Source organism: Rhizobium sp. CG4 (genome assembly GCF_023701965.1).
GTDB lineage: Bacteria > Pseudomonadota > Alphaproteobacteria > Rhizobiales > Rhizobiaceae > Agrobacterium.
On sequence record NZ_JABAEG010000008.1, the window covers coordinates 230,687 to 288,357 of the forward strand.

At 56.1% G+C, this 57,671-nt stretch carries 50 protein-coding genes and 1 tRNA gene (2 of these 51 running past the window's edge); 24 read left to right on the top strand and 27 right to left on the bottom strand.

The window, feature by feature from the left end:
• Together HGO37_RS21060 and HGO37_RS21065 are read right to left on the bottom strand one after the other, a co-directional pair.
• Window positions 1-1,012: the 5' portion of an NAD-dependent succinate-semialdehyde dehydrogenase gene (locus HGO37_RS21060; RefSeq protein ID WP_250985128.1), read on the bottom strand. The gene continues 497 nt to the left of window position 1, outside the view; 1,012 of the gene's 1,509 nt are visible here — the first part of the coding sequence; its start codon is at window positions 1,010-1,012; its stop codon lies beyond the left edge, outside the window.
• Window positions 1,013-1,138: 126 nt separating this feature from the next.
• Complete coding sequence (locus HGO37_RS21065; protein WP_250985054.1) at window positions 1,139-1,600, bottom strand: Lrp/AsnC family transcriptional regulator; 462 nt, start codon at window positions 1,598-1,600, stop codon at window positions 1,139-1,141.
• A 139-nt stretch (window positions 1,601-1,739) separates the two neighbouring features.
• Here HGO37_RS21065 and HGO37_RS21070 point away from each other — a divergent pair, with 139 nt between their 5' ends.
• From HGO37_RS21070 to HGO37_RS21110, 9 genes are read left to right on the top strand one after another with little or no spacing between them, the layout of a single operon-like run.
• Complete coding sequence (locus HGO37_RS21070) at window positions 1,740-3,287, top strand: ABC transporter substrate-binding protein (RefSeq protein ID WP_250985055.1); 1,548 nt, start codon at window positions 1,740-1,742, stop codon at window positions 3,285-3,287.
• Between the two features lie 22 nt (window positions 3,288-3,309).
• The gene (locus tag HGO37_RS21075; protein WP_192488967.1) at window positions 3,310-4,254 is read left to right on the top strand and encodes an ABC transporter permease; all 945 of its coding nucleotides are present in this window, start codon (window positions 3,310-3,312) and stop codon (window positions 4,252-4,254) included.
• Complete coding sequence (locus HGO37_RS21080; protein ID WP_060725923.1) at window positions 4,251-5,066, top strand: ABC transporter permease; 816 nt, start codon at window positions 4,251-4,253, stop codon at window positions 5,064-5,066. Before HGO37_RS21075 ends, HGO37_RS21080 begins: the two co-directional genes overlap by 4 nt.
• Window positions 5,067-5,069: 3 nt before the next feature.
• Window positions 5,070-6,734 (top strand): ABC transporter ATP-binding protein, encoded by a 1,665-nt coding sequence (locus HGO37_RS21085; protein WP_250985056.1) that lies wholly within the window; start codon window positions 5,070-5,072, stop codon window positions 6,732-6,734.
• Window positions 6,731-8,287, top strand: coding sequence for a serine hydrolase domain-containing protein (locus HGO37_RS21090; RefSeq protein WP_250985057.1), 1,557 nt, complete (start codon window positions 6,731-6,733; stop codon window positions 8,285-8,287). Before HGO37_RS21085 ends, HGO37_RS21090 begins: the two co-directional genes overlap by 4 nt.
• A complete protein-coding gene (locus tag HGO37_RS21095) occupies window positions 8,280-9,137 on the top strand; it encodes a creatininase family protein (protein WP_250985058.1) in 858 nt (285 codons plus the stop codon). Before HGO37_RS21090 ends, HGO37_RS21095 begins: the two co-directional genes overlap by 8 nt.
• Window positions 9,130-9,828, top strand: coding sequence for an RraA family protein (locus HGO37_RS21100; RefSeq protein ID WP_250985059.1), 699 nt, complete (start codon window positions 9,130-9,132; stop codon window positions 9,826-9,828). The genes HGO37_RS21095 and HGO37_RS21100 overlap by 8 nt, the downstream gene beginning before the upstream one ends.
• Window positions 9,825-10,718, top strand: a complete 894-nt coding sequence (locus tag HGO37_RS21105) for an N-formylglutamate amidohydrolase (RefSeq protein ID WP_250985060.1) — start codon at window positions 9,825-9,827, stop codon at window positions 10,716-10,718. Before HGO37_RS21100 ends, HGO37_RS21105 begins: the two co-directional genes overlap by 4 nt.
• A 13-nt stretch (window positions 10,719-10,731) precedes the next feature.
• Window positions 10,732-11,565, top strand: coding sequence for an alpha/beta hydrolase family protein (locus HGO37_RS21110; RefSeq protein WP_250985061.1), 834 nt, complete (start codon window positions 10,732-10,734; stop codon window positions 11,563-11,565).
• Between the two features lie 32 nt (window positions 11,566-11,597).
• On the opposite strand, the gene HGO37_RS21115 is transcribed toward HGO37_RS21110, so the two are convergent.
• Window positions 11,598-12,476 carry a sucrase ferredoxin gene (locus HGO37_RS21115; protein WP_250985062.1) on the bottom strand — a complete coding sequence of 293 codons (879 nt, stop codon included), beginning with the start codon at window positions 12,474-12,476 and terminating at the stop codon, window positions 11,598-11,600.
• Between the two features lie 6 nt (window positions 12,477-12,482).
• Complete coding sequence (locus HGO37_RS21120; protein WP_250985063.1) at window positions 12,483-13,427, bottom strand: GntR family transcriptional regulator; 945 nt, start codon at window positions 13,425-13,427, stop codon at window positions 12,483-12,485.
• A 243-nt stretch (window positions 13,428-13,670) separates the two neighbouring features.
• On the opposite strand from HGO37_RS21120, the gene HGO37_RS21125 reads away from it, so the two are divergent.
• Window positions 13,671-14,831 carry an AAA family ATPase gene (locus tag HGO37_RS21125; protein ID WP_250985064.1) on the top strand — a complete coding sequence of 387 codons (1,161 nt, stop codon included), beginning with the start codon at window positions 13,671-13,673 and terminating at the stop codon, window positions 14,829-14,831.
• Window positions 14,832-14,852: 21 nt separating this feature from the next.
• Here HGO37_RS21125 and HGO37_RS21130 read toward each other — a convergent pair whose 3' ends face one another.
• Together HGO37_RS21130 and HGO37_RS21135 are read right to left on the bottom strand one after the other, a co-directional pair.
• A complete protein-coding gene (locus tag HGO37_RS21130) occupies window positions 14,853-15,992 on the bottom strand; it encodes a M20 aminoacylase family protein (RefSeq protein ID WP_250985065.1) in 1,140 nt (379 codons plus the stop codon).
• Window positions 15,993-16,092: 100 nt separating this feature from the next.
• Window positions 16,093-17,178 (bottom strand): CapA family protein, encoded by a 1,086-nt coding sequence (locus HGO37_RS21135; RefSeq protein WP_250985066.1) that lies wholly within the window; start codon window positions 17,176-17,178, stop codon window positions 16,093-16,095.
• 224 nt (window positions 17,179-17,402) lie between these two features.
• Here HGO37_RS21135 and HGO37_RS21140 point away from each other — a divergent pair, with 224 nt between their 5' ends.
• Entirely contained in the window at window positions 17,403-18,746 is a 1,344-nt protein-coding gene (locus HGO37_RS21140) for an MFS transporter (protein ID WP_250985067.1), read from the top strand.
• 157 nt (window positions 18,747-18,903) lie between these two features.
• Window positions 18,904-19,596, top strand: a complete 693-nt coding sequence (locus HGO37_RS21145) for a GntR family transcriptional regulator (protein ID WP_250985068.1) — start codon at window positions 18,904-18,906, stop codon at window positions 19,594-19,596.
• A 569-nt stretch (window positions 19,597-20,165) separates the two neighbouring features.
• On the opposite strand, the gene HGO37_RS21150 is transcribed toward HGO37_RS21145, so the two are convergent.
• A tRNA-Lys gene (locus HGO37_RS21150) sits at window positions 20,166-20,241 on the bottom strand.
• A 207-nt stretch (window positions 20,242-20,448) separates the two neighbouring features.
• On the opposite strand from HGO37_RS21150, the gene HGO37_RS21155 reads away from it, so the two are divergent.
• The gene (locus HGO37_RS21155) at window positions 20,449-20,913 is read left to right on the top strand and encodes a GNAT family N-acetyltransferase (RefSeq protein ID WP_250985069.1); all 465 of its coding nucleotides are present in this window, start codon (window positions 20,449-20,451) and stop codon (window positions 20,911-20,913) included.
• Window positions 20,914-21,021: 108 nt separating this feature from the next.
• Here the strand turns inward: HGO37_RS21155 and HGO37_RS21160 are convergent, their stop codons facing one another.
• The 9 genes from HGO37_RS21160 to HGO37_RS21200 all read right to left on the bottom strand — a co-directional run bounded on the left by HGO37_RS21160 (window position 21,022) and on the right by HGO37_RS21200 (window position 31,912).
• Window positions 21,022-21,816 carry an ABC transporter ATP-binding protein gene (locus HGO37_RS21160; protein WP_250985070.1) on the bottom strand — a complete coding sequence of 265 codons (795 nt, stop codon included), beginning with the start codon at window positions 21,814-21,816 and terminating at the stop codon, window positions 21,022-21,024.
• Window positions 21,813-23,783 (bottom strand): Fe(3+)-hydroxamate ABC transporter permease FhuB, encoded by a 1,971-nt coding sequence (fhuB, locus tag HGO37_RS21165; protein WP_250985071.1) that lies wholly within the window; start codon window positions 23,781-23,783, stop codon window positions 21,813-21,815. The genes HGO37_RS21160 and fhuB overlap by 4 nt, the downstream gene beginning before the upstream one ends.
• Window positions 23,780-24,613 (bottom strand): ABC transporter substrate-binding protein, encoded by an 834-nt coding sequence (locus HGO37_RS21170; RefSeq protein ID WP_250985072.1) that lies wholly within the window; start codon window positions 24,611-24,613, stop codon window positions 23,780-23,782. Before HGO37_RS21170 ends, fhuB begins: the two co-directional genes overlap by 4 nt.
• Window positions 24,614-24,666: 53 nt before the next feature.
• Window positions 24,667-26,811 carry a TonB-dependent receptor gene (locus HGO37_RS21175; RefSeq protein ID WP_250985073.1) on the bottom strand — a complete coding sequence of 715 codons (2,145 nt, stop codon included), beginning with the start codon at window positions 26,809-26,811 and terminating at the stop codon, window positions 24,667-24,669.
• A gap of 41 nt (window positions 26,812-26,852) precedes the next feature.
• Window positions 26,853-27,776 (bottom strand): helix-turn-helix domain-containing protein, encoded by a 924-nt coding sequence (locus tag HGO37_RS21180; RefSeq protein WP_250985074.1) that lies wholly within the window; start codon window positions 27,774-27,776, stop codon window positions 26,853-26,855.
• 273 nt (window positions 27,777-28,049) lie between these two features.
• A complete protein-coding gene (gene nagA / locus HGO37_RS21185; protein ID WP_502941445.1) occupies window positions 28,050-29,210 on the bottom strand; it encodes an N-acetylglucosamine-6-phosphate deacetylase in 1,161 nt (386 codons plus the stop codon).
• On the bottom strand, window positions 29,207-30,229 hold the full coding sequence (locus tag HGO37_RS21190; protein WP_250985076.1) for an SIS domain-containing protein: 1,023 nt from the start codon (window positions 30,227-30,229) through the stop codon (window positions 29,207-29,209). Before HGO37_RS21190 ends, nagA begins: the two co-directional genes overlap by 4 nt.
• A 34-nt stretch (window positions 30,230-30,263) precedes the next feature.
• A complete protein-coding gene (locus HGO37_RS21195) occupies window positions 30,264-31,028 on the bottom strand; it encodes a GntR family transcriptional regulator (protein ID WP_250985077.1) in 765 nt (254 codons plus the stop codon).
• On the bottom strand, window positions 31,025-31,912 hold the full coding sequence (locus HGO37_RS21200; RefSeq protein ID WP_250985078.1) for a glucosamine kinase nucleotide-binding domain-containing protein: 888 nt from the start codon (window positions 31,910-31,912) through the stop codon (window positions 31,025-31,027). Before HGO37_RS21200 ends, HGO37_RS21195 begins: the two co-directional genes overlap by 4 nt.
• Window positions 31,913-32,120: 208 nt before the next feature.
• On the opposite strand from HGO37_RS21200, the gene HGO37_RS21205 reads away from it, so the two are divergent.
• The 7 genes from HGO37_RS21205 to HGO37_RS21235 all read left to right on the top strand — a co-directional run bounded on the left by HGO37_RS21205 (window position 32,121) and on the right by HGO37_RS21235 (window position 39,063).
• Window positions 32,121-33,014, top strand: coding sequence for an N-acetylmuramic acid 6-phosphate etherase (locus HGO37_RS21205; RefSeq protein WP_250985079.1), 894 nt, complete (start codon window positions 32,121-32,123; stop codon window positions 33,012-33,014).
• A gap of 61 nt (window positions 33,015-33,075) precedes the next feature.
• Window positions 33,076-34,335, top strand: coding sequence for an ABC transporter substrate-binding protein (locus HGO37_RS21210; protein WP_250985080.1), 1,260 nt, complete (start codon window positions 33,076-33,078; stop codon window positions 34,333-34,335).
• 151 nt (window positions 34,336-34,486) lie between these two features.
• On the top strand, window positions 34,487-35,422 hold the full coding sequence (locus tag HGO37_RS21215) for a carbohydrate ABC transporter permease (RefSeq protein WP_502941442.1): 936 nt from the start codon (window positions 34,487-34,489) through the stop codon (window positions 35,420-35,422).
• Between the two features lie 10 nt (window positions 35,423-35,432).
• Window positions 35,433-36,272, top strand: a complete 840-nt coding sequence (locus HGO37_RS21220) for a carbohydrate ABC transporter permease (protein WP_250985082.1) — start codon at window positions 35,433-35,435, stop codon at window positions 36,270-36,272.
• The gene (locus HGO37_RS21225) at window positions 36,269-37,327 is read left to right on the top strand and encodes a Gfo/Idh/MocA family protein (protein WP_250985083.1); all 1,059 of its coding nucleotides are present in this window, start codon (window positions 36,269-36,271) and stop codon (window positions 37,325-37,327) included. Before HGO37_RS21220 ends, HGO37_RS21225 begins: the two co-directional genes overlap by 4 nt.
• A gap of 15 nt (window positions 37,328-37,342) precedes the next feature.
• The gene (locus HGO37_RS21230) at window positions 37,343-38,344 is read left to right on the top strand and encodes an ABC transporter ATP-binding protein (RefSeq protein WP_250985084.1); all 1,002 of its coding nucleotides are present in this window, start codon (window positions 37,343-37,345) and stop codon (window positions 38,342-38,344) included.
• Window positions 38,341-39,063 carry a copper homeostasis protein CutC gene (locus HGO37_RS21235; protein ID WP_250985085.1) on the top strand — a complete coding sequence of 241 codons (723 nt, stop codon included), beginning with the start codon at window positions 38,341-38,343 and terminating at the stop codon, window positions 39,061-39,063. The genes HGO37_RS21230 and HGO37_RS21235 overlap by 4 nt, the downstream gene beginning before the upstream one ends.
• Window positions 39,064-39,133: 70 nt before the next feature.
• On the opposite strand, the gene HGO37_RS21240 is transcribed toward HGO37_RS21235, so the two are convergent.
• Genes HGO37_RS21240 through phnD form a run of 4 tightly spaced genes read right to left on the bottom strand, consistent with a single transcriptional unit; the run spans window position 39,134 to window position 44,249 of the window.
• Entirely contained in the window at window positions 39,134-40,273 is a 1,140-nt protein-coding gene (locus tag HGO37_RS21240) for an ABC transporter substrate-binding protein (RefSeq protein ID WP_250985086.1), read from the bottom strand.
• Between the two features lie 35 nt (window positions 40,274-40,308).
• Entirely contained in the window at window positions 40,309-41,409 is a 1,101-nt protein-coding gene (locus tag HGO37_RS21245; RefSeq protein ID WP_250985087.1) for an ABC transporter ATP-binding protein, read from the bottom strand.
• Window positions 41,409-43,247 carry an ABC transporter permease gene (locus HGO37_RS21250; RefSeq protein ID WP_250985088.1) on the bottom strand — a complete coding sequence of 613 codons (1,839 nt, stop codon included), beginning with the start codon at window positions 43,245-43,247 and terminating at the stop codon, window positions 41,409-41,411. The genes HGO37_RS21245 and HGO37_RS21250 overlap by 1 nt, the downstream gene beginning before the upstream one ends.
• Window positions 43,248-43,286: 39 nt before the next feature.
• Window positions 43,287-44,249: a phosphate/phosphite/phosphonate ABC transporter substrate-binding protein gene (phnD, locus tag HGO37_RS21255; protein ID WP_250985089.1), complete on the bottom strand. Its 963-nt coding sequence runs from the start codon at window positions 44,247-44,249 to the stop codon at window positions 43,287-43,289.
• A 97-nt stretch (window positions 44,250-44,346) separates the two neighbouring features.
• On the opposite strand from phnD, the gene HGO37_RS21260 reads away from it, so the two are divergent.
• Genes HGO37_RS21260 through HGO37_RS21270 form a run of 3 tightly spaced genes read left to right on the top strand, consistent with a single transcriptional unit; the run spans window position 44,347 to window position 47,397 of the window.
• Complete coding sequence (locus tag HGO37_RS21260; RefSeq protein WP_250985090.1) at window positions 44,347-45,027, top strand: response regulator transcription factor; 681 nt, start codon at window positions 44,347-44,349, stop codon at window positions 45,025-45,027.
• On the top strand, window positions 45,027-46,421 hold the full coding sequence (locus HGO37_RS21265) for a sensor histidine kinase (RefSeq protein WP_250985091.1): 1,395 nt from the start codon (window positions 45,027-45,029) through the stop codon (window positions 46,419-46,421). The genes HGO37_RS21260 and HGO37_RS21265 overlap by 1 nt, the downstream gene beginning before the upstream one ends.
• Entirely contained in the window at window positions 46,414-47,397 is a 984-nt protein-coding gene (locus HGO37_RS21270; RefSeq protein ID WP_250985092.1) for an ABC transporter substrate-binding protein, read from the top strand. Before HGO37_RS21265 ends, HGO37_RS21270 begins: the two co-directional genes overlap by 8 nt.
• An 8-nt stretch (window positions 47,398-47,405) precedes the next feature.
• Here HGO37_RS21270 and HGO37_RS21275 read toward each other — a convergent pair whose 3' ends face one another.
• Genes HGO37_RS21275 through HGO37_RS21300 form a run of 6 tightly spaced genes read right to left on the bottom strand, consistent with a single transcriptional unit; the run spans window position 47,406 to window position 54,051 of the window.
• Entirely contained in the window at window positions 47,406-47,744 is a 339-nt protein-coding gene (locus HGO37_RS21275; protein ID WP_250985093.1) for a slr1659 superfamily regulator, read from the bottom strand.
• Window positions 47,745-47,751: 7 nt separating this feature from the next.
• The gene (locus HGO37_RS21280) at window positions 47,752-48,312 is read right to left on the bottom strand and encodes a slr1658 superfamily regulator (RefSeq protein ID WP_250985094.1); all 561 of its coding nucleotides are present in this window, start codon (window positions 48,310-48,312) and stop codon (window positions 47,752-47,754) included.
• Between the two features lie 3 nt (window positions 48,313-48,315).
• Complete coding sequence (locus tag HGO37_RS21285; protein WP_250985095.1) at window positions 48,316-50,670, bottom strand: SpoIIE family protein phosphatase; 2,355 nt, start codon at window positions 50,668-50,670, stop codon at window positions 48,316-48,318.
• Window positions 50,670-51,842, bottom strand: a complete 1,173-nt coding sequence (locus HGO37_RS21290) for a class I SAM-dependent methyltransferase (RefSeq protein WP_250985096.1) — start codon at window positions 51,840-51,842, stop codon at window positions 50,670-50,672. Before HGO37_RS21290 ends, HGO37_RS21285 begins: the two co-directional genes overlap by 1 nt.
• Window positions 51,842-52,315, bottom strand: a complete 474-nt coding sequence (locus HGO37_RS21295; protein WP_250985097.1) for a hypothetical protein — start codon at window positions 52,313-52,315, stop codon at window positions 51,842-51,844. Before HGO37_RS21295 ends, HGO37_RS21290 begins: the two co-directional genes overlap by 1 nt.
• Window positions 52,316-52,356: 41 nt before the next feature.
• Window positions 52,357-54,051: a putative bifunctional diguanylate cyclase/phosphodiesterase gene (locus tag HGO37_RS21300; protein WP_502941443.1), complete on the bottom strand. Its 1,695-nt coding sequence runs from the start codon at window positions 54,049-54,051 to the stop codon at window positions 52,357-52,359.
• Window positions 54,052-54,401: 350 nt separating this feature from the next.
• On the opposite strand from HGO37_RS21300, the gene HGO37_RS21305 reads away from it, so the two are divergent.
• Entirely contained in the window at window positions 54,402-55,298 is an 897-nt protein-coding gene (locus HGO37_RS21305; protein WP_250985098.1) for a DMT family transporter, read from the top strand.
• A gap of 109 nt (window positions 55,299-55,407) precedes the next feature.
• Here HGO37_RS21305 and HGO37_RS21310 read toward each other — a convergent pair whose 3' ends face one another.
• Window positions 55,408-57,671: the 3' portion of a methyl-accepting chemotaxis protein gene (locus tag HGO37_RS21310; RefSeq protein WP_250985099.1), read on the bottom strand. It continues 1 nt past the right edge of the window; only the last 2,264 of its 2,265 coding nucleotides appear in the window; its start codon straddles the right edge of the window (only 2 of its three bases are visible, at window positions 57,670-57,671); its stop codon occupies window positions 55,408-55,410.

A 57,671-nucleotide genomic window follows, 5' to 3' on the forward strand; every position in this document is an offset into this window, starting at 1 on the left:
CGATCTCCGTTGCCTGATCCAGTCCGTTGCCTACGCGAAGGGCGGCAATACGTTTGGTGAATTGCGTCAGAAACTGTTCGTAGATCGAGCGATGCACGAAGATGCGGTTTGCCGCGAGGCAATCTTGGCCGGAGGTCGCAAATTTTGCGTCCATGGCGATGTCGACTGCACGCGATACGTCTGCATCTTCAAAAACAATCAGAGGTGCATGGCCACCCAGTTCCATGACCAACCGCTTCATCGAGGGTACACACCGTGCGGCAATCAGTTTTCCGACCGTGGTTGATCCCGTAAAACTCAGTGCGCCGACACGATTGTCATCGCACAGTGCTCCGACGATTTCTTTGGAATCGCCGGTCAGTACATTCAAGACACCCGAGGGAACGCCGGCGCGCTCAGCGAGTTCCACCAAGGCCAACGCAGAAAGCGGTGTTTCTCCAGAGGGATGGGCGACGACCGTGCAGCCCGCTGCCAGTGCGGCAGCTGCCTTGCGTGTCAGCATCGCGGACGGAAAGTTCCACGGCGTCACCAATGCGGCAACGCCAATCGCTTCCCTGCGGACAATCATCTCCGCGCCAGGAAGATGCGACGTTACGCTCTCGGTGTTGAGGCGTTTGCCCTCTTCTGCATACCATTCCGGGAACGAGGCGGCGTAATCCTGTTCTCCTAGTGCTTCATTGAACGGCTTGCCCTGTTCAAGCACCATGATCCGCGCCAGATCCTCGCGGTGTTCGCGGATAAGCTCTGCCCAGCGACGCAATAGGGTACCACGCTGTTCCGGCAACAATGCCTGCCAGACGGGAAATGCAGCCGCGGCTGCCGCGACGGTCTCGCGAACGTCGTCCACACCGACGGCAGTGACCCGTGCCACCGGCAGACCGCTTGCCGGGTCATTGACTGCAAAATCGGCGGAGCCAGCGATCCAGCGCCCGCCGGAGTAGGAAAGCTCGCGCAGCAGGCCCGGATCATTCAGGCTGTCGAGTGCGGCATGCCGCCTTTCGTGGCGGCTCATCCGGGCCTCGCTCATGTGTTCTGTCCTTGGCTGTTATTGAATACAGCGAGTATTGCAGAACACGGCGACATGATCGGGCCAAAGAGAGCTGCTGCGCAGCCCGTCCGGTCTGATCCTGGATTGAATTTAGTCCATCCGGTCTTTCACAGCCCGGGTCACGATATAGGTAAAGTAGCGCTGAATACCGATTTCCATGGCCAGCATTCGGTCGACGAGGCGTTGATAACTGTCGATATCAGTGGTTTCCACGGTCAGGAAATAATCGACGCCACCGCCGACTGACCAGCAGGACACAATTTCTGCTATGTCACTGACAGCGCTCTCGAAGCGTTTGAAATCCGCATGGCGATGGCTGGCCAGTGTTACTTCCATCAGCACCCGAACGGGCAGTGGTTGTTCCGCCCTCGATATGCGGGCGTGATAACCGGTGATCACGCCTTGTGCCTCAAGCCGTTTCAATCGCGCCCAGGCAGGGGTGGCCGACAGGCCAACGGCCTCTGCCAGCGCCTGTTTGGTCATGCGCCCATTGCGCTTCATGGCCTCGATAATGCGCAGGTCTATTGCATCCAGTTTCAGTTTTTCCTCCATGGGGCCGCCGCGACAGTTGCGGAATGGCGTAATTTGGGTGGTTCGAACATGTTTTCATAATGCACATCGAAACATGCTTGACTATGATTTTTACATATGAAATGTTTTTTGCATCAACATAAAACAAGAGGGCGAACTTATGTCACTGTCGAAACCGGCCTTGCGTGCACTATTTGCATCTGTGGCCCTAGCTATCCCCGCACTTGCTGTAGCCAACACGCTGAACGTTCAGATTACCGCTGATATTAGAAGCTCCCAACCGGGTATAAACCGCGATGCTGGTACGGATTCCGTCATGCTCAACGTGGTTGAAGGACTGGTTGCGGCAGGTGATAAGGGCGAAATTCACCCGATGCTGGCCAAGGAATGGACCGTATCCGACGATGGCAAAACCTATACATTTACGCTGCGTGACGGCGTGAAATTTCACAATGGTGAGACGATGACCGCTGCCGATGTGCAGTGGAGCCTTGAAAAGCTCATTCGTGATCCGGAATTCAGTTGCAAGACATTCTTTGACGGCAGCCGTGACGCCAAGGTGGAAACAATCGAAGCGAAGGACAACACGGTTGTCGTAACGCTCGATCGTCCTGATGCGATGTTCCTGAACTATATGGCGCAGGCGCAGTGTGGTTCTACAGGTATCGTCCACCGTGCGTCATTCGGAGATGACGGTAAATGGAAGGCGCCAATCGCCACCGGCCCATTTGAATTCGGCGAATGGAAGCGCGGGCAGGGGCTGACACTGAAGAAGTTCGCTGACTACTCCATTTCAGGAGAGCAGCCCGATGGTTACGGCGGACGCAAGGAAGTCCTTGTGGATGAGGTGAAGTATGTTGTGGTGCCAGACACCGCAACGGCGGTGGCCGGTCTCAAAAGTGGCGCTCTTGATGTGCTGCCCTACCTGCCACCGGGCGAGGCCGCAAAGTTGAAGGACGAAAAGGACTTCAACATTGTTGCGGCTCCTCACGGTGGCCTAGTGACCATGCTGTTCCAGACCGCCGATCCGTTGATGTCCAAGGTTGAAATGCGTCAGGCTGTCATTGCCGCGCTGGATACACCGCAGATCGTTGATTCAGTAACCTACGGGCTGGGCGTTCCCAACAATTCGCTCGTTGCATCCGGCTCGCTTTATCATACGGCGGCACAGGATAATGGGTACACCTATGACCCAACTGCGGTGAAGGCCTTGCTCGACAAGGCAGGCTACAAGGGCGAGAAGATCAATATTCTCACCAACCGTCGCTCGGCCATCAACTACGATACCGCAATCATCGCGCAGGCCATGTTGCAGTCTGCCGGTATCAATGCGGAAATCGAAGTTCTTGAATGGGCAAGCCAACTCGACCGCTTCAACAGCGGCAAATACCAGATCATGGCATTCAATTATTCCAACCGCACCGATCCGGCGCTCGCCTATCAGACCGTTGTCGGTTCGAAAGCCAAAAAAGCCAATGCTGTCTGGGATGATGCTGATGTCAGCACACTCGTCAATCAGGCGCTGCAGGAAACCGATCAGGCAAAACGTCAGGCAATCTTTGATGACCTGCATGCCCGTTTTCTGGAGCAGGCACCGCTGGTGATGCTGGCCAACGGCCTCGATGTCGGCGTGTCCGGCCCGAAGGTGAAGGGATATCGCACCTGGCAGGGCTTCGCCCGCTTCTGGGGTGTCGAGAAAACCCAGTGAGAATGACTGGCGGATACTGACCATGCTGAAATTTGCCCTGAGCCGATTATTGTCGGCAGTCCCCACCCTGTTCATCGTTTCTGTGGCGGTGTTTGGCCTCATCCGCCTGATACCCGGCGACCCGGCCAGCCTGATGCTCGGCGATCTCGCCGATGCGGATGCGCTGGCCGCCGCCCGCAAGACGATGGGACTGGATAAACCCGTGCCGCTGCAATTTGTCATCTGGCTCGGCAATGTCGTGCAAGGTGACCTCGGCCACTCTGTGCTGAATGGCCAACCGGTGCTTGATCTTGTGTTGCAGCGTTTTTCGACCAGTGCGTGGATGGTGCTGATTGCAGTTGGTCTTTCCGTACTCATTGCCGTGCCACTCGGCATGGCAGCGGCATGGAAACAGAATGGCGGACTTGATCTTGCTATTGTTGCCATGTCCACTTTGCTGCTTTCAGTCCCGACCTTCTGGTTGGGATTGATGATCCTGCTCGGCTTCGGCCTCAAACTCGGCTGGTTACCGGTGCTGGGTTATGTCTCGGTCACTGACGACCCGATTGCCGGATTGATCTACCTGATCATGCCAGTGGCAACGCTGGTGCTCCATGAAGTAGGCATTATCGTTCGTATGGCCCGTGCCTCGACGCTTGATGTCCTGCGGCTGGATTACATTACCCATGCCCGCGCCAAGGGGTTGGGTGAGGCGGCGGTGCTTCTGCGCCACGCGGCACGCAATGCTTTTGGCCCGACCTGGACGCTGATCGGTCTTATTCTCGGCAACCTTCTTGGCGGTGTTGCGGTGGTGGAAACCGTGTTCACCATTCCGGGCCTCGGCCGACTGATTGTCGATTCCATCTACGCTCGTGATTACGCTGTGGTGCAGGGATGCCTGCTGTTTGTGGCTGTCACCTACCTGCTCGTCAATTTGCTGGTTGACCTGCTCTATCCCCTGTTCGATCCGAGAGTGACTGCAGAATGAAACGCCATCAACGAAACCGTATCCTCGGCGGCGCCCTTCTCGCCTGTTTTTTCGGGGCGGCGCTTGCCGGACGCATCTGGACACCTTTCGATCCGATGCGCATCGATCTGCGCTCCAAGTTGCAGGCGCCGGATGCTACCCACTGGCTTGGGACCGATGAATTCGGTCGTGACGTGCTGTCCCGACTGATGACGGCGGCAGGTACCAGTGTGTCGATCAGCCTTGTGACGGTGTGTATTGCAGTTCTGGCCGGCGTGTCGTTTGGTGTTCTGGCGGGTTATGCCCGTGGCTGGACGGACCGCGTCATCATGGCATTCAACGATGCGCTGCTGGCGTTTCCCAGCATGTTGCTGGCGCTGGCGCTGCTGTCGATTACCGGCGCCAATATGTACGGCATCATCCTGGCGCTCGGCATTGCCTATACGCCGTCCATGGTTCGCGTTGTGCGTGGCTCGGTGCTGTCGCTGCGTGAGCGGGAATTTATCGAAGCGTCCCGCATCATGGGCAATTCGGCCGCCTATACCATGTTCCGCCACATCGTGCCGAACTGCCTTGGTCCGGTGATCGTGCTGGCAACCTCCATGTTCGGATCGGTCCTGCTGACTGAGAGTGCACTCAGCTTCCTTGGTCTTGGTGTGCCGCCGCCAGCGCCGACCTGGGGCAACATGCTGGCCAGTGGCCGTCCCCATATCGCAGAAGCTGTATGGCTCGGCATCTTCCCTGGTCTCTGCATTTCGCTGTCGCTGCTTGGCATAAATCTGTTCGGTGATGCGATCCGCGACCGTTTCGACCCCCGCATGCGAGGATTGTAAGCAATGAAACAGCCTCTTATTCAGGTCGAAAATCTTAGCCTTTCCGTGAATGGAATCGATGATCACCGCATCGTCCGCGATGTTTCGTTCAGCGTTGGTGCGGGTGAAATCGTCGGTATTGTCGGCGAAAGCGGTTCGGGAAAAACCATGGTGGCACGCAGCCTCATGGGTCTCCAACCACCAGCTATCGCCATTTCCGGTGGAGATATCCGTTTCGAAGGTCGCTCGGTACCATCAATGAAAGGTAAGGACATCCGCGCATTGCGCGGCTCCCGGCTGGGCATGGTGTTTCAGGAGCCGATGACCTCACTCAATCCGTCGATGACCATCGGCAAGCAACTGGAAGAGCCACTGAAACTGCATACGCGGCTGGATGCTGCGGCGCGGCGCGCCAAAATTCTCGAGATTTTGCGGCGGGTTGGCATTCATGATCCAGAAGGTGCCTTGTTGGCCTTTCCGCACCATTTTTCCGGCGGCATGCGCCAACGCATGATGCTGGCATCTGCCATGCTGCTGCGACCATCCCTGCTGATAGCCGACGAGCCGACTACGGCGCTTGATGCGCTGGTGCAGCGCGAAGTGCTGGAACTGATGTTGGAGATGGTGCGCAGTGAAAACACGGCACTGTTGATGATCAGCCATGACTTGCCCATGGTGGCGCGTTATTGCGACCGTGTGATCGTGATGCGACAAGGCGAGATTGTCGAGCAGGGTCCGGTAACCGACATCATCTCTAACCCGCGCCACGATTACACACGCGAGTTGCTGCAATGCATGCCGATGCGTGGACCGCTGAGAGACATCGATCCGCAATCGAAACCGGTCATGGAAGTGCGGGGCATCGAGGTGACATACAGCGCCCGGGCAGGGTTTCTGGCACCGCAGACGACCAAGAAAGCTTTGCATGGCGTCGACCTTGCCGTGCGTCCGGGTGAAATCGTGGCGCTGGTCGGCGCCTCCGGTTCCGGCAAGACCACGCTTGGCCGTTGTATTGCCGGGCTGGTTCCTGCGTCTGCCGGCCGTATTTTCTTTGACGGGGAAGAGGTAAAGCCGGATTCACCGGCATGGCGCAACTACCGCCTCAACTGCCAGATGATCTTTCAGGACCCGTTTGGTTCTCTCGATCCGCGCATGAAAATACGCGATATCGTGGCGGAAGCCTTGCGTCACGAGACCACGTCGACGCGGGAAGAAAAGCAGCAACGAACTCGCGCCATTCTGGAAGAGGTGGGGCTGGACGGGCGTTATCTTGACCGGTTCCCGCACGAGCTTTCCGGCGGCCAGCGTCAGCGCGTGGCAATTGCGCGTGCCATTGTCGGGCGACCGCAGTTCGTGATCGCTGATGAGGCGGTGTCGGCGCTTGACGTTACTGTGCGTGCCAGAGTGCTGGAACTGCTGGCTGATCTGCAAAAACGATATGGTTTTTCGTGCCTGTTTATCAGCCATGACCTCGGTGTGGTCGAACAGCTCGCAGACCGGGTGGTGGTGATGCGTGATGGCGCCATCGTCGAGCAAGGCAACCGCGACGACATTTTTGATGCTCCGCGATCGGAATATACGCGGGCCTTGCTGTCCGCCATTCCAACCCTGACCCGCACCGAAACCGGCGTTTCGTTGAATTGGCGTTTCGCTGAATCGGAAAAACAGCAGGTGGACGCATTGCAATGAAAATGACAGCAATAACCAAGGATCTGCCACGGGCAACACCTGCTGCGCGTGGCACGGATCCAGCGATAATCCTTACCATGCTGGATGAGATCAAACGTCACGATCTCGAGTTGCATAGCCTTCTCGTCTGGCAGGATGGTGCTCTGATCACCAGCGCTTACTGGGCACCTTACTCACTTGTCCGCCCGCATATGATGCATTCCGTGACCAAAAGTTTTACCTCCATGGCTGTTGGTCTGGCGGTCGCGGATGGTCTGCTATCGGTCGATGATGCGGTTCTGCAATTTTTCCCTGACTATGCTGGACCGGTCGACGATAACCTAAGGGCCATGAAGGTACGGCATCTACTGACGATGACCAGCGGTCATGGGCGCGGCATTTCCGGTGGCTCTTGGCGGCGAGTGCTTTCAAGCTGGGTGGACGATTTCTTGCGCCAGCCCAGCCCCCACAATCCTGGAGACGTGTTCGTCTATGACAGTGCCGCAAGCTACATGCTGTCTGCCATCGTACAGCAGGTCACAGGACGCATGATCGCGGATTACCTCTCAGAGCGGATATTCCTGCCGATGGGAATGTCCGCCAACATGACGTGGGACACCGGCACTGACGGCGTCAACACCGGCGGTAATGGTCTCAGCTGCACCAGTGAGGACATGCTGAAGCTGGGTATATTGCATTTGCAGGGTGGCGAATGGCAGGGCCGACAGCTTCTGCCGCGCCCATGGGTTCAAGCGGCAACCGGCATGCAGATCCGCGACGTGGTGCTCGGTGTGTTTACCGGTGACCATTATCTCGGGCCGGACGAAGTTGGTGACGGTCAAAAGGTTAGCCGGCGTGAAGGCTACGGTTATCAATGGTGGCGTGGGCCACATAACAGCTTTTCCGCCAATGGCCTTTTTGGCCAATATTGTATCGTGCTGCCGGATGAAAATGCCGTCGTGGCGTTTACCGGCGGGCTGGAAGACAGTGATCGCCGTGTCCATCAGCTTATCTATGACGTGCTGCGTCCTGCACTCGGGAAAGGCGGCGGCACCCTTGAGAGTGCCGAGAAACTGGAAGCGCGTTTGGCTGGATTGCGGCTTGAAAATTTTGCTGAAAACCGGTTTTCGTCAGACAAAGTGCCATGCGGCATATGGATGGTCGAGCCCAACGATCAAGGTATCAAAAGCATCGCTCTTGCGCCCGACAATAACGAACTGAGTGTCATTCTTCGCGACGCCGAAGGTGAATATCTCGTGCGGGCAGGATGTGGTTTTTACGTTGAAACCGTCACCACAATACCCGGCGCAAGGCTGCACCATTCCTACCAGCCTGCTGGCGGATTGAGGGTCTTGGCCTCTGCCCGTCTTCTTGAAAATGACGGTGCCAGCGCGGTGCTGGAAATGGACTGGATATTCGTTGAAACGGCGTTCCGCGATACTGTCCGCTTACGCTTTGCAGACAATTCGATGACACTTTCGCGGCGGGTGAATGTCAACTCATCCGAGCTCGAATTGCCTGACATCAAGGGGCGATTGCTGGAGCAGCATGCAAGGGAGAAACAGCATGGTTGACGATCAACAGGTTGCGATTTCCCGCATGACACACGAGACATTTGCGCAGCGTATGAAGCGTCCCGCAGTCATTCTCATTCCGCTTGCGTCGCAAGAAGAGCAGGGCCCGCATGCGCCGATGGGTGATTTCATGCTGACTGAAAGGCTGGCGGAAATGAGCGCCCGGGCGGGCGACGGACTGACAGCACCTGTACTACCATTTGGCCATGCTGAATTTTTCCGCGCCATTGCCGGTGGAATTCAGTTACGTGCCGCGACGTTCACTGCAGTGCTCGAGGATATCCTGACCTCCTTCCTTGATCACGGCCATGAACAGCTGCTGATTTTCAACGGCCACACAACCAATGCGCCGCTGATCGATCAGGTTTGCCGCAAGTTGCGCCGTGAGAAAGGCGTGCTGATACCAGCACTGAATATCTGGCAGAGCCTGCCGGATAGCCTGTGGAAGTCGCTTTACGGCGATGATGTTACACGTGTGCGTGGCCACGGCGGTGAGCCGATGACCTCGGTTTATATGCACCTTTTTCCCGAACTGGTTCGAACCGAAGCGATGCGCGATCCCGCGCCGCGTGGCAGTGTGTTTGGTCTGCCTGTAGGTGGTGTCTCGGCCACTCATTTTGAAGGAATTCCGGTCCAGATACCGCTGGATTGCACTGAGGTTGATCCGGCCGGCATGCTCGGTGGTCGGGCCTCATTGGCAAGTGCTGAAAAAGGCCAGGTGATCTGTGACCATATTGTCGGCCATACCGCACGGCTGATGCGTCATCTGGCCGGTTTCGATCCACGAAATGCTGTACAGCCTTTTGAGGCATCTGCCGCAGGCCTGTCGCAAGGAGAACGCCATGACTGAATTACGCATCGGTGCAATGCCACTTACGCCTCCGAAGGAGATTATCGACGCGTTGCAGCAAATTGAAACGGCCAGTGTCGGGCATCTGCGTCATACCGGTTTCATGAGCGGTTCCATTCAGGCGATCCTGCCGCAACAACAGGCCCGTGCCGGTGTTGCCGTCACGCTCGCCATTCCGGCCATGTGCTCGACCCTTTTGCATTATGCGCTGAGTCAGGTGCGCCCCTGCGACATGCTGGTAATTGATAGGCTGGGCGACAGTCGCCATGCCTGCCTGGGCGGTGCGGTGGCACGGGCTGCGCGTATGGCGGGCGTTGCCGGTGTGATCATTGACGGCCCGTGCACCGATGTGGCGGAAATCATCGCCGAAGGACTACCTGTATGGTGCCGCGGTGTTTCGTCTGTGACAACACGCCAGCTTGATCTCGGCGGCACATTCAATCGTCCGATCGCTTGTGGTGGTGTGCCGGTTTTGCCGGGCGATATCGTATTGGCGGATGCTTCCGGCGTGGTGGTGCTGCCAGCAGATGAGGCCGCATACATAGCTGAGATCTGCATTGCCCGTGAAACACGTGTCGCCCGCACCATGCAGCGGCTGCTTGATGGCGAAAAGCTCGGTGACATCACCCGCGCGGTAGACAAGGTGAATGCGCGCCTCAACCCGGGCGCAACGGAAGGAACACAGAAATGACCCCGCTCTATGGCCAGTTGAAAGATGTGACGCTGGATGGCGTGCTTTCGGTGATTGCACCCCGCACGCCTTTGGTCCCTATGGTGTTTGACAGCCCCCATAGCGGTCTAGACATGCCCAAGGGGTTCAACCCTGCTGTTTCCGCAGAGCGTGTGAGAGTGGCCGCAGACACCCATGTCGATGATCTGTTTTTGTCGGCATGTGATGTCGGTGCACCGTTGCTGAGTGCGCATTTTCCCCGCAGTTTTCTCGATGTGAACCGGTCCTTGCTCGACATGGACGCCCAGTTAGTGGACGGCGATTGGCCTCATCCCGTGCGTGAAAGCGCAACCGCAAAACGTGGCATGGGCTTGATGTGGCGTTACGCCTGGGGCGATGAGCCAATGTATGCGGCACCCATGAGTGTGGCGGAAGCTGAGGCGCGGATCGCCACCTACTGGCAGCCCTATCATGAGCATCTGGCTGGCCTGCTGAATGCGGTCTACAGCCGGTTTGGCCGCGTTTATCACATCAACTGCCATTCCATGACCGCCGTTGGTCATGCGATTTCGTCTGATCCTGCGGGAACGGTGCGGGCAGATATCTGCCTTGGCGATCTGCATGGCGGGTCGGCCTCCAGTGAATTTATAGCGTTGATCACCGAAACTCTTGAAGCGGAGGGGTTGGTCGTTGCGCTCAATAAACCTTTTCGTGGCGCGGAACTGGTCGCGGCCTATTCAAACCCCGCACTTGAACGTCACAGTGTGCAGTTCGAGATCAACCGCAAGCTCTACATGGATGAGACAACGCGCGAACGTAACGACGGTTACGAGGCATTAAAGGGCATTCTTGCCCGTATGAACCGCGTGCTGGCCGATTACGCCAGCCAGCAACCACCGAAAAAACTGTAAGGGAAATTGTCTCATGTCTGTCCCGCAACACGTTGCGCCACTTAATTTCTATCGCCGTGGCCGCACACCGATCTTTGCGTCGCGTATGGATCAGCGCTTTTCGTGGTGCTGCTATATTCCAGAAGGCTATGACCCGACCGGTGAAACCGTGCATCCGCTTGCCGTTCTCGTTCATGGCAGCCTGCGGGATGCTGATATCCTGCGGGACGAATTCATCGATTTTGCCGAACAACATCAATGCGTTTTGCTGGCCCCGCTTTTCCCGGCTGGCATCGATGATCCTGATGATCTGCATAATTACAAACACATGATCTATCACGGCATTCGTTATGATCTTGTTCTGCTGGATATGATCGATGAACTGGCGACACGTTACCGTGTCGAAAAAGACAAGGTGCTGATGCACGGATTTTCTGGCGGCGCGCAATTTGCCCATCGTTTTCTCTACCTTCACCCGCGCAGGCTTCGGGCCGTTTCGGTGGGTGCACCCGGTACCGTCACGCTTCCCGATGATCGTGCCAAGTGGTGGGTCGGTTTAAACGGCATGGAAGAGATATTTGGCCAGCCCATTGATATCGATGCAATGCGTCAGGTGGCCGTGCAGCTGGTGATCGGTGACGCGGATATCGAAATCTGGGATGTCACCGTCGGGCCAAAATCACCCTTCTGGATGGAGGGCATCAATGATAGCGGTGAAACCCGCGTTGAGCGCTTGCGCACCTTGGAAAAGGGTCTGAAGGCGGTTGGTGTCGAACCGCGTTTCGATACGGTTGCTGGCATCAGCCATGATGGCACCGGCATTCAGCCGCCCGTCAAGGCATTCTTCTCGGCAGTTCTCGAAGGCTGAGGAAATATCGGTTTGGCCGAAAACTGCGGTGTTCAGTTTTCGGCCAGAACAGATGTGGCGACCCATCGCGCCACATTTTTTGTGCCCGCAGGTTCACCAATCGTGACGCAGCGTGTGTTGACCGCAAACTCGGGTCTGTCAACGGTTACAGTGGCGTGTTGCGTGCCAATCGTCGCGTGGAAATGAACTTGGTCGGGGTTGGAGATGTCGCTCTCAGTCTTGTGAAGTGTCACCGCCCCCGTTATGCCGCGCTGTCCTGCCCATTCCAGCAGCGCGATTTCTGCCGTCTGTGCAGGCGCATCGTAGGAGGGGTTGCCGCGATAGGCGGGCAGGTAGGGAATGCCCTGTTCCAGGCAGTCGAGAAAATCTCCAACCTGCAACGGTTCCAGTCGGCTGTAGCGGGCCCTTTGTGGTAAAACGACAAGCGAGGCGGCAAATCGGCATCCACCGAGATGGGTGGATTGCAGAATACGAAAACGATTTGGATCGGCTTCCTGCCGCAGAGCCTTCCATGTCGCAAAGCCGTAACGGGCGCAGCAAGGGTCCTGCTTTGCATCGGTGCAGCATACGATGGTCAAGCGTGGGTCGTGTATGCCCTCAAGCACGCCTCCACCGGCAATATGCATCAACAGCTGTTCGGCTTCCTCAGGCGTTACATGGTCCCTGACAGTATCTTGATGCGTGAAGCCGATGTCGTCGCCATCCACCAGCGCGACATGAATGCCTGCGGCGTTTGCGGCCAAAATCGCTTGCCCAAGCCCCTCGGACATGCCGTGCGACTTGATGCGTGGCACACGCCAATCACCGCGCGGCCAGTGAAGCAGCACATAGCTTTTTGATGATGGGCCAAGCCCCGATGCCGGTTCGCCGCGCTCAGCACACAGGTCACGGCAAAAGATGCGTGATGCCATCTGCGATCAATCGCCCAGCCGGGCGGGGTGGGCCTCGCCACTTGCGGACGAACGGCTGAGGTGCCGGAAAAGGATGGCTGAGGCCAGCTTTCGGTCATCGCTTTTGATGGCTTCGAGGATTGCCAGGTGATCACGCGCTGCCTTGCGCACGCCAGCCTCGCTCAACTCGGCAAACTCGGCATATTCGGTCATGCGCCGCAGGCTGTTCTGGCGGCGGATTGCCTGCTCAAGAAAGCGGTTGTTTGCCCAGGAAACCACAGTTTCGTGGAAACGGGCATTTGCCTCAAACCACGCGGATCCTTCGATGGATGCCAAGGGGGCGTTGAGCAGTGCCGTCTGTTCACTTTCAAGCGCCAACAGAATGTCCATGTCGACCCTGAATGTATCCTCCATGACGGCGCCGCACTCGATGATAGCGCGGAAAGCATAGCTTTCATTGACTGCCTGCCGGTTGTCGAGGCACTCGGCAAAACGCCAGCCGTGTCCGTCTCGTCGCTCGGCCAGTCCTTCGGCAGACAGGCGCATCAGCGTGCGACGCACGACACCACGCGACGTGCCGAAATGTTCCAGCAGTTCCGTCTCGGAGGCTTCGCTGCCGATCAATCCGTTTGCTCTCGCATGCATGATTTGCCGGTAAAGTGTATCCACTCCTGATGGCGGCACCAATTCGTCCAGCCTGTCGTTTTCGGCTGGCGCACGCACCAGTGCAAAACCTCTGTTGTCGATCTGTGCCAACATGCCCTTTTCAGTCAGAAACTGCAGGACTTGCCGGACCGGGGTGCGGGAAATGCCAAACTCACGCGCAAGCACCGCATCGGAAATCTTTTCACCTGCCGCCCAGCGTCCACCACGAATAATAGGCATCAGTTTGCGGGCCACCTCGATTTGCAGGGAGCTTAACTCACCTGTCTCAAGGGTGAACTGTTCCGGCGTATACCCAACTGCACTCACGAACGACGAATCCCTTAAAGTAAAAATGATTTATAAACACACATAATACAAAAATCCTCAGGCTTTAAAAGATGATTTATGCCTGAGGATTTTTTTGATTTCTCGTGTGAGTTGTCGGTCTGACCGAGCCGGTGTGCTGCACATTCTTTTCTGCCGATGACGGTATGCGACGACTGACGCTGTTCAGTTTCGAAGTGAGCCAGCTCTTGCCTTGCCCTTACAATTTGTGAGAGCTTTCCGTCTATGATTTTGACCATCGCCATATCAGGGTATCGTTCTCTTCGAAATCTGGTTTTGCCGTTAGACAGGCTGACCGTCGTGACCGGCGCGAACGGCTCAGGCAAATCGAGCTTTTATCGGGCGCTTCGGCTTCTTGCCGATGTTGCGCAAGGCCGGGCCATTGCTTCGCTGGCGGCCGAAGGTGGATTGCAGTCGACAATCTGGGCCGGGCCGGAAGCCTTTTCGCGTGGCATGAAGGATGGCAGCGTAGCCTTGCAGGGAACTGTCCGCAAAAATCCGGTTGCCTTGAAACTGGGGTTTGCCTCTGAAGAGTACGGGTATGCCATTGATCTTGGCTTGCCGGTGCCGCCACCGCCGCCGAGCTATTTTTCGCTCGATCCTGTCATCAAGGCGGAGGCAGTCTGGGCGGGCGAGGTCTTGAGCCGACGCAATGCATTCGCAGAGCGTGCAGGCCCAGCTGTTACTGTGCTTTCAGCAAGTGGGCAGCGTCAGGTGCTGATCCGTGATCTGCCATCTTTTGAAAGCATGATGACGCAATCGGCAGATCCGAAAAACCTGCCTGAACTGCTTTATCTTCGTGCGCGCATGAACGGCTGGCGCTTTTACGATCATTTCCGTACCGATCCTCACGCACCAGTCCGGCAAATGCAGGTGGGAACCCGCACGCCGGTGTTGTCGTCGGATGGAGCGGATCTTGCCGCCGCAGTTGCTACCATTTTGGAAATTGGTGACGCTGCGGGGTTCCACGCCGCTATCGATGATGCTTTTCCGGGAAGCACCGTCGAAATTACGCAGGACCGTGGCCGCTTCGAGCTACTGATGTTGCAGAAGGGGTTGCTGCGACCGCTTTCAACTGCCGAACTGTCCGATGGCACGCTTCGTTATCTGCTTTTGGTCGCAGCACTTATGACACCCCGCCCACCATCGCTCATGGTGCTGAACGAACCTGAGACAAGCCTGCATCCAAGTCTGCTTGCGCCGCTATCGCGCCTGATCATGCGGGCTTGCGAGCGCTCACAGCTTATTGTCGTTTCCCATGCGGATGAATTGGTCTCGGCTTTGGAGGCAGAGGGAAAGGCCATGATGGTGATGCTCAGCAAGGTGCTGGGTGAAACCGTGGCTGGAGACATTGAGGCGCCTGGCTGGAACTGGCCCGCGCGGTGAGGATGACCAGCCAAGTTGGTCTTACGTCGCGGCTCGTATGAGCCGGCACCAGAATTCGACGCCGATTGCGATGATCTGGTCGTTGAAGTCGTAGTCAGGGCTGTGAAGCGGCGCACTGTTGCCGTTCCCCAGGAAGAAGAAAGCGCCTGGTCGTTTCTGGAGAAAATATGCAAAGTCCTCGGACGCTAGTTGTGCCGGAGTTCGACGATCAACATTCTGCTTTCCCACGAGGTCTTCTGCTACGGAGCTAACCAAAGCCACATTGTCCGGTGTGTTCACCGTAGCGGGATACTGGCGGATGTAATCCACGTCGATCTCGATGTTGTGGGCCTTGGCTGTTGCCTGTGCGACCTCAGACAGGCGTAATTGAATTTTCGCACGTGTCTGCTCATCAAAGGCACGCACCGTGCCTTTGAGTAATGCCTCGGAGGGCAGAATATTTTCCGCCGAGCCCGCCTGAAAACAGGTGACGGAAAGGACAGCAGCAACAATCGGGTCAACATTACGTGCAACGACCTGCTGCAGAGACTGAACAAGCGACGCCCCGGCAAGGACGATGTCTTGCGCAAGATGAGGGGCTGCGGCGTGTCCACCCTTGCCTTTCAGACGAAGAGCAAAGATGTCTGAGGACGCCATGATTGCTCCGTCGTGCAGACCGAAGCTGCCCGCAGCAAGCCCTGGCATGTTGTGAAGACCGTAGACCTCATCAATATAAAATCGATCAAGGACGCCATCGTCGATCATGGCCTTTGCACCAGCGCCGCCTTCTTCCGCTGGCTGAAACAGCAAGACGGCGGTGCCGGCAAAATCTCTTTTGACGGCGAGTTGGCGTGCCGCACCGAGTAACATGGCGGTGTGGCCATCATGACCACAGGCATGCATCCGGCCATGATGGTGTGATGCATAATCCAGCCCGGTCGCTTCCAAGATAGGCAGGGCATCCATGTCGGCTCTTAGGGCAATGGATTTTCCACCGCCAGTACTCCCGCGAATGGTTGCGACGATACCGCTTCCGCCGATGCCGGTAGAAATTGTATCAACTCCGAAGCCCTTCAAACGCTCCAGAACAAAATTTGAAGTGATGGGCAGGTCGTAGAGCAGTTCCGGAACACGATGCAGCGACTGGCGCCATTGTGCTATCTCGGCAATTAAATCAGCCATTGTGTAGTTTCCTGAAAGGTGCGCGCTGCGAGCTTTATGGAGAAAGAATTATGCTCACTTAGTCCGCAGCGCTTGGATGGTTTGTCTGGCTAAAGTGATTTCAGCCCGCGGGTGTGAAACGGCAGACTGCCCGCACACCGTCCACTACAGTCTCTGTCTGCATCGCGGCCGAAAGTCGCTTGAAATCCGCCAAAACCGGACCTGCGATATCTGCGTCGTCAATGAGCACAGGCATGCCATCGCTATCGCAATGGGTTGCCCGGAATTCGATTTCGCGGATTTTGTGGTTGTCGATCGCGATGGAACACACCATCGACCATGGATCGATCTGCGAAAAGATATCCTTCTGCACAGGGGTGGCGTTGTCCCAGTCCTGCTGGGCGATGTGGTTGCCAAGACTGTAGAGAATTGGCTTGCCCTGGTATGTTTCAAGGCCAGCCGGGCTATGTGGATGGTTCCCGAGAACCATATCTGCGCCAGCATCAATGATCGCATGTCCGAGTGGCTGCTGATATTCCGCTTTCGGGTTTCCACGTCCAAAGCCCCAGTGGACGCTGGCGACAAGAACATCAACCTCCGCCCGCAGGCTTTTTATTTGGGCAACCAGTCCTTCAACATCCTCAGCGACTGCGCGACTGCGCATCTTTATTGGCGCGCCGGGTTCTGTCGCTAGCAATACCGGATTGATTTCCGGCCATTGTTCAATGCGGATGGGTGAAATGCCGGGACGGCCTTCGGTCGCGGCATAGTCAGGTGGCAATAGGCATGACACGGCGATTACACCGAGCTTCGTTTCGCCTATCTGCACGATATGAGGTGCCTGCGCTGCTGCAAGATCTTCACCGCCGCCCACAGTGGCAATGCCTGCCTGATTTAAATGAGCAATGGTGTCCATGAACGCTTCGGCGCCAAAGTCTCGCGTATGATTGGTGGCGACCGTCATCATTGAAAAACCGGCTTTGCCTAGGTCTGCTGCGACGGCTGGGTCGACCAAATAGGCAATGGGCGCATCCGTCCGGTATCCCTTCGCCGAAAACTGAACTTCGCAGGATGCCCAAACGATATCTGCCTCACGCAGATAGCGCAGCGTTTTCTCATATCCGGCACTTACCGGGTTGCCATCGGCATAGAGGCGATTGCGCACGACAATATCACCGGCCGCCGAAAAAACGAGTTTTGAAGACACAGATAACTCCATAATGTTTTTTAGATGCTTTTAGTTAATGAGGATATCGGCTCGTTTATCTGAGGATGTAAAGACATATTTTGACGAATTGCAAAAAAAGTTCGATTTAATATCGTGGTAATTGACTCGTAATGTTTTTATGATGCATTAATTATCGACGCGGATAGTGCTGATAGCGCCCGCGAGATGTTTGAGCGTTCAAATAACAAGAGGGGACCTCCAAAATGAGCGTTGGTTTGAACACAAGTGGAAAGGTCGCGGCACCAGGCGATCTGGACGCGATCTATAAGAAGGTCTTCTGGCGACTGATACCCATTCTCATGGTGTTATGGGTTCTGGCGTGGATCGACCGTGTGAATGTGAGTTTTGCAAAGCTGCAGATGATGGAGGAGTTGCAGTTCAGCGATGCCGTTTATGGCCTTGGCGCTGGCATATTCTACATCGGCTATCTGATCTTCGAAGTGCCGAGTAATCTGTTGCTGCAAAAGATCGGAGCGCGAAAGACGATTGCGCGTATCGCCATCGGCTGGGGCATCATCTGCATGTTGATGGCGCACGCAACCACCCCTGCGGTCTTTTATACGCTGCGCTTCCTGCTGGGTGCATTTGAAGCGGGCTTCTTCCCGGGTGTGATCATGTATCTCACACTCTGGTTCCCGACAGATCGCCGCGCCAAGGTATTTGGCATCTTCATGTCTTCAGTAGCATTGTCGGGCGTCATCGGTGGGCCACTCGCAGGATTGATCATGACACAAATGCATGGCTATCTGGGAACGTCCGGCTGGCAGTGGCTTTTCTTGCTGGAAGGTTTTCCGACAATTCTGATCGGCCTGTTCGTTCTGAAATATCTCACCGACAAGGTTGAGGACGCCCATTGGCTTACCGTCAGACAGCGCGCAGAACTCCGGTCTGATCTTGACCGAGACAGCAGCGCACTGGGTGAGCGCCAGCATTCATTGTCGCTCGTTCTTCGTGACCGTCGCCTCTGGATTTTCACACTCGTGTATTTCCTCATCATCGTGATGAATGCGACTGCGGCCTTCTGGGGTCCAACAATCGTGCGGGAGTCTGGCTTTGAGAACATTGCGACGATCGGCTGGATCATTTCAGGCGTATCCCTGTGCGGTTCAGCGGCCATGATTTTCAATGGTGTAATGGCCGACCGTACCAAACGGCCGCTTGGCCAGTGCGTCGCTTCGATCATTGTCGGCGGGCTTGCCTTCATTGCCCTGTCCTTTCCGATCTATGACAACGCGCCTCTTGTCATTGCGGCTTTTGCTTTCGCGCTGGCCGGTGCATATGGTGCTATCCCGGTGTTCTGGCAGATGCCGAACAAGTTGTTCGCGGGAACGGCTGCTGCCGCTGGCATTGCGATTATCAACTCCTTTGGCAACCTCGGCGGCTTCCTGGCACCTTACGGTCTGGGGCTTCTGAAAACTGAGACGGGCAGTGTTTCCGCCGGACTTCTGACAGTTGGTGGTCTTGGTTTGCTGGCTGCCGCGCTGCTTGTTCTGCTTGTTCATAGGTTCATGACCGCGGAAACAAAGGCAGTTCCCGCAGAAGTGTAAACGAGAGGTCTCATCGCCTTTGAGGTGCTTTCGCACCAATATCTGACATTGCACCAGTACCCTGATATCTTTAGACATATCAGGGTACTTTTTACACATGGCGGGCCAATTCGATGGCCGGATTTCCGCCATCGTCCAATCCTCACGCGGAGCCTGCATGACAGACGCTACCACTCCACCGAAACAGTCGCTGGGCGACCGCGTCTATAATGATCTTCGTACCGCTATTACGCTGGGTGAAATTCGTCAGGGAGTAGTTTTCAACGAAGCTGACTTGATGGCGCAGTACAAGGTAAGTTCGTCGCCGCTGCGCGAAGCATTGACCCGCTTGCGCCAGGACGGACTGGTCAAGGTTATTGCAAGACGTGGATACACGGTCACCGAACTCAGCCTGAAGGATTTTCACGAGCTGATGCAGATGCGGTTGATCATTGAAGGGGCTGCTGCGGAGCTCGCCGCTCCACGCGTGACCGACAAACATATTTCTGAAATGCGGCGCCTGTCCAGCGCCAAGCTTGTGGTGGGCGACAAGGCCAGTTATCGCCAGTTCATGCAGGCCAATCAGGACTTTCACGAAAAGATTGCAGAGATTGCCGACAATGGCCGGTTGCGTCGTGCCATCAGTCAGATGTTCGACGAGATGCAAAGATTGCTTTTCGCAGATCTCGACATTGGTGATGGCGAAGAACTGGAACATGACCACGATGAAATTATCGAAGCTCTGGCACTTCATGATGGAAAACGGGCTCGGACAGCCATTATCCGCCATGTCAAGCAATCGCGCGACCGGGTGATTGGAAGAATGATCCGTCAGCAGAAAGATTTCGAAGGCACCAATATCTTCGATTGATCTGAGCCCAATGTTCACGCTGCGTTTTCCGAACTGCCAAGACGACTCTGTTTGGCTATCCAGACCATTGACGATATCAACTTGCCACTAGGTCGGTTTTCAATCCGGACGGGACATTAGCGATACAAAGGCAGGAATTTTTTTAAGCTTTGTCGCTGTAAACGCCTTCGGTCGGATTGGGTTTCTGCCTGCAGGCTTGGGCACAGACGATTGATGTTTTACGCGGCTGTTGGACAATGCGATTGAGCGAATTGACCTCACCAGGCATATCTTAGCCTAAGATGTACAAAATGCGGCTATCGACCAGCTGCGCAAGGCCGTACGATCGTCGCCGTGCAGCATGATGTCAATCATGCCTGCCTCGTCGCCATGGCCAATGGAGTGATTGTTGCCAGCGGTCACCCGCAGCACATTGTCGACGTCCCATTAATCGAAACTGGCTTCAAGCTGCCCTGCAGCGTCATTCCCGATCCCATCTCCCAGACGCCAATGATCGTACCGAGCGAAAGGGCGCAGGTTGAGAGAGTATGGGTAAGTCGAAGAGAGTGTGCCGTAATATCTGTCTGATTTGGTGGGTGATGTAGGGCTCGAACCTACGACCCGCTGATTAAGAGTCAGCTGCTCTACCAACTGAGCTAATCACCCGCCGACAACGTTAAGCGTTGTTGCTGGGGGCTTTAAACCTGATTTGTGTTTCTGTCCATCGCGGTCATTGCTCTTTTTGCATTCTATCCACCGCGACTTTAATCTGTCGCTGTCGTTCGGTGGAGAAGCGGCTTAGAAAACGTCATGGTTTGATTTTTCGAAGTGGGCGAGAAATCACCGTGCTCAGTGGTATAAGGTGTTTTGTAGATGACAGAGTTGAAATTCCGTGCCGCGAAAATCGAGGATCTAGCCGCCATCGTCGCGATGCTGGCGGACGATGTCCTCGGAAAAGACCGAGAAGACAGCAGCACGCCGCCAAACCCGCGCTACGTTTCGGCGCTGCAGGCAATTATTGCCGATCCAAACCAAATGCAGGTTGTCGCAGAGCTCAACGGTGAGCTGGTCGGCACGATGCAATTAAGCTTCATTCCTGGCATCGCAAGAATGGGTGCTTGGCGCGGTCAGATTGAGGGCGTTCGCACTAGTGCGGGACATCGGGGAGCTGGTATTGGCCAGATGATGTTTGAGTGGGCAATCGAAGAGAGCCGTCGACGCGGATGCTCCTTCGTGCAGCTAACCACCGACAAGGACCGCCCCGATGCACACCGGTTTTATGAAAAGCTTGGCTTCGTCACCACGCACCTTGGCTACAAATTGAAACTCGGTGCGTAAATCCTGATGATGAAAAAGCCGTCGTCGCCTTCACTGCAACCATCTCCCAATCCCCAAGGGTTAAGCTGAAAGCTTGCAGTTTGAAAGGTTTTGGATAGGTGGGGCCCCCTAGGGCTTTTCTTTGCATATCCGCTTATTGCGCGGAAGCGCGAAGGCATCACCGTCCTGCAAAGCCACCGTCATAGGCAGTCCATAAACCTGCATCAGTGCGCCCGGGGTCATGAGGTGTGAGATGGGGCCGTTGAGCAGCAGCTTGCCCCCACCAAGTGCCACGACACGGTCGCAGTAGCGGGCGGCCATGTTGACATCATGCAGCACAATGACGGCCGAGAGTCCCGTTTCGCGGCACATATTGTGCACCAGTCCGAGCACCTCCACCTGATGCGCCACATCGAGCGCGGAGATCGGTTCGTCGAGCAGCAAGGTGCGGGCACCCTGCGCCAGCATCATGGCGATCCAGCCGCGCTGCCGTTCTCCGCCTGACAGCGTGTCGACCAGCCGTTCTGTCAGATGCGACACGCCGCATCGCGCGACGGCAGATGCGATGGCTTGTCTGTCTTCCGATCTCAAGCGCCCCAGTGCACCACGCCAGGGGTAACGACCGAGTGCAACGAGTTCGCCGAGTTGCATGCCTTCAGCCGGAGGCGTGACCTGTGGCAAATACGCAAGATCGCGGGCGAGCTCTTGTCGGCGCCAGTCGCTGAGCGCGCGCCCATGATAGGCAATGGAGCCAGCGGATGGACGTGCCTGCCCGGCAAGCAACCGGAGAAGCGTCGATTTGCCCGACCCGTTGCGCCCGACGAGCGCGGTCACGACGCCCGGCTCAAGCTCAAGATCGAGCCCGTCGATCAATTGGCGGCGTGGGACGCTGTAGCTAACGCCGGACAAAGCGAAGAGGGTCATGCTTGGCCTTTTCTGAGAAGAAGAATGAACAGCCACGGCACACCGATGAGCGTTGCGAAAAGCCCGATAGGCAGTTCATAGGGATATGTGGCGGTGCGCGCGCCAAAGGCTGCAAGTACCATCAGCAAGGCACCGAGCATCCAGCTGGCCAACAGGAAAGACCGTGGGCGGACGAGGCCGGCACTGCGGGCAAGATGCGGCGCCATCAGGCCAACGAAACTGACCGGCCCGACAAAGGTTGTGGCTGCGCCCGTCGCAAGTCCCGCAGTCATGATAAGGAGGAACTGAACACGCCGGACAGGAAGCCCAAGCGCCGATACAGTTTCCGCACCAAGCGGCAGCATTTCCAACCAGCGTGCCGTAACGAGCGGGATAAAAAGCAGGGCAAGTGCCAGCGTTGCAAGTATTGTCGCCCCACCTGACGTAACCGAAGATGCACTGCCCGCCAGCCATCCGAGTATGGACCAGGCCTGAGGACTGCTCGATGCCATGATCGCCATCAACACGGCGGAGGCGAGCGCTCCAATCGCCAGGCCGGCAAGCAGAATCCGGGCCGGTGCCATGTCCCGGCGCAGCACAAAGATTGAAAGGCTTGCCAGAGCCAGCGTGCCGCCCGACGCTGTTCCAAGCGCCAGTGCAAAGCCTGATGGTTCGGAGATCAGAAAGACCGTGGCGGCGTAGCCCAATGCGCTTCCTCCGGTGACACCCAGAACCTCGGGCGCAGCCATCGGATTGGCCGTCAATCGCTGCAGAACGGCACCTGAAATGGCAAGCAGTGCGCCGGCTGACGCAGCGGCAACAAGCACAGTTGCTCGAATTGGCAAAAACGTATCGCGCAGCGCGGAGGGCACGATATTCCAGCCTTCGGGACCACGTCCAGTAAACAGGCAGATAACGAAAGTGACGCCTGTCAGAAGGGTAATAATGCTCAAAAGCCGGACCGGATTGTCTGAGCGCGGCTGGGTGTGCCTGCCATCCTCGGCCGTCTGCGGCACGGTTGCCTGCATTCGGGGAAGAAGCCAGATCAGCAGCGGCCCGCCGATCAGTCCGGTCAGTGCTCCGGTCGGTAGGGAAGGTCCGCCGAGTGCGGCGACCAACAATAGGATGTTGTCGGTGAGCGACAGCAGCAGGGCTCCGGACACTGACGCGATTATCAGCCGTTGCAAAATGGTGCGGGCGCCGAGACTGCGGGCGATTGCCGGCGCCGCCAGTCCAACGAAGCCGACCAAACCGACCTCGGCAGAGACGAGTGCCGACAGAAGAACGGCAAGGCATAGGGTTGCTGAGCGCAGCCCCGCAACGCCAAGACCTAGACCCCGGGCACCTTCCGCGCCGAGAGACATGACGGTCAGTGGCCGGGCGAGCAAAGCGGCGCCAACCAGCGCTGCGAGCAGGCATAGAAAAAGACGCAAGGCAGGAACAAAATCGTTCTGTGTCAGCGCACCGCCGTTCCACAAAACCAGTGTCAGCAGGTAATGTCCTTGTGAGAGGGTGACTGCCATGGCGACTGCCGATGCAAGCATGCCCACCAGCATGCCGGTGATCGTGATTGTCACCGGCGCATAATTCCTTTGCGCACCGATCGTCATCACCAGAAGGGTTGCCACGGCCGCGCCACCGAGCCCGACCAGCAGATTGCCACCAGCCAGCAAACCGGGCGCAAATACCGTTGCCATAACGATGGCGAGTTGTGCGCCAGCGGCCGTACCCAATGTGGTCGGATCAGCCAGGGGGTTACGCAGGACAGCCTGCATCAACGCGCCTGCCAATCCCAGCAGTGCACCGACAAGCAGGGCGACCGCCGCGCGGGGTACCAGACCAAAGGCCAGCAGGATCTGCTCAATCGTCATGTCGGTCGCATGCCAAGGCAGGGCTGGCCAGCTCATGACGGGCAGGGCATATAATGCGGCAAGAAACCAGAGACCGGCCGCCATGACGCTTCCGGTCGCAAGGGGCCATAATCTCATGCCCGTTCCTCCAGCGACCGCGCCAGTTCTCGAGCGAACTGAAGGGCTGAGGGCATGCCGCCAAAACCGTTCATGTCGCCGATCCGCAAGACACGACCGGCACGCACTGACGGCAGTGCATTCCACAGCGCCGAGCGGGAAAGCCCGTTTTCTGTCTGGATGGGAACATCACCTGTTATGACCAGCCAGGCGTCCGAAAATTGCACGATGCTTTCCATCGGGACGGGGGCGGCGAATGCGAAACGGGTGCCTGATCCCCAGGCATTGCGCAGTCCGATTGCCTCGGTCATGCCGCCAAACAGGCTGTCGGTACCATAGACGCGGACATGACGCGGATCTCCGATCTCGATAAGCAGGAAGGGCCTGTCACTCCAGCGTTGAACGCGTGCGCTGAGGGATGCGACCGCGTCAGCGGCGGCGCGCTGTGCGTTTTGCCCGAGCGCGGGTAAATCCATCCGCTGCGCCATGCTGGTCAGCAGGTTCATAACCTTCGGCAGGACTGGTTCACCCGGTACGAAGATTGACTGCGAAAACACAGGGGCGATGCGCTCCAGTTTCGGCGCGTAGGTCACGTAATAACTCGACGAAAGAATGAGGTCGGGTGCTACGAGGCTCAGGGCCTCGAGGTTTGGTGAGCCGCGCAGGCCCAGATCAACCGTGTCTTGTGGTATTTGCGTTTCCAGAATGCTCCGAAAACTGCGCAATTCGGCAATCGCTGCGGGCGGATGGCCAAGCATCGCGGCGGTTTCGGCCATCGCCCAGTCAATTGCGGCAAGCCGTGGTCCGGATGATGAGCCTACCGCAACAGCGTTCCGGGGAAGCAAGGCCAAGGCCATGCCTCCGAGAAGTGTGCGTCTGGTCAAATCGCCCGATTGGGCACCATTCACCATTTATAGGTCAGGCTCGCCTGTATGTTGCGGCCGTTTCCGAAATAGGCCGAGTTAAGACCGATTGCAGAAATGTAGGCCTCATCCGTGACGTTAGAGATGTTCAGACGTCCGACCAGACCGTTGTCCCACTTGTAGCTTGCGCCCAGGTCGAGAAGCGTTACAGCGTCCAACTTCAGAGTGTTGGCATCTGAACTGAAGCGAGTGCCGATATGACGGACACCGGCACCGAGCGTCAGGCCTTCCAGCGCGCCATTGTTGATGGTGTGTGAGAGCCAGATACTTGCGGCGTGGCGTGGGGTGTTCGCCAGCTCGTTGCCGGAGTTCAGGCCTGCAAGAATCTCGGTCGTAGAATAGGTGTAAGCACTCTTGACCGTCCAACCGTCTGCAATTTCTGCCGCTGCTTCCAGTTCAAGACCGCGAACCTGTGCCTTGCCGATCTGACGGATACCGGAGATCGTGACGCCACCAATATCTTCAAACACGGTTGTGTTGCGGTCGGTTTCCCGCAAGTCGTAGAGCGCAGCGGAAAACAGGCCGTCAAAGGCGGTGGGTTCGTATTTCACACCCACTTCCCACTGCTTGCCATGCGTTGGGTTCAGCGCGACATTCTCAATATCAAAGCCAGGTTGGGGCAGGTATGAGGTGGAGTAGGAGACGTAGGTCGCGACGCCACTATCCCAGACATAACCAAGGCCAGCATGGCCGGTTGCCTGATGGTCGCGGCGGTCAAAATTCGTCGTGCCGCCGAAATTGGTCACGTTGGCACCGGACTGGTCTGTCCATTCCTGGCGCAAACCGAGTGTCGCACGCCAATTGCCAAGCGCCAATTCATCCAGTGCATAAAGGCCGACTTGCGTCGCGTCGACATTCTTGTTGGCGGTATACCATGGGGCCGCGATGCTCAGACCGCCATAGGTTGGGGAAAGATAATCGATGGCGCTGGAATAGGAAAAGCCGGTATAGGCCTTTTCCCGCAGCTTCTGGGCGTCGAGACCGAATACGAGGTTGTGTGTTACGTCACCGGTGTAAACTTCGCCGGAAAGACGGACATCAGCTGCAAGGGCGCTGAAGGACTCGTCCTGCGTGATGATGCCGCGTCCCACCGAGCTGCCGGTTGCGGGATCAAGGTACATGCTGTGATAATTCCAGTCATGGCTCGTATAACGGAAGGTGCCGTTCAGCTTCCAGTTGTTTTCGAACTCATGCGTAATGCCGGCCGACAGGGTGCCCATGGTGCGGTCACTATCGTCGACGGAATCGTCACCGAAGTAGAAATCGCGCAAATCCTTGTCGTTATAAACGCCCACGAAACTGTCCGGTACGCCAGTCGGCGTCATCGGCTTGTCTTTGTGGAGGCTACCCATCAGCTCCAGTTCAGTTGCGTCGCCCAGTGCATAGCTGGCAGAAAGCCCGAGATAGAGACGCTTGTTGTCGATCTCGTGGACATCGGTTCTTTCGTTGCTGACCTTTCCGGTCAGGCGGTAGGAGAAATCCTCATTAACGACCCGGTTTACATCGCCGAAGGTCGAAAGGGAGCTGTTGGTGTCGAAACCCACGCCCACTTCGCTGAAATCGCCGTCAGCCTGGGCCCGCTTCTGGATGGAGTTGACCAGACCTGCAGGTGTTCCTGCACCGTAAAGAACGGATGCCGGGCCGCGCAGCACTTCGACGCGCTCAAGGCCATAAAGTTCAAATGACGGCGCGCTGGTAGGGAACTGCGTTGAACGCATCAGGCGCAGGCCATCGAGAAACTTGTCGTTTTCCAGGTTGAAGCCGCGCAGATACAGACTGTCGAAGCGCGGGTCACCGCCATAGTTCTCGGTGATAACGCCAGCGGAATATCGAAGGGCGGAGGCAAGGTTGGTGGCACCAATCGCATCGATCTGAGCGCGGGGCACGACCGAAACGGAGGACTGCGTCTCAAGGATCGTACGGCTCGTCTTGCTGGTTGCTGCAGTCTTTGCAACACTGCTTTCCAATGGGGCTGTGGGGTTTTCGCCGCCCGTGACGTTGATCACACCCAGAAACGTCGAGCGAGTGCCGTTCTGCTCATCCTGCGCAAAGGCGGAGACGGAAAGCAACGCGGAAAGGCTGACGCCCAGCATGAGAGATGCGGTCGATTTGGTGTGCAACATCATGATACCCCCAAAGAAAATATCATGAGCGTCTAACTCCACTATTAAATAATGTCTTGAACAGGGCTGTTGCGTTTTGAACAGGGCTTTGGAAATCGCTCACGTCTCCAGCGCGATGGCGGTTGGCCGTATTTCGCACGAAACACGCGTGATAGATGGGCCTGATCGGAAAAACCGGTGGCGTGTGCGATCTCTGCGAAAGACATGGACGTTTCCGCCACCATTTCACAGGCTGTCTCCAGCCTTAAACGCGCCTGCCAGCGCTGCGGGGTCTCTCCATGTTGCGTGCTGAAGCAATGGGCAAACCAGCTCGGAGAAAGGCCCGCAACCGTGGCCATTTCTGCGACGGTGACTTGGCGCGTCATGTTTTCCTGAAGAAAGCGCTTGAGTGCTGAAAGTTTGTGGGGTGTGAGATTGCCGGGAGCTGGGGCGACGACATCGGTTGCCGTGGTGAAAATTTCCCCCAATGCCGCTCTGAACAGGCCATCAAGCATCATGTCGCCACGGCTCGGTTGGCGCACTTCCTTTGCCGCCATCCGGCCGATCGTCGCCAGAACGTCATTCAAACCGATAAATCTCGGTTTTGTCAGGTCGCCGTTGATGCCTGCGGCACCCAGGCGCGCATGAAGCGCCGATGTCTCGAAATGAAAATCGATATGGCTGAAATCCTGGGCCGTTTCCAGCCGGCTCCATAAAGGCACACCCGCTGGGATATAAAACGCCCCCACGCCGCGTTTTTCATCGGCATCTTTTTTTGTCGTTAGAGAATGGGCTGGGATGTCGTCATCCAGCATTATGACGATGCGTGGATCCGGAGACACGTAGAAGCCGCCAGCTCCTGCCTTGCCGCGGATGGACCATACATCGGCAATTGTGCCGGCAAAGCGTCGCCATGAAAGCGGTTCCAACGTTCGCAGAGAATGAACATTGGTCTGCATTTTTGGTGTGAACTCTGCTTTGGTATGCATCAAGGCTTCCACAGACAACTTAATAAACTATACTAATATACTCATCTATTGTTCTGCGTCCATAGTTAGACTGACGTCGGGTCAAGTTTTCGGATTACGTCTGCCATTTGGAGATCGTTTTCGGGTTTGGAGACACTGGCTTTGGTGAGCGGTCGATTGATGAAACTGAGCGCGGAATCACGTGCGGCAGAAGGGTGCGTCAGACACGAATAATCGTGCCGAAACGTAGGACGCAGTAACGCATCGAGATCGACCGTGAGGTCGATGTTGTCGTCAGGCGGTATAGACCTGTTCGCCGCCGATCCAGGTGTGTTGCAGCTGATAGTCTTTGCTCAGCACAACAAAATCGGCATCATATCCGCTCATCAATCGACCTTTCCGGTCCGCCACATGGGCGGCTTTTGCCGGGTAAAGACTGGCCATCCGTACCGCTTCTTCGAATTCGAGGCCCAATTTCCGATGGACGTAAAGAACCGACGACAGCATATCGATGTCTGCGCCGGCGAGCGTGCCATCTGCCAGTGTCAGGCGTCCATCCTTGCGGAAAATGTGACGCCCGTTGAGTGTCAGTCCGGTCAAGTCCGTGCCGATGCTGGACATCGCGTCGGTCACAAGGAAAATCCGTCCGGGTCCACGCTTGGCGCGCAGAGCAAGATCAATCACTGCGGGATGAACGTGAAAACCATCGGCGATAATGCCGGTGGACAGTTCGCCGAGATCAAGCGTCGCACCCACGAGGCCCGGTGCGCGGTTTTCGATCTGGCTCATGGCGTTGAACAGATGGGTCACGGTCTGTGCCCCCGCCGCGACATAATCCTTCACAATGTCATAGGTTGCGTTGGTATGCCCGAGACTGACAATGAAACCGCTATCGGCAAGTGCACGAACCTGTTCTTGCGTGGTGTTTTCCGGCGCGATCGTGATCATCAAGGCGTCGAAACTGCCACCGATCGCCAGAAGGCGTTGCAGGTCGGTATCTTCCATCGGCCTGATCAGCTCCGGATGGTGTGTGCCTTTGCGCACAACGGAAAGATGAGGTCCTTCCAGATGCAGCCCCAGAAATCCGGGAACCTTTTCAGCTTTCGCTTTTAAACCGGCTTCGATAGCCGACGCGGTTATCTCCGGGGTATCGGTGATCAAAGTTGGCAGCAGGGCCGTTGTGCCGAATTTCGCATGGGCGGCACAAATCTGGCGAATGCCATCGACCGAGCGCTCGTCATTCAACATCACACCGCCGCCGCCATTCACCTGAAGATCAATGAAGCCCGGCACAATGATCAAGCCTGCAGCATCAACCAGCCGTGTGTCGGCGGGAATGTCATTCTTTATCAGCAGACCGGAAACCTTGCCGTCATCGATCAGCAGGCATTTGTCTTGATGCCAGTCATGCCCGTCGAAAATCCGTGCATTCGTCAGTGCAGTTGCCATGGTCAGCGGGTCTCCGTCACTTTTTTAAGCGCTGCAGGGGCATCCGGATTAAACCCACGAGCGCGTGACCATGCTTCAACAAAACCATAAAACGGTACGATCAGCGCAAGGGCATCAGTGAAGGGATGGCCGGTTTCAATAAACGGCAAACGCCGTGCGTGGGCAGCGCCATCGGCAGAGATGAAAGCCAGAGCGCCCTTTTCAGCAAGACCATCCGCAGTTGCCAGAACAGAGGAAAGGGCAGCGTCCCGTGCCGCAAATGTCACGACCGGGAAACGGCGGTCAACAAGTGCGATCGGGCCATGCAAAACCTCGGCGCTGGAATAGGCCTCGGCATGCATTTCTGATGTCTCCTTGAACTTCAGGGCTGCTTCACTCGCAATCGCCAGCGAGGGGCCTCTGCCCAGCATGTAGAGCGATTCAGCTTCACCAAGCTCATCGGAAAGCTCGTGCCAATCCAGCTTAACAGCCTCTGTCAGTTTTTCTGGAAGCTGCCGGATCGACTTTTGAAGTTCGGTGTCGAGTGTCCATTCCGAGAGTATGGCTAGGCCAGCCAGCACCGAGTTGAAAAAGGACTTGGTGGCGGCGACCGCAAGTTCCGGACCCGCATTGATATCAACCGGATGGGCACATGCATCGGAGAGCGGTGACGGTTTGGTGTTGGTCAGTGAAATCGTCAACGCACCAGCTTGAGTTGCCGACTGGGCGAGTGCAACGATATCAGGGCTTTTTCCCGATTGGGAAATGGATATTGCCGCCGCACGATCAAGCTTCAGCGACTTGCCATAAATCGAAGCAAGCGAAGGACCAATCGATGCCACTCCGCGACCAGCCTGCTGCTCGATGGCATATTTGAGGAAATGTGCGGCGTGATCGGACGAGCCGCGTGCAATGGTAATGAGGAAATCTGGATCCCTTTCGCGCAGTGCTTTGCCGGTGGCCTGCAGCACGCCATGCGACTGTGTGAGCAGCCGTTCTGCTGCTTCTGGAATTTCATTGATTTCACGTCGCATATTTGTCGGCATATCTATTCTTCCTTGTCACATTTACCGAATTTGATCAGCCGTCCGTCAGCGTCATCTCCGCGACGAAATCATAGGCATCGCCGCGATAAAGCGAGCGGGTCAGTTCCACGACCCGGCCGGAGTCGAGGTAGGATATTCGTTCGATTGCAAGACCAGCCGACCCTTCGGGAACGGCGAGCAGTGCTGCATCCTCACGATTGACGTTGCACGCCGAAATCCGTTGCACGGCACGCACAGGGCTGTAACCGGTGCGGCGAAGTTCGGCATATAAGGACGCTTCGATGACTTTCGGTTCCGGCAATATGTCGGAGGCGAGGCTGGCCCTCTCGATGGCAAGCGGCAACTCGTTGGCGATTCGCAGTCGCTCCAGACGTGCAACCAGCATGCCGACCTTCAGGCCAAGCATCATCATCTCGTCCGGGGACGGGGAAAACAGACCGCGTCCCAGCCATTCGGAGCGCGTGACGTAACCGCGCCGTGCCATATCTTCGGTAAACGAGGTCAGTTGAGACAGTGGCTGCTGAAGCCGGGAAACCGGCCGCATGACGAATGTGCCTGAGCCGTGTTTGCGGGTCAAAAGGCCATCCTTCACCAGATCATCGACCGCCTTGCGCACAGTGACGCGGCTGACATTGGCAAATTCGGCAAGATCACGCTCTGGAGGAAGGGCCTGACCATGTGTCAGCCGACCGGACAAAATCGCATTTTCCAGGCATTGACGCAGTTTGATGTAAAGCGGGCCGCTGCCGCTCGCCTGCAAATCATCGGGAGAAAACAGGTCAGACAGCGCCAGGGTCATGCTGTATTCTCCGCGTGTTTTAAGAAAGTGTCTTTGGCAAGCGAGATTGCACCGTAGAGAGCGTCCTCTGCCGGTTGAACCAGACGTTGCTGATGTCTTTCTGCAAGGTATGGTGCATAAAGTGCCGACAATCCGCCCAGCAGGCAAAGCCTGCCGCCATTGGATATCTCGGCCACCCGATCAAGCGCCAGATCAATGGAACCAACAGATTGGCTGAGCAGCGCAAGCGCCGCTGCGTCTCCCTGCGCTGCGAATTCAAAAACACGCGGTGCGTAGCGACCAAAATCACCTGGAATTGCGCTTTGTGAAAAGGCAATCATTTTGCGTGGGTCATTGGAAAACTCGCCCATCAGCGCCTGCGTCATCGACGTGTGTTGAGCAATGCCGTCATAGGCCAGCAGTGTTTCCTGCAGCGCCATCTGCCCGAGCCTGCCACCGCTTCCCAGATCGCCGAGATAATAACCCCAGCCGCCGATGTAACGGACGTCGGTGCCGATGCGAGCAATGTAGATCGTACCCGTTCCAAGAATGGCAATCGATCCGTCGCCGTCGCCAAGTGCACCCTGAAGTGCAATGAGTCCGTCCGACTCGATAACCGACTGATGGAATGGCAGACGCGGCAGCACGTAGGAAACGGTGTTTTCAACATTATTACCAGCAAGACCGAGATATGTGCAGGCCTCTGTAATGAGTTCAGGCGCAAGACCAGCATCGATAAATGCGGCTTGTGCGGCCTTGGTTATGTTCTGGATTGCGATATCAGGCGCGGTCATGATGTTGGATGCGCCGCTTTTGCCACGTCCAAGAATTCTGCCGGTAGTATCTGCGACCGCTGCCCGGCAACTCGTGCCGCCGCCGTCGACTCCCACGAGATATCGATGCATGAACTGTCTCCTCAATTGATAATACCAACAAAATACCAATTTCCAAGTAGCGGCTCGATAATTTTCTATTTTTCGTAAAAATCCAATTGAAGTAGGCGATTATGGCCCGTTCTTAACGCTCAAGGGGCCCAAAAATAAAAGAAAAATTAAAAGACGCTGGACAAGTGGTATTTTTTTGGCATTAAATCTGGTCATTGGGAGTTTCAAAATGATTGCAGGCGGAACGGAAGGTTTGCAGGACAGGGCAAAGGGCCTCGACACCATGGTGTCGAGTGAGATCCTCGCCCTTCTGAGCGGAGGACAGCAGGATGCAGCGCGCGCCGTGGACACGGCGCGGGACGATATTGCTGCGGCCTCTATGCTTGCTGCAGAAGCCATTTCGTCTGGCAACAAGCTTATCTATGCAGGGGCAGGAAGTTCTGGCCTGATGGCGCTGGCTGACGCGCTGGAATTGCCAGGCACATTCGGCATCAAGCGAGAACAGATCGCCATATTGTTTGCTGGCGGCACAGCCAATCTGTCTGAAATGCCAGGTGGTCCTGAGGATGATGTTGAGCAAGGTCGGCTTGATGCGGAAGCGGTGATGGCAGCAGGAGATTGCGTTGTCATCATATCTGCCAGTGGGTCGACGCCCTATGCGCTGGCCGTTGCGCAAGTCGCAAAGGAAAGAGGCGCGCGTATTGTCGGCATTGCCAACAATGCGGACGCGAAACTCTTCAGCCTGAGCGAGGTTGCCATTATGCTGAAAACCCCGCCCGAATTCGTGGCGGGTTCGACGCGCATGGGCGCTGGTACCGCACAGAAAATCGCTCTCAACATGTTTTCGACTTTGATGGCGATCCGGCTTGGTCACGTGCATGACGGCTACATGGTCAATCTGCGGGCCGATAACAAAAAGCTCATCGCACGTGCGGCAGGGATTGTTGCCGGCGTGACCGGGATTGAGACGGAAGAGGCTGGACGGCTGGTGGAAAAGGCGTCCGGTTCCGTCAAGGTTGCTATTCTGCTTGCCAAGGGTGCGGGCGACAAAAAATCAGCCGAAGATTTGCTTTCGCAAAGTGGCCAGAATGTCCGCCGTGCGCTCGCACTGATCGGCGGATAAGACGGAAAAATTATAGTTGCTGGACGCCAAGATGGCGTCACATCAAGAGGGAGAACGAACGATGACCCGTAATATCACCAAGGCTCTGCTACTGGGAGCAAGCCTTCTCGGTTATGCCAATATTGCATTGGCGCAGGACGTAACGTTGACCATCGAAAGCTGGCGCAACGACGACCTCGCTATCTGGAAAGACAAGTTTATTCCGGCATTCGAGGCCAAGAACCCCGGCATCAAGGTGGTCTTTCAGCCTATGGCACCAACGGAATATAACGCCGCGCTGAACGCCAAGCTGGAATCCGGTTCTGCCGGTGATCTCATCACCTGCCGTCCTTTCGATGCGTCGCTTGAACTGTTCAAGAAGGGCTATCTTGCTGACCTGACCAAGAATGGCGGTATGGAGAACTTCTCCGACGTCGCCAAGGCTGCGTGGTCCACGGACGATGGTAGCCAGACCTTCTGTGTGCCAATGGCTTCGGTTATTCATGGCTTCATCTACAACAAGGACGCCTTCGACGAATTGAAGATCGAAGTGCCGAAGACCCAGGCCGAGTTCTTTGCAGCCCTCGACAAGATCAAGGCTGACGGCACCTATGTGCCTATGGCCATGGGTACGAAGGACCTTTGGGAGGCCGCAACCATGGGCTACCAGAACATCGGTCCGAACTACTGGAAGGGTGAAGAAGGCCGTCTGGCACTGATCAAGGGCGAGCAGAAGCTGACCGACGCCGACTGGGTCAAACCTTATGAGGTTCTCGCCAAGTGGAAGGACTACCTCGGCGACGGTTTTGAAGCCCAGACCTATCCTGACAGCCAGAACATGTTCACACTGGGTCGCGCAGCGATTTTCCCAGCAGGTTCCTGGGAAATCTCCGGCTTCAACACGCAGGCACAGTTCAAGATGGGTGCCTTCCCACCGCCGGTAGAGAAAGAAGGCGACACCTGCTACATTTCTGACCACACCGACATTGGTGTCGGTCTGAATGCAAAGTCGAAACATGCTGCAGAAGCCACGAAGTTCCTCGAATGGGTTGCTTCGCCGGAGTTTGCCGATCTTTACGCCAATGCGCTGCCGGGCTTCTTCAGCCTGAACAAGACAGCCGTCAAGATGGCCGATCCGCTGGCACAGGAATTCGTCTCATGGCGCGAAACCTGCAAGCCGACAATCCGCTCGACCTACCAGATCCTGTCGCGCGGAACGCCAAACCTGGAAAATGAAACCTGGGTTGAATCTGCAAACGTGATCAACGGTACCGACACGCCTGCTGTGGCCGCTGAAAAGCTGCAGAAGGGCCTCGACAGCTGGTACAAGCCAGCGAAGTAAGGGCACAATCCCTTGCCCAAGGCGTTTATAAGCGCCTTGGGCACTGACCGAAAATCACTATCGCTATAACGTCGATCCTGTATCGTTGCATCTGCACGATGTCGCGATCCATTTTCTTCATGCAAGCCGGGCTGGTTCAATGAGCGCCGACATGACTTCAATCGATCAAAGGCCCAGCCGACGCCCCGTTCGTTGGCACATATTCCTGTTTATGCTGCCGGCCTTTCTCGTCTACACAGCGGTCATGATTGTGCCGCTTGGCAGCACGTTGTGGCTTTCCTTTTTCACCGAGGTCGATGGGCAAAGGGTTTTTGTCGGGTTACAGAACTTCAGGACGTTGTTCGGTGAACCGCGCTGGGCGGCCAGCTTCTGGAATGCGCTGACCAACAACACGATTTTTTTCATCATTCACATGTTGGTGCAAAACCCGATAGGCATCGCGCTGGCGGCCCTGCTGTCGCTACCGAAGCTGCGTTTTGCAGCGGTTTACCGCACCGCGATCTTCCTGCCGACGCTTTTGTCCTTCGTTATCGTCGGTTTCATCTGGAAGCTGATCCTGTCGCCTTTGTGGGGCATCGCCCCTATGCTGCTTGATCTGGTTCATCTGAAGAGCCTGTTTGCACCATGGCTTGGTCGCCCGAACTCGGCGCTGATTGCCGTGTCCCTGATCTCCGTTTGGCAATATGTCGGTATTCCAATGATGCTGATCTATGCAGCTTTGCTCAATATTCCTGACGAGGTGATCGAAGCTGCTGAAATGGACGGCATTACCGGCTGGAGCCAGTTCTGGAAGATCAAGCTGCCGCTCATCCTGCCAGCCATCGGTATCATTTCGATCCTGACATTCGTCGGCAATTTTAACGCTTTCGACCTGGTTTACACTGTGCAAGGGGCGCTCGCCGGACCGGATGGTTCGACCGACATTCTCGGCACTCTGCTTTACCGTACGTTCTTCGGTTTCCAGCTTCAGCTCGGTGACCGCTCGATGGGCGCAACCATTGCAACCGTGATGTTCTTCATCATTCTCGCCGGCGTCAGCTTCTATCTTTTCGCCATTCAGCGTCGCATGCGTCGCTATCAATTTTAAGGAGCAAAGAATGTCGAAAGCACGATCTTCCTTTGCCCGCACGGCCTCCGCCCACGCAATCCTGCTGGCCTACACCGCGATTTCTCTGTTTCCGGTGGTGCTGACAATCATGAACTCGATGAAATCGCGAAATGCGATTTTCCGGGATCCGATGCAACCACCGACACCTGCGACGTTTGACCTGGTGGGTTATACAACGGTATTGGGGCAGGGCGATTTCGTCCAGTACATGCAGAACTCTCTCGTCGTCACAGTCGGGGCGATTGCTTTGGTCCTGTTGTTTGGTGCGATGGCTGCTTTTGCCCTGTCGGAATATCGTTTCCGCGGCAATACCCTGCTGGGTCTCTATATGGCGCTCGGTATCATGATCCCGATCCGGCTTGGCACGATCGGTATCTTGCAGGGCATGGTCGCCACCGGACTGGTCAACACCAAAACGGCGCTCGTTCTCGTTTACACGGCGCAAGGCCTGCCGCTGGCAATCTTCATTTTGTCAGAGTTCATGCGCACTGTCTCTGACGATCTGAAAAATGCCGGGCGTATCGATGGGCTTTCCGAATACCGGATATTCTTCCGGCTTGTCCTGCCGCTGATCCGTCCAGCCATGGCAACCGTTGCCGTCTTTACCATGATCCCAATCTGGAATGACCTCTGGTTCCCGCTGATCCTGGCGCCCAGCGAAGCCACCAAAACGATCACACTCGGTGCGCAAATCTTCATCGGGCAATTCGTGACCAACTGGAATGCAGTGCTGGCAGCGCTTTCGTTGGCCATTGCTCCGGTACTTGTCCTTTATACCATCTTCTCGCGGCAGCTTATCCGCGGCATTACGGCAGGAGCAGTGAAATGAGCGCGCAGCCACTTAGGGTTCTCGTGGCCGGTCTCGGCAATATGGGGTTGAGCCATGCCCTGGCTTATGCGGCCAATCCGGGTTTTGAGATTGTCGGCCTCGTCAATCGCTCAACGCCTGAGCTGCCTGAAGCCCTTGCGGGACGTGAAATATTGCCATCATTTGATGAGGCGCTCAGCGAACTGAAGCCGGACCTGTGTTCGATCAACACCTACTCGGATAGCCATGCCAAATTTGCCATTCAGGCAATGGAAGCGGGCTCGCATGTCTTCGTGGAAAAACCCCTGGCAACCACCGTGGCAGATGCTGAGCGCGTTGTCGCTTGCGCCCGTGCCAACGGCCGCAAGCTGGTGGTAGGGTATATTCTGCGTCACCATCCATCCTGGGTGAAATTGATCTCGCTCGCTCGCGATCTTGGCGGTCCATATGTGTTCCGCATGAACCTCAACCAGCAGTCATCAGGTCATACCTGGGCAACACACAAGGCGCTGATGCAGACAACACCGCCAATCGTCGATTGCGGTGTGCACTATGTCGATGTGATGTGCCAGATCACCGATGCGAAGCCGGTGTCGGTTCGAGGTATGGGCTTGCGACTTTCCAATGAGATCGCGCCGGACATGTATAATTACGGCCACCTTCAGGTGATGTTTGAGGATGGTTCGATCGGCTGGTACGAGGCGGGCTGGGGACCGATGATCTCGGAGACGGCGTTTTTCGTGAAGGATGTAATGTCGCCAAATGGCTGCGTGTCCATCGTGATGGATCCGAATGCAAAGTCCGACGACATTGATACCCACACAAAAACATCGACCATTCGTCTTCACAAGGCCGACACCAAACCCGACGGCACATTTGTCACTCCGGATCAGTTCCTGCAGATGGAGGGTGAACCTGGGCACCAGGAGCTGTGTGATCTGGAACAGGCCTATGTGTTGAAGGCCATCCGCGAGGACATTGATCTGGACCGCCATATGACCGACGCTGTGCAGTCGCTTCGCATATGCCTTGCCGCAGACGAAAGTGTGCGAACCGGCCGAATGGTCGACCTTTGAATCTGGAGAATTGTTTTGGGTAAACTGACACTCAAATCTGTTGCGAAGTCCTTTGGTACGGTGGATGTGCTGAAAGGCATCAACCTCGAGGTCGACGACGGGGAATTTGTAATTTTTGTCGGGCCTTCGGGCTGTGGCAAGTCCACTCTGTTGCGGACGATTGCGGGCCTGGAAGATATCACCGCCGGCGAAATCGTCATTGATGGTCGCGAAGTGTCCAACGTGCCGCCGGCCAAACGCGGCATCGCCATGGTTTTCCAGTCCTACGCGCTTTATCCGCATCTGACGGTCAAGGACAATATGGGGCTTGGTCTCAAGCAGGCAGGAACGCCGAAGGCCGAAATTGAATCTCGTGTCGCTATGGCGTCATCGCTTCTGTCGCTGGAACCCTACTTGGCCCGACGACCGGCTGAACTGTCCGGTGGCCAGCGACAGCGTGTTGCCATAGGTCGCGCCATTGTGCGTGAACCGACATTGTTTCTATTTGACGAACCGCTTTCCAACCTCGATGCGGCACTGCGCGTACAGACCCGTCTGGAAATTGCCCGACTGCACCGTCGTCTCAAGGCAACGATGATCTATGTGACCCATGATCAGGTTGAGGCTATGACGTTGGCTGACAAGATTGTGGTGTTGAACGCCGGTCGCATCGAACAGATCGGTTCGCCGATGGAGCTTTTCAATCGTCCTGCCAATCTGTTTGTTGCTGGTTTTATCGGGTCGCCACAGATGAATTTCATCGACGCTGCCCGGTTGGGCGAGAGTGGTTATAAAACCCTCGGTATCAGACCGGAACATATGACCCTCTCACGTGAAAGCGGCACGTGGTCCGGCAAGGTCGTGCATGTCGAACACCTTGGTGCCGACACGATCGTTTATCTCGAAAGCGAGACCATCGGTCTGTTGACTGTGCGCCTGTTCGGAGAACATGCCTACGAGCCTGACGATGTGGTTTATGCCTCTCCCAACGGCGGTGCGACGCATCGTTTTGGCGAAGACGGCAATGCCATCAGATGACAGACATTCTGCTGGAAGTCTGTGTCGATGACATCGCAGGCCTTCAGGCGGCGATTGAGGGTGGAGCGGATCGTATCGAGTTATGCAGTGCGCTCGACCTGGGCGGCATGACACCTTCTGCCGGATTGATGACCTTTGCGGCACGCACTCCGGTACCGTGCTATGCGATGATCCGTCCACGGGCCGGAAACTTCGTCTATAGCCCTGACGAATTGACTGTCATGGAAGATGACATTCGTTTTGCCGCGTCCTGCGGTCTTGCCGGTGTTGTTTTCGGCGTAAACTTGGCCGATGGCAGGCTGAACACTGAAGCGATGAAAAAACTGTCGGAAGCAGTTCCGGGCATGCCGCGAACCCTCCACCGTGCTTTCGATCTGGTTCCCGATCTGGAGGAAGCGCTTGAGGTTGCGATTTCGTGCGGTTTCGAACGTATTTTGACGTCGGGTCGAGCAACGTCTGTTCCAAAGGGGCTGAGCGAGCTGCGAAAACTCGTGGAATTTGCCGACCGGCGTATCCGTATTATGCCCGGTGGTGGCGTCAATCTCGGCACTGTTGACGCAATACTGGAAACAGTTGAGGTGACAGAGCTGCACTCATCCTGCTCGGCCACAGTCGACATTACCGATCCCGCGGTGGTCGCATTCGGTTTTTCCGCTTCTACGATAAAGCGCACTGACGCGACGGTTGTTCACGCGTTAAAGCAAAGACTTACCCGTTAGAGCGGCCTATTCGTTTCGCCAAACGTAAAGGCAGTGCTCCACGCCAGCTATGGCGTGGGGCACTGTGCTGTTATCGGGAATTGCTCAGCCAGAAGTCCTGCCAATCCTGCAGCTTGGCAAAGTCGTCCGGGGTGGTCTCAGAGTGGTTGACGTAGAGTAGGTCAACGAAGTTCGCGATGCCGGAGACTTCGCTTTCAGGCATCTTGGCCTCTGTGTTGGTGGAGATCTTTCCGTCACCGAGCTGCGGCGCCATGCCCTCTTCAGTCATCATGAACCGCGCGAAAAGCTTGGCAGTGTTCGGGCTTTTGGTTCCCGCGGCGATGACAGCAACGCGCGGCGTAAGCTGGCCGATCCAAGGCTTCATCTCCTTGCAGATGCCCATGCCATAACCGTCTTTCTTCGCATCACGGAAGATGGCGGCGCTGAGGAAACCAACAGGTGGCTTCTCTTCCTTGGCACCAACGATCGGGCCAACATCCGTATCGGTCTTGGTGACCTTCGGTTTGTTCTGGGCAAGGCGTTTGACCCACTCGGCCGTTGCGCTTGCCTCATCGGTCTTCAGGTCTTCACCAAACTGCGCCTTGTAGGCTTCGCGCATCGCGTCGTCGCCATGGGTGGCCAGCTGGTTGAACCAGAACATCGTTTCATTGCGAAGCAATGGATCCGGAATGGCGACGCGGCCCTTCCATTCCTCTGTGGTCAAGGCCCACAGATTGTTAACCGGGCAGGTCTCACCGTTGACGTCGGTGTTGTAGGCAAAGACCCAAGGGTTGTTGCTGGTGATTGCCGGGCTCTGATATTCAGCCGGGATCTTACCCTTAAGATCGGGTGCCAACCAAGAAACACCGAAACCCTGCGGCAGGATCTGGCTTGCCACCGATGGCAAGTTGCTCATGTTGAAGACGTCAGTGCGGACGTTGCCAGCGGCGGCTTCGCGAGCGATAACCTGCTCCTGTTCCTGTCCGCTCATCTTAACGCCGGTTGCCTTCAGACCATAGGTCTTCGAAAAATTCTCGGCCATCGACACGATCTTGCCGGTGGCGTCGATGACGGTGATCGGCTCTTCTTTTTTGGCGGCCTCAATCAGCGCTTCCAGCGAATACTCGCTGTCGGGAATACCGATTTCCTTGACGTCCTGTGCCTGGGCGCTGGAAAGGCCCATTGCCAGAACGGAAATGCCAGCCAGCATGTAGATTGATGTTTTAGGCATAGTTTTCCTCCACTGCCTTTGATTTCGCATCCCCGTTATCGGGCGATACGTTTCTTCTCCTGGTCGAACAGATGCAGGTGCTGTCGTTCGACCCAGAAATGAATGCTCTCGCCTGCGGCGATGTGCGGGTTTTCGGTTGCTATGGCGAAGAAGCTGGCTCCTTCGACGTCGAGTTCGACGATCCAGCTGCCGCCGGTCGGAACGACGTCAACGATGGTGCCTTGTCCGGCCGCGCAGCGGCTGGCCTCTTCATCAGACAGGACGCCCACACGTGTGGCTTCCGGTCTGATACCGGCCGAAGCGACGGCCACACTGTCGATGCCGAAATGCGAGAGAACGCCGTTCAGCCAGACATGCAGCGGGCCGGTCTGACCCTCGGCTCGTTCAATGATGTTGATGGGAAGGCTGCCGACGAATTCGGCGACAAAGCGGTTGGCCGGACGCTCATAAATATCGTCAGGCGTGCCGATCTGCTGCAACTCTCCCTCACTCATGACAGCGATGGTGGTGGCGAGTGTCATTGCTTCCCACTGGTCATGGGTAACAAACACGATGGTTGAACCGGCTTCCGCGTGAATCCGCTTGAGCTCCGCACGCATTTCCAGACGCAGCTTGGCATCAAGGTTTGACAGCGGCTCGTCGAGCAGAATGATCGAAGGTTTCAACGCCAGCATGCGGGCCAGGGCAACGCGTTGTTGCTGACCGCCCGAAAGCTGTGCCGGGTACCGATCCGCATATCGTGCGATGCCCAGTTTCGTCATGACCTGATCAACGATGGCGTTGCGTTCGGCGGTCGGTATCGACCTTAATGTCAGGCCGAAGGCGACGTTGTCGCGGATCGTCATGTGCGGCCACAGGGCGTAGTTCTGGAAGACCAGTCCCATATTGCGTTTTTCAGGCACGGTGAAAACGCCGTCACCAACGGAGACGATAGGCTTGCCATCCACGAGAATGCGGCCGTCGGTGGGATGTTCAAGGCCTGCGATCATGCGCAGTGTCGTGGTTTTTCCGCAACCGGACGGGCCGAGCAGGCAAAGGAACTCGGATGCACCGATTTCCATGTTGAGATTGCCGATCGCGGCAGGCCCGCTGCGACCATAGTTTTTACGAATGTTTTCTAGGGTAATGCTGGACATTATTTGCTTCCCATGCCGTCTGAGAGATTGGCCTTGCCGATTTTCTGGACGAGCATCGTGCCGGTGAAGGCGACGATGCAGAGCATCACAACCACTGCATTGGCAGCCTGGCTGTAGCCGTAGTCGACGAGGCGGATTGCGTAGGTCGTGAGCAGATCTGTGCCTGGAACGGCAAGCACCACGACAAGACTGAGGCCCTTGATGCCGGATATAAAAGGCAGGAGGATTGCCGACACCAATGCGCCGCGCTGGATCGGTAGTACGATGGAGCCCATGCGGCGGAACCAGCCAGCACCGGCAATCTGCCCGGCTTCTTCGGGTTCTTTACCAAGCTGCATCATTGACGAGATGCCGGCGCGCGACGCGAATGGCATCTGGTCTGCGAGAATGGCGAGAACAAGGATGATCGGCGTGCCGTAAAGTGCTGGCAGTGGTGGACGGGCAACGGCAAACATCGAGAGATAAGCCGCAGCGAACGCGATACCGGGCACCAGATAAGGCAGGAAGGTGATCTGCCGCAGCGCCACTGACACGAAGGGAACCGGCGAGCGAACCACGGCGTAACCGACCAGCAAGCCAAGCAGGCCCGCGCCAGTGGCGGCAAGGCCGACCATCCAGACCGTGTTCCACAGCGCCAGCCAGAATTCACCTGTCAGCAAGATACCTTGATGCAGTGCGGTTGTGCCGAGATTGGTGCCAATCCAGTAATCGAGCGTGAAGTTATCAAGGCTGAACGAACCCGGCACGCGCATGACAGTCGTCAGCGTCAGCGCGATAAGCGGGATGGCTGCGCTGATGGCGAATACCGTGAATGCCCAGGTGAGTGCCGGAATTTGCCATTTGCCCAGCGGCGTTTGACGGACCATCGAGCCTTTCGAGCCAATGGTCACGAAACGTTTGGCTTCTTTCAAAAGCCGCATGTCGATGACGATGGAGATGGCCCCCAATAGTACGATCATGCCGGCAAGCACGGCAGATGCACCGGCCTGGCTTGTGGAGATGGCGCGGAATAACGAGGTTGCCAGCACATCGAAACCGACGGGGACACCGAGTACATAGGCGACGCCGAAATCACCGAGACATTTGGCGAAAATCAGCGTTGTTGCCGAGACCAGCGATGGCATCATCAGTGGCAGAATAATGCGGCGTGCGACAACGGCCGGGCTCGCACCAAGGCTACGCGCGGAATCTTCCAGCTGTGTATCGAACTGCTTGAGCGCATTGCCAAACAGCAGGATGACGAAGGGCGCATAATGAAGTGCCAAGATGAGCGAAATTGGTAGCGCACCATAGGCAAGCCAATCCGGCGGTGTGAAACCTAGTGTCTCCATCCAGCCGGGTTGACCACCGGTCGTGCGGTTCTTGAAAAGCGTCAGCCAGGCAAGTGCGAATGTCCAGGAAGGCAACATGTAAGGCACGAGCAGCGCTGTCGAGAACCACTTCTTGCACATTAAATCCGTCCGGCTTAGCAGCCAGCCGATCGGCGCACCCACCAGAAATGCGATGATGATGGCTGCAGCCGAAATGATCGCGGTATGGGCAAGCGGCCACCAGAAGAGATCCCGCGAAATTGGCGAAAGAAGCACGCGGTTCAGGTAATAGAGCGTCAAATCGCCCAGTTCCTGGCGGGTGCGTGCGAGATCGGCGAAATGCACCGTCACCGCATCGGCCAACAGCAGCAGGACGGGGGCGAGGATGAGATAGCCGAAGATCACCAGCAACAGCAGCGCCAGCATCAGCGTCGGGTCTGCGCTGTTGACGCGCATGAGATAAAAAAGCCTTTTCCAGGCCGGTTGAGGGCGCAAAGGGTCCTCCGGCAAAGTTGTTTGCAGGGTCATGGGATCACTTTCTGGGGTTTGAACGGGGTTGTTCCGACGTCAGTCCGGCAAGGTGCCCACCGCGTCGGTCACCGCACGGACGGCTCGCCACGCCTCGTCATATCGAACTGGCAAGAACTGCTCGTCACCGTTGAAGGCGGCAGTCATTTCCGGCGGAAAACGGAATGAAAAGAAACATGCTTTCAGCTTGTCCGCGAGCACGGGATCAAGATCATGAGCATGGGTAAAGGCGGCTGTTGGAAACAGCGGGCTTTGATAGATGACCCGAATGGCCGCCTTATCAATTGCCCCGCGTTCCACCAGGCGCTGCAGGACGTCGGAGGCGACCGCTGCCATATCATAATCACCTGACAGCACGCCCATTACCGATTTGTCGTGAGCGCCGGACATGATCGGCCGATAGTCGGAATCCGGTACGAGACCTTCGGCGGGAAATAGTGCGCGGGGTGCAAGATTGCCGGAATTGGAGGCGACAGCGACATGGGCGACACGTTTGCCCTTCAGGTCGGCAAGGTGTTGGTAAGGGGAATCTGCGCGTACGATAGCGACGAGATGATAACCGCGCACTTCGCCATTTTGTCCTTTGGCGGCAAAGGGCACTGCACCGGCCATATTGACGGCCTCAACTGTCGGGCCGGTGGAGAAGCCAGCAAAATGCAGGCGGCCAGACCGCATCGCGGCAATTTCCGCCGAGACGGATTGCACAGGGTAATAGACGATTTGCCGGTCAAGACAGGTGGAAAGGTGTTTTGTGAACGGGCGGAACAACCGCGCATAAACGGCGGGATCCTCGATCGGTGCGAAGGCCCAGACAAGTGTATCGGGATTGCGCAATTTCGACGGGTCCGTCGGAAGGTCAGCAACGAGGTCACCATCGGCGTCGCAATAGGCCTGATCAAGCGCTGCGCGCTGATCGCACGGGGCTGCGCTTGCAACCGCACTATCGGTCAACATGAAAGCAATCAGCATGCAGCCTGCCGCAAGGGCGCCGTGGTAATTCATTTTCTCCTCCCGAAGGATTTTACCGTCTCGCGTCGACAAAACCCTTGCTATAGGATGACAGCTATACCGAATTTCCTGTCAGAGTCCTGTCAACCTCATGCGCATCCTTCTCATAGAAGATTCCGTCGACATTGCCGAAGCGATTGAATCCAAGCTGATGCGGGCTGGACACCATGTAACATGGGCGCAAGACGGCATATCTGGCGAGGAGTTAGCGATCCATGGCGAATTTGATGTTGTGGTGCTTGATATCAACTTGCCGGGGCGGAGCGGTTTTGAGGTCATGGCGCATATGCGCGACCGGAATTCACCGACACCGGTGTTGGTGATTACGGCCAGAAACCAGCTGGATGACAAGATCAGCCTGCTTGATCTTGGCGCCGATGACTACATTGTCAAACCGTTTGACCTCGGTGAGCTTGAGGCGCGGTTGAGGGCGGTCACGCGCCGTCACAAGGGGCTTGCCAAATCGATCATTCGCATTGGCGGGCTGGAGATTGATCTGAATTCGCGGGCCGCCAGCGTGGATGGAAGCCCGCTGGAACTCGGGCGTCGCGAATTCGAATTTCTCGAAGTGCTCGCCACACAAGCTGGCAACACGGTCAGCAAGGACAAGCTTTATCTGAAACTGTTCGGGCATGATGATGTTGGCACACCCAATGCCGTTGAGCTGCTGGTGTCGCGTGTGCGTAAAAAGCTTGAAGCCGTTGATGTCGAGATCGTCACCCATCGTGGTGCGGGTTACATGCTGCGCAGCAAGACCGATGCGGTAAGCTGATGGCGCGATTGTCGATCGAGCGCCGTTTGCTTATCACAACTGTCTGTCTGTTCGTAGTGATTGGCAGTGTGCTTGCCCTGACGGTCCGCACCTATGCGCGGCGTGCAGCAGACGAGGCGTTTGACCGTGTGTTGACGGCCTCCGCACTTGCCATTGCCGATACTGTTGGTATCGAGGAAGGCGCCGTTACGGTCGATATTCCCTATTCCGCCTTTGCTATCCTCGGGACCTCGCGTCTCAATCGGGTGTTCTATCGGGTCACAGCGCCCGACGGCAGTCTGGTGACCGGCTCCCCTATTCTCGGCCTCGACATACCACTTGCCAATGAAGAGACCCTGCACCTGCATGATGCGGTCTATCGCGGCGATGCAGTGCGTATCGCTTCTGTGCAACGTTACCGCGCCGACACGGTGACGGGAACGGGCGGCTGGATCGGCGTGATGGTGGCTGAAACCCGCGAGGCGCGACGGGAACTGGCCGGGCAATTGACCTTCAACGGCATGTTGCCAGCTGTCACCATTGCGCTGTTGGCCGGTGGTCTGATCCTCGTTTCGGTCCGGTCGGCTTTTTCGCCGCTTCGTCTTATCGAAAGTAATCTGCGGGCACGGCGTCCGTCCGATCTGAGCCGGATTGACCGGGAAGTTCCGGTGGAAGTGTCCGCGCTGGTGTCTGCATTGAATGAGTTTATGGACCGCTTGGGCTCGGTTTTGGATGGAGTAAAACGCGTCACTGCGGATGCTGCGCATCAGTTGCGCACGCCACTGGCCGCCATTCAGGCGCAGGCCGAGGTAGGGCTAGAAGAAGCGGAAGACCCGCAAACGCGTCGCCGTTTGTCGCGTATTCATCACAACGCGCGTGAAGCTGGGCTGCTGGCGAACATGTTGCTTTCCGAAGCAACAACACTGCACCGATTGGAAACGCAGGAACGCGAGATCGTCGATTTCGGCGACGCCATCAGGAATGCCTTGCAAATGCTGCGGGCAGAGAGCGCCTATACCAGCCAGATGCTCTGCCTCACGCTCACGACGCATGATGCTCCGGTCCCGGTTGAGGCAGAACCGGTCGTGTTGCGTGAGATGGTTCGCAACGTGATCGAAAACGCCTTCATTCACGCGGCTGGTCCAACGACGGTGCAATTGGAGGCGGTGGATGGTTCGGCGACCTTACAGGTCATGGACCGTGGGCCGGGTATACCGGATGCGGAAAAGGGCAAGATCTTCCAGCGGTTTGTTCGCGGTGGTGCGCGACGGGCAGGGTCAGGCCTTGGCCTTGCCATTGCAAAGGATGTGGTCGTGGCCTTCGGCGGACGTATTTCCGTTGCGGACCGTGTCGGTGGTGGTCTTGTCGTCGAGGTCGTGCTGCCAATGATTGCAGGGCAGGACAAAGATGTCTAACGTTGTTCGTAGCGCGCTGTTTTGCCTGTTGTTGATTGGCAGTCTTGTGCCAATGACCGTGCAGGCACAGGACAGAGCGGTCCGCATTACCGGTGTCGTGTCTGAAGAACGGATTGCGCCTTTGATTGCAGTGATCGAGAGCCGCTTGCCGGGAACGCAGCTGTCTTACGTCAGGCTTTCCTCTGCGCAGATCGCTGCCGAAGCAAAACGTGCCAACCCGCCATTTGACATTGCTCTGTTCTCTTCGCCGGATATTGCCGTCTCCGTCGCCAATGAGGGTTACGCAGCCGATAACGGCGCGGCTGTCATCGCTGCCGAAGAACAATGGCGTCATGAAGTTTTTGGTTTCTGGTCAGACCCCGCCGTGATGGTGTTGAGGCAGGACGCCTTTGCGGATCGACTGCCGCGCACCCGTATCGAGCTGGTACGTGCCCTTGAACAGAACAGCGAGCAGTTCTCACGCCGTGTCGGCATCGTCAATATCGGGATAGATGATGTAAGCTACCTGCTGGCTTCGCAGGACTCCATACGCACTTCGCTCTATTGGCGATTGATGCGCTCTTTCGGCGTTGCCAAAGCGCGAATTTACGACACGACAGACGATTTGCTGGAGGCGTTGCGGGCCGGTGAGATTGATGTTTTGTACAATGTGCCGCTGTCTACCCTATCAGCCAATGGTGCCTTGCCAGCGGGTGTGACGGTTGCCGTACCGCAAGATTACGTGCTTGCGGTGCCGTGGACTGTGCTAATGCCAAAGGGTGCAACAAACCTTCGCGATGCAAGCGCTGCCCTGCAAGTGCTTCACTCGGTTGACGCGAAGCCCGCTCTTGCCGAAGCCGGTTTCAGCTATCCCATCGATTTTACGTCGTTCGACAGTCTGCAGGGGATCGAGCTTGGGCCTGAACTTCTGGTGTTTCGCGATACGATCAAACGCAGCAAGTTTCTCGACATCTGGTTTCAGATGGTTGTGAATTGACTGCTTTTTCAGGCCAGCTGCAAATCAAGCTGTGGGTAAAGCTTTTTGAGGTTTGGCAGGGATTTCGATTGCCAGGGATATTGCGAAGTGCCCTTGATCAAAAACTGCGTCTCTGATTGTTTGCGTGCTTCGATTGTCAGTTTGGCCAGAAGGTTTATTCCGGATGAGTTCAGGAACTCCAGGCCGGTCAGATCAAAGATCACCCGATCACGATTTTCGTGAAGCGCAGTCAGGGCAAGAGAGTAGATCGGCGCATAGGCATCCGGTCCAGCCAGCCGCAAAACTCCATCAAAATAAACGCAATCGTTTTCGGTCCATATCCGAAAATTCTCGTCTCTGATTTCCATCTGCTATTCACCTGTTGGAGGTCAGTGGCAACGCAAGCGAAGCTGTTGTTGTCAGTCTAACGCGATCGTCATTGGAAGTCTCAAACTCCCATGACATGCGCGCATCATAATCGGCCAAAAGCGTTAGCAAGCCCAATCCCGAACCTCCGGTGTCGGATACGGCATTGGCTTCAATTTGCCGGATAAGCAGTTCGCCCGGGTCAACTGATAACATGTTTATCAGTATTTCCTGAAATTTACCTGATGTTTCGGCGTTGATCTTATTGCAAACCCGCATCAGAAACGTGCCGTCGACAACACAGGCTTCGATGACGATCTTGCCGGGCTGCCTAAATTTTACTGCGTTTTCGATCAGTTCATTGCTCAGATATCCAATGTTGTGACGAATATTCGTGTGCAGCGCTCGTGAGCCGAAAAAAGGCAGTGCCATCGCCTCGGCGATAAAATCGGATGTGAGCCCCGAGTGCCGCCAACCAAGTTCAAGCGGACCGTCGACCAGCGTCAGGCGGGCCCCTTGTGAGAAGCTGGCTTCAGTAAGATTGTAAACCCCAAGGACGCTTCTGGACATAGCTTACCTGTGCCGCAATACGAGAAGGGTGATGTCGTCGTGAACCTTGTGTGGACCGATGTAGTCCATAAGCTTGGCGATGATGCCGGCGGCGATACGGTCAGCACTTTGCCGGTGTAATTTCACCGCTTCGTCGCAAAGACGGTCTATGCCGAAAAGCTCTCCGCTAACGTTTTCCGCTTCGGTCACACCGTCCGTGTGCAGAACGATGATATCGTCTTTTGCCAGACTGATCTTGCGCGTTCCAACAAAAGGCGAAATGTCGGACTCCAACCCAATTGGAAGGCCGAGATCCATGGTTTCAATTCGTTCCAGCGCACCATTGGCACGCACGACAATGACCTCCTCATGCTGTCCGGAAATCAGCATATCGTGCCCGTCATAGTCAAGGAAGGCCAGCGTCAGATGTTTGTCGATCCGGGTTCTGATGATATTCTTGAACAGTGCGCTGTTCAGATCAACCAAAAACTTCACCGGATCGGTCGTGCCCGCTTCATGCAGCGCTCTGGCAACAGATTGCACCATCAGCATCAGGACACCGCTTTCAAGGCCGTGCCCGGTGACATCACCGATACCAATCTTGAACCGCCCATTCGCTTCCAGAACGTCATAGTAGTCACCGCCCACCTCGTCAGCGGCGCTCATAAAGGCAGCGATCTCCAGATCCTTGGATGAGGCGAGTTCGGAGGCAAGCGGCAGAACCATCATCTGGATTCTTTCGGCAACTGCGAGTTCCGTGCCTAAGCGCCGATTTTCTTTTTCTAGCTGGGCGTTGAGCACCGAAATCTCTTCTTTTGCCTCTTCGATTTCGGCGGTTCGCTCCTCAACCAGCTGTTCGAGATTTTCGGTGTGATAACTGATCTGCTGCGCCATTCGATTGAAGGCTTCACTGGCCTGCCCCACCTCGTCGCGGCTGGTGACCGGCACACGCACCGAGTAATCCTGCGTCTGGATCCGGCGTGCGGCACTGGCAAGCGCACTGACGCCGCCGGTAATGCGTTTCGACACTGCAAGCACGGCCAATGTCACAATGATCAACGACAGGAGGATCGCGAGGATCTGATAGATGATGATGCGGTTGGTCGCGTCGGAAATCTTCGATTGAGCCGCGAAAAGGGAAGCATATATTTCCCGCTCAGGTACAACGATGCCAAGCGACATAGCATCTTTGCGGACATGGCCCGGCTCCCAGAGGTTGCTGGGTGGCAGGTTTTTCATGATCACCATATAGGGCACCGGCTCGCCGTCCTGATCCAGTGTAAGGTGCCTTATGTCCTCACCGGGATTGTTGGCCAATTCCGTTATGGCAGGTTGCGAGCTGCCTTTCAGTGAGCGTTCGAGACCGGTCACACCGGTTCCCTTGGTGTCGCTGGCCGAACGCAGGCCAATCGTCTGTTCACCGTCCTTGCTGATGGCGATGACGTTGCCATCGGACATCGACAAAAATCCGAAGCCGGTTTCGGCAACTTTCACATTTTCGACGATCTCGGCAAGCTGATCGAGGGTGATGTCGGCACCAGCCGTTCCGGCAACGTTTTTCCTGTCAGTGCTCCATAGCGGATGAAAAAAGCTGACAATCTGTTTGCCAGTTATAGCATCGGTATACGGGGCTGTTCGGGTGATGTCATCGGGACCGGTATGTGCCCTCAACTCCGCGTCCCAACCCTGCCAGGACTCATAGAGGCCGGGGAAAAAGAAGTCCCAGAAATTGGCGGTGTTGTGCCCGGGATAAAGCCGGTCAAAAGTCTGCGCCTGATCGGTATAGGGTGCGGTCCTAAAGATCGGCCGTTCCTTTGGGCCGATAAAATACATTTGAAGTTTGGAAGAGCCGTTTTTCAGAAGACTGGGTGCCACGAGATCAAGAACGGCGCTTGTCTGAATCTCGTCCTGTACATCAGCTCGCGGTGAACGGTCTTCATTTAGCAGGTAACCCCAGGCGCTGACGACAGATGGTGCACCCGGCGCATTCTGTGCCCACTGACCAGCGGGGTCGTAGGTAAGCTGAACGCTAGCCGGCGAGGTTCCGGAAATTGCAGAGCCGATATTTTTCTGCCGTTGTGGATTGTCTATCTGTTCCTGCAACACGCCGGCAAGGACGCTGACGTCATTGTTGACCTGACCGAGAAGCAGCGAGACCTGGGCCGCCGTAGAATTGGCATAGGTTCGGATATAGTCCTGGCTCGCCTGCTCAAGACCATGGCCGACCTCTTCGGTCGCGTCACGCGACAGGCGCTGCACATTCCATAAAGCCAACCCTCCACTGATCAGCAAGTCAATGAGAACGGCGCTACCGACGACGAGAATGAACTTGGCGCGAAATGAGCCCCACGGGCGGATTGAGGTCAAGGTTTTGGGCATCAGTATGGTTTCCGTCCGGATGCAGCCCAGATTGGCCATCCCGCATATCCCTTGGGGTGTAGGGCGGCGAGCACATGATCTTTGAACCCTTGCCGGAACCGGCGGATGAAGTCGGGAGGATCACCGCGACGGACGGCCATTTGTCCGGCATAAACATCTTCCCACGCTTCAATCACATCGGCGAAATCTCTTGGGTCCCCATCGAGGTTTGTTACCATGAAGGATTCCACCTTGATGTCGTCAAAACCGGCATCGTTGAGAAGACGGCGGCTTTTTGGTCCCATTTCCACATCCATGTCGAAATGGCTGAACAGTTTCGCCACCTGCTCATAGGTCCAGCGGATCGATTCCGAATGGGGTTCACCGAGGCAATGGGAGTTTTTTTCGTTGGTGATGTAAACTCGGCCGCCCGGTTTGCAAATCCGAAACAACTCGCGCAGAAGGATGTCCGGCCGGTCAAAGATCTGCAGAGAGTGGCGGCAGGTGACAAAATCAAACTGATTGTCGGCCAACAACATCTGTGCGGCATCTCCATAGGTGTATTCGATTGAGGTCAGACCGAATTCTGCGGCGACACGCCTGGCGTAGTCGAGGCTTCTTTTCGAGTGATCCAGCGCAACCAGACGTGCCGGTTCGAATTGACGTTTGATCAAGGTCGCGAAGTCACCGATACCGCAGCATATGTCGGCGATGCTCAGCCCATTTCGCATACCATGCCGCGGCAGAATTTCGCGTTCGTGTCGCCAGGTCATTTTGGTCTGTGTTCGCAAAATAGGAATGAAGCTCTCATCCTCGACGAAGGTTTGCCCGGGATAAAAGGCTGAATCGTAAATCTCGACCGACAGGTTGGGTTGGATGGAGGCAAGTGTTTGGAAAAGAGGTGCGGACCAGGCGATGACACTCGATGCAACAACGATGATGTTGCGCTGGGTTTTTGTCTTGCAGGTCTCAGTTAGTACCTGCTCAAGACAACGAAACGCGGTCATGTTCAGATGTGTGACCCGTTTTATGTTGAGATAGATGACATTGCCGTTGCTATTGAGACTGCGCCTGATCACATCAAGAACACCAGCCATCTCACTGGGTGATGAAGGACGTATCCTGCCGCTCAGCACGATTTCCTGGTTGATATCGTCGAATTCAGCGGAAAATGATGACGAGAACTGGCTCATTATGCGCCCTCCTGCAGCATAAAATCTGCAGTCAGGATTACGCGATCGTCGGCGTCAGTCTCAGCTTGGACATTGACCTTTATGGCCTCAGCAAGAACCAGCAGATCGTGGTCGGGATGATATTCCTCTCTCCGTGCCGATCGATCAAGGTTTTGCCAGCGCAGCAGGTCCGTCCTGTCGGGGGTAAAGCCGACGCAGACGCGGACACATGCGTCACCCCTCAGAAGATTAAAATCAATATTACCGACAGGTTTTGCAGAACGAAAAGCCAGTTCTACAATCTCGTTGATAAGCAACGAACTGAAGTTGGCGTAGCGGGACGGGTCCTCGTGCGACTGGGCAACAATGTCGGCGAGATATTCGGAGATTGTGTCACATAGGCGAAACTCCGACGTGAAAAGGCTGACGTCTAGCGCCAATGCTGCCATGTCCTGAAACGTTTCCGGGTTGGGACTGGCATATGGTCCGGTCATGATCACCTCCAAACACTTCAGGTAAGATGTCGAGATATTGCTTACAGACGGGTATATTTGTCAGGAGTAATCGATCGTCGGGGGACTATCTCCGGCAGTGACACTGAACCGGCCATAAAACTATTTATCGCCGATGGTGGCATCGGCTTGCTGATGGCATAACCCTGCAGACGGTCACATCCAAGACCACGCAGCCAGGTAACCTGTTCGGTGGTTTCAACGCCTTCCGCCGCAACCTCCATGCCCAGATCGTGTGCGAGCACTATCACAGATCGAACAATGGCTTGGCTTTTGGCATTTGTTTCCAGGTCGGACACAAAATACTTGTCGATTTTCAGCGTATCGAAGGGAAAGTTCTTCAAGTAACTCAACGACGAGTACTGTGTTCCGAAATCGTCCAACGCAATTCGGATGCCGAGCACACTCAGAGTATTGAGTGTGTCGAGATTGTTGACGGTGCGTTCCAGCAGCACACCCTCGGTAATCTCCAGTTCAAGACGGTCGGAAGCAAGGCCCACGGTATCGAGTATCTGTGAAATCCGGTCGGTCAACCCGCTGACCAGAAACTCGGCTGGCGAAAGGTTCACGGCAACGATGTAGTCGGCAGGCCAGTTCAAGGCTTCGCGGCAAGCATTCTCCAGAACCCATTGTCCTATTTCACTCATCAGGCCATCTGTTTCTGCCATCGGAATGAAGACGGCAGGCGGAATCTCGCCTAACAGCGGGTGTTGCCACCGCAGCAAAGCTTCAAAGCCGAATATCCTGTTGCCTTCGGCAATCGGCTGGTACTCAATGGAAAACTGGTCTTTTTCCAAGGCTATGCGTAGGCTTCTCCGCAGCAGTTCGCGCTGTTCGATGATTTGCAGCATCGCGACATCAAAGGCGCTGGCGCGGCCGCGACCTTCCTTTTTGGCCGCATAAAGCGCGATATCGGAGGCCTTCATCAGTGTCTCGGGATCGCTGCCATCACCCGGCGCAATCGAAATGCCAACGCTGAGGCCTACGAATACCGAAATTCCATCGATTGTGAAGGATCGCTTGAAGGCGTGAACCAGGGCATCCCCCAATTCACTGGTACGTTGGCGCTGGTCCTGACCGGAGGTGATGACGGCAAACTCATCCCCTGCCAAACGGTAGGCGGACTCCTTGCCGACAAGACATTCCTTGATCCTGTCAGCAGCCAGTTGCAGCAGCTTGTCGCCAGCGGGATGCCCAAGCGTGTCGTTGACAGGTTTAAAGTCATCAAGGTCAAGCTGCATCAGTGAAACACTGTTGCCATCAGACGAAATGGCGGTGAGTGCCGCCGATAAATCTCGCGCGAACTGGCGCCGGTTCGGCAGTCCGGTCAGCGGGTCATGGGTTGCCTGATAGAGCAGGGCCATGCGTTCAGTTTCATCTGCCGTTCGATGGGTCTGGACGACGCCGTAAAAATCACCGATCGCGTGGATTGCAAGTTCGCGAAATGCGCCAGCACCGAGGTCACGGCTGAGACGCAGTGGTTGATCCGGTGTCGCACCAAAGTGGCTCAAGACGCTCGTCCTGTCCAACTCTGGATAGATCTCCCAAAGGGATAAATCGCTTTCACGCGAAACGGAGATTTGCACAGTTGCCGTGACATCAACGAGTTTGAACTGACGATCGAAGATCGTCAACTTGTCAGCACAATCACTGGTGCCGCCGGAAGACCGTTGCCAACTCGATTGCGCTTTGCTCATCTCTGAGAGATTCTCACTCATCACAGGCTGCTAGAAGCTCTTTTCTTGGCTCAATATTAAGGCATATTAGCGTCGACTACTTAAAAGTCGATCAATAAAGTTGGTCGCATCAGAGATTTGCTTTTCCAAGCCATTCGGCCAAAGTGTCTGCATATCCATATGATAGTGCTTGCGATTTGAAATTAGAACGCCGCAATTCTTGGTCTCGTCAATCGACGTGTCAGGCGCAGGACGACAAAGGTTGTTTGCACAATCAAATCTCACCGGCTCCTGCAAGTTGCTTTTGCAGTTGCAACAAAGCGCGCCACACTCTAACGCCTTGTACCACAACATCGGGCGGATAGCGTCACGATCGTAAAAGCATTGAGATAATGACCGCAGCTCCCGACAGCAGAACTCTTCTTGGAATTGCCCTTGCATCTGGCGGCTACGCCTGTTTTGCCTTACAGGACGCGCTGGTTAAATGGCTGGTGGATACCTATGAAGTGCCGCAAATCCTGTTCATGCGAAGTCTGGTCATCGTATTGATCACCGGCACGCTTGCAGCGCAATTTCGCCACCCGTCGATATTCAAGAGTAAATATCGTGGGACGCTGGTGCTTCGCGCGGCTTTGATGTTGTTTGCCTGGTTGCTTTTTTATAATTCCGCCAAGGTCATGGGGTTGGCGGAGCTGACGACGCTCTATTTTTCCGCGCCAATCATGGTTGTGTTCCTGTCGATCCCGATCTTGAAGGAAAAGGTAGGTATTGGTCGCTGGATTGCCTGTTTTGGCGGGTTTGCCGGCATGGTGATCGCGGCAAATCCGACCCATTCACCCCACGTCATTCCGGCGCTGATGTGTATCCTTGCTGGTTTTTTCTGGGCTTGCAGCACCATTCTCATTCGCCTTGTCAGCAAGACGGAAACGACGCTCACCCAGATGTGGGCGACAAGCCTGCTGTTCGGTCTTGCTTGCGCCGTGACATTCCCGTGGATCTGGAAAACTCCTGACATGCTCGGTTGGTCCTTGATGATCGGTCTGGGTCTTGTCGCGACAATCGGTCAGTACCTGCTTTACGAAGGGTTCCGCCATGCGCCGGCGTCTGCCTTGGCGCCGGTGGAGTATACCGGTCTCATCTGGGCTTTCGTGTACGGCTATCTGATCTGGGCCGAAATCCCCGCGACCAATGTTTTTGTCGGTGCCTTTGTAATCGTTGCCTCAAGCCTTGTTCTTGTCGCATGGGAGCGGCGGTCCATTCGTCTGGCAGAAGGCCGCGCAGCTGTCTAATTGCAGAGCCCGTATCTCGCGGTCAGCATACCCGTGGTGTCCGGATATGAATAAGGCGGGAATGATCTCCATTCCCGCCTTTGCTTGTTCAACGTTTTAAACCTTCAGATCAGAACTCTTCCCAGCTGTCGGTCGCTGCCGCCGTTGCCGCACCAGAACGACCACTGAAGGCCTGGGCAATCTTGCCAACCATACCACGTGCAGGCGAGGGGGCAGGGGTTGAACGCGGCGAGGCAGCCATCACGCCTGCCGTCTTGCGAAGGGCTGCGGTCTGGTTGCTCGTGCCGCCAACGCCACCATGTCCAAGCTGGAACTGGCTGATCAATTCGCGAAGACGACCGGCTTCGGTGGCAAGCGTAGCACCGGCGGCATTGGCTTCTTCCACCATTGCTGCGTTCTGCTGCGTTACCTGGTCCATTTGGTTGACGGCTGTGTTGACTTCCGCCAGTCCAACAGACTGTTCGCGCGACGATGTCGCAATCGAATCCATATGCTGATTGATGGTGACGATGTAGGATTCAATGGTGCGAAGGGCTTCTCCGGTCTCACTGACCAGTTTGACACCGCTGCCAACTTCGACAGACGACTTGCTGATCAGTTCCTTGATTTCCTTGGCAGCCTGCGCTGAGCGCTGGGCCAGTTCCCGCACTTCCTGTGCAACGACCGCAAAGCCCTTGCCAGCCTCGCCTGCTCGAGCGGCTTCAACGCCGGCATTCAGGGCGAGAAGGTTGGTCTGGAAGGCAATTTCATCGATCACACCGATGATACTGGAAATCTGGCCGGAGGACTCCTCGATCCGTCCCATCGCCTGTACGGCGTTGGCAACAACGGCCCCGGAAAGGCGTGCGCTCTCGTTTGCCTGGATCGCGACCGTACGAGCCTCTTCGGCGCGTTTGGAAGAGTTGGTGACATTGACCGTGATTTGGTCGAGCGCCGCTGCGGTCTCTTCCAGTGATGCCGCCTGCTGTTCAGTCCGCTTCGACAGGTCGTCGGCACTCTGGCTGATTTCGCGCGAGCCGCTATCGATAGAGCTGGTCGAGTGCGCAACAGATTGAAGCGTGTTGCGCAGCTGTTCGGCCGTTGCGTTGAAGTCTGCACGAAGGTTTTCGAAGTCTGCCGCAAACGGACGATCAAGCTGATAGGTCAGGTCGCCGGATGACAGATGTTTAAGACCGGCAGCAAGGCCGTTGGTGGCTTCAGCCATGGCCTCGGCGCGTTGACGCTCTTCCTCGCCATTTTTGCGGCGCTGCTCTTCGGTCAGATTGCGCTGCTCATCGGCCTGACGTTCAAGTTCCTGTGTCTTGAGGGCATTGTCCTTGAAGACCTGAACAGCGCGCGCCATGGCACCGGTCTCGTCAGAGCGGCCTTCGCCTTCGATGGTAACCGAGAGATCGCCAGCCGCAAGACGTGACATCGTCCCAGTCAGGCGACCGATTGCATCACCAAGTGATTTTGCAAACATAAAGAACGCCGCAAGCGCAAGCAGCGACGTCAAAATGGTCACTCCGATCATGGTCCACAATGCGGTGCGGGCCTGCGCCAGCATATCCGTTGCATCGGTGCCAATTTCAAAGACGCCGATCTTTTCCCCAGAGAAGGAATTGAATGGTACTGCCTTGACCAGTATGTCGCGACCGTCGAGCACCAACGGTTCGAAGATGGCTTTACCATCAAAAGCAGCCTGCACCGTTTCCATAGGCAGAAGTGTCTTACCGTCTTCGGTCGATGACTGGTTGACCAGCTTGCCTTCGGACATGACGTTGACGGCGATCTCTGCGCCCAGTCTTTGGGCAAGCGGTGTGAAATAGGCGTTGGAAAGTTCGGTTCCGATATCGACGACACCGACAACCTTGCCGTCCACTAGAACGGGTGCAACGGCATAAATGCCAATGCCGGTACGACCGGGCTCGATACCGGCGGAAACCTTGCCGGTCGAGATTGTCGAGGCGACCGTCTTGCGGCGGTTCAGATAGTTGTCACCGAATTTTTCAGGCGCGTGGGCACGCGCAATGACGTTACCCTTGGCGTCGGCAACGGTAAAGTTCTGCAACCCGCCGACCTGTGCGATTTCTTTGATGTTCTTGGAAAATTTGTCCAGAAGTTGCTGGCGGTCATTTGCCTGAACCAGGCCTGCAATATCAGGTTCACCCGCAAAGGCCAAAGCCATCGCCGAAGCAGAGCGTTGAATGGCTGCCATATCGGTCTGGATAACCTGAAGATCACTTGCTGCCTTGCTATCAAGCGCTTTGTCATTCATATCCGCCTGACGATACCAGGCCAGTCCACCGATGGCAGCACTGGCAAAAAGCACAGCGGCAAAGCCGTAGCCTGTGATCTTGATCCAAAGTGGTTTTGTTACGGCTTTCGCATTCA

Excerpts from the sequence above, each read along its gene's own strand:
- HGO37_RS21065 (WP_250985054.1), bottom strand. The coding sequence starts at position 1,600 with ATGGAGGAAAAACTGAAACTGGATGCAATAGACCTGCGCATTATCGAG.
- HGO37_RS21070 (WP_250985055.1), top strand. The coding sequence starts at position 1,740 with ATGTCACTGTCGAAACCGGCCTTGCGTGCACTATTTGCATCTGTGGCC.
- HGO37_RS21075 (WP_192488967.1), top strand. The coding sequence starts at position 3,310 with ATGCTGAAATTTGCCCTGAGCCGATTATTGTCGGCAGTCCCCACCCTG.
- HGO37_RS21080 (WP_060725923.1), top strand. The coding sequence starts at position 4,251 with ATGAAACGCCATCAACGAAACCGTATCCTCGGCGGCGCCCTTCTCGCC.
- HGO37_RS21085 (WP_250985056.1), top strand. The coding sequence starts at position 5,070 with ATGAAACAGCCTCTTATTCAGGTCGAAAATCTTAGCCTTTCCGTGAAT.
- HGO37_RS21090 (WP_250985057.1), top strand. The coding sequence starts at position 6,731 with ATGAAAATGACAGCAATAACCAAGGATCTGCCACGGGCAACACCTGCT.
- HGO37_RS21095 (WP_250985058.1), top strand. The coding sequence starts at position 8,280 with ATGGTTGACGATCAACAGGTTGCGATTTCCCGCATGACACACGAGACA.
- HGO37_RS21100 (WP_250985059.1), top strand. The coding sequence starts at position 9,130 with ATGACTGAATTACGCATCGGTGCAATGCCACTTACGCCTCCGAAGGAG.
- HGO37_RS21105 (WP_250985060.1), top strand. The coding sequence starts at position 9,825 with ATGACCCCGCTCTATGGCCAGTTGAAAGATGTGACGCTGGATGGCGTG.
- HGO37_RS21110 (WP_250985061.1), top strand. The coding sequence starts at position 10,732 with ATGTCTGTCCCGCAACACGTTGCGCCACTTAATTTCTATCGCCGTGGC.
- HGO37_RS21115 (WP_250985062.1), bottom strand. The coding sequence starts at position 12,476 with ATGGCATCACGCATCTTTTGCCGTGACCTGTGTGCTGAGCGCGGCGAA.
- HGO37_RS21125 (WP_250985064.1), top strand. The coding sequence starts at position 13,671 with ATGATTTTGACCATCGCCATATCAGGGTATCGTTCTCTTCGAAATCTG.
- HGO37_RS21130 (WP_250985065.1), bottom strand. The coding sequence starts at position 15,992 with ATGGCTGATTTAATTGCCGAGATAGCACAATGGCGCCAGTCGCTGCAT.
- HGO37_RS21140 (WP_250985067.1), top strand. The coding sequence starts at position 17,403 with ATGAGCGTTGGTTTGAACACAAGTGGAAAGGTCGCGGCACCAGGCGAT.
- HGO37_RS21145 (WP_250985068.1), top strand. The coding sequence starts at position 18,904 with ATGACAGACGCTACCACTCCACCGAAACAGTCGCTGGGCGACCGCGTC.
- HGO37_RS21155 (WP_250985069.1), top strand. The coding sequence starts at position 20,449 with ATGACAGAGTTGAAATTCCGTGCCGCGAAAATCGAGGATCTAGCCGCC.
- HGO37_RS21160 (WP_250985070.1), bottom strand. The coding sequence starts at position 21,816 with ATGACCCTCTTCGCTTTGTCCGGCGTTAGCTACAGCGTCCCACGCCGC.
- fhuB (WP_250985071.1), bottom strand. The coding sequence starts at position 23,783 with ATGAGATTATGGCCCCTTGCGACCGGAAGCGTCATGGCGGCCGGTCTC.
- HGO37_RS21175 (WP_250985073.1), bottom strand. The coding sequence starts at position 26,811 with ATGATGTTGCACACCAAATCGACCGCATCTCTCATGCTGGGCGTCAGC.
- HGO37_RS21180 (WP_250985074.1), bottom strand. The coding sequence starts at position 27,776 with ATGCATACCAAAGCAGAGTTCACACCAAAAATGCAGACCAATGTTCAT.
- HGO37_RS21190 (WP_250985076.1), bottom strand. The coding sequence starts at position 30,229 with ATGCCGACAAATATGCGACGTGAAATCAATGAAATTCCAGAAGCAGCA.
- HGO37_RS21195 (WP_250985077.1), bottom strand. The coding sequence starts at position 31,028 with ATGACCCTGGCGCTGTCTGACCTGTTTTCTCCCGATGATTTGCAGGCG.
- HGO37_RS21200 (WP_250985078.1), bottom strand. The coding sequence starts at position 31,912 with ATGCATCGATATCTCGTGGGAGTCGACGGCGGCGGCACGAGTTGCCGG.
- HGO37_RS21205 (WP_250985079.1), top strand. The coding sequence starts at position 32,121 with ATGATTGCAGGCGGAACGGAAGGTTTGCAGGACAGGGCAAAGGGCCTC.
- HGO37_RS21210 (WP_250985080.1), top strand. The coding sequence starts at position 33,076 with ATGACCCGTAATATCACCAAGGCTCTGCTACTGGGAGCAAGCCTTCTC.
- HGO37_RS21215 (WP_502941442.1), top strand. The coding sequence starts at position 34,487 with ATGACTTCAATCGATCAAAGGCCCAGCCGACGCCCCGTTCGTTGGCAC.
- HGO37_RS21220 (WP_250985082.1), top strand. The coding sequence starts at position 35,433 with ATGTCGAAAGCACGATCTTCCTTTGCCCGCACGGCCTCCGCCCACGCA.
- HGO37_RS21225 (WP_250985083.1), top strand. The coding sequence starts at position 36,269 with ATGAGCGCGCAGCCACTTAGGGTTCTCGTGGCCGGTCTCGGCAATATG.
- HGO37_RS21235 (WP_250985085.1), top strand. The coding sequence starts at position 38,341 with ATGACAGACATTCTGCTGGAAGTCTGTGTCGATGACATCGCAGGCCTT.
- HGO37_RS21240 (WP_250985086.1), bottom strand. The coding sequence starts at position 40,273 with ATGCCTAAAACATCAATCTACATGCTGGCTGGCATTTCCGTTCTGGCA.
- HGO37_RS21245 (WP_250985087.1), bottom strand. The coding sequence starts at position 41,409 with ATGTCCAGCATTACCCTAGAAAACATTCGTAAAAACTATGGTCGCAGC.
- HGO37_RS21250 (WP_250985088.1), bottom strand. The coding sequence starts at position 43,247 with ATGACCCTGCAAACAACTTTGCCGGAGGACCCTTTGCGCCCTCAACCG.
- phnD (WP_250985089.1), bottom strand. The coding sequence starts at position 44,249 with ATGAATTACCACGGCGCCCTTGCGGCAGGCTGCATGCTGATTGCTTTC.
- HGO37_RS21260 (WP_250985090.1), top strand. The coding sequence starts at position 44,347 with ATGCGCATCCTTCTCATAGAAGATTCCGTCGACATTGCCGAAGCGATT.
- HGO37_RS21265 (WP_250985091.1), top strand. The coding sequence starts at position 45,027 with ATGGCGCGATTGTCGATCGAGCGCCGTTTGCTTATCACAACTGTCTGT.
- HGO37_RS21270 (WP_250985092.1), top strand. The coding sequence starts at position 46,414 with ATGTCTAACGTTGTTCGTAGCGCGCTGTTTTGCCTGTTGTTGATTGGC.
- HGO37_RS21275 (WP_250985093.1), bottom strand. The coding sequence starts at position 47,744 with ATGGAAATCAGAGACGAGAATTTTCGGATATGGACCGAAAACGATTGC.
- HGO37_RS21280 (WP_250985094.1), bottom strand. The coding sequence starts at position 48,312 with ATGTCCAGAAGCGTCCTTGGGGTTTACAATCTTACTGAAGCCAGCTTC.
- HGO37_RS21285 (WP_250985095.1), bottom strand. The coding sequence starts at position 50,670 with ATGCCCAAAACCTTGACCTCAATCCGCCCGTGGGGCTCATTTCGCGCC.
- HGO37_RS21290 (WP_250985096.1), bottom strand. The coding sequence starts at position 51,842 with ATGAGCCAGTTCTCGTCATCATTTTCCGCTGAATTCGACGATATCAAC.
- HGO37_RS21295 (WP_250985097.1), bottom strand. The coding sequence starts at position 52,315 with ATGACCGGACCATATGCCAGTCCCAACCCGGAAACGTTTCAGGACATG.
- HGO37_RS21300 (WP_502941443.1), bottom strand. The coding sequence starts at position 54,051 with ATGAGTGAGAATCTCTCAGAGATGAGCAAAGCGCAATCGAGTTGGCAA.
- HGO37_RS21305 (WP_250985098.1), top strand. The coding sequence starts at position 54,402 with ATGACCGCAGCTCCCGACAGCAGAACTCTTCTTGGAATTGCCCTTGCA.